The sequence below is a fragment of the Pseudomonas thermotolerans DSM 14292 genome (assembly GCF_000364625.1).
Lineage (GTDB): Bacteria > Pseudomonadota > Gammaproteobacteria > Pseudomonadales > Pseudomonadaceae > Aquipseudomonas > Aquipseudomonas thermotolerans.
This window is the reverse complement of the sequence record NZ_KB822608.1, coordinates 57,121-113,233: the sequence shown is the minus strand read 5'-3', so window position 1 is coordinate 113,233 and position 56,113 is coordinate 57,121. Positions and strand designations below refer to the sequence as shown.

Genomic DNA, 56,113 nt, shown 5'->3' with positions numbered 1-56,113 from the left:
AGCGCGACCAGCTAGCCAGGCTGATCGACGTCGCCGAGAGCAAGGCCGCGCCGCGCCATGCCGAACGGGTCGCGGAGGCCAAACGCCGCCTGGCCGCCGACCTAGACGAGGAACTGGCACGCCTGTCCGCCCTGCAGGCGGTCAATCCCAGCGTGCGCGACAGCGAGCTGGAAGCCCTGCGTCAGCAGCGCGAACAAGGCCTGGAAATGCTCGACAAGGCCGCCCTGCGCCTGGAAGCCATCCGCGTCATGGTGGCCGGTTAAGTATCCTCGGTGCTCCGCCCTCTCCCCGAGCGGAGAGGGCTAAGGCGAGGGAGAAACAGCCTCTGCCCTGCCTAAATCCGAGCGGTGTTCTGGCCAGGCCTAGTCCCCCCGTCCCCATCAATACCCCCTGCTCGCGCCGGCACAGTTCGAGCAGGAAGTCCCAGACCAGACGCAGGCGTACCGAACGACGCAGCTCTCGGCGGCTGCACATCCAGTACTCCCGGTCGCTGAAAAGTTCCGGCAGGACCGCTACCAGCCGGGAGGCGTAGCGGCCCATGCACTGAGGGCGGATAGCCAGTCCTGTGCCAGCCGGACGGCGCAGCCTGAGAGTTCTCGTAAGGCGCCAGCGCTCCCAGGCGTCCACGCCGCAAGGCAATCCGAGCCGCTACAGACCGGGGCGACACCGAAGCCACCACCCTCTCCCTGCCGGCAGTGGACCCGAACAGGGAGTGGCGTGCAGCCCCCGGAAGGGGTCAAGCCTGACGCCACTCCGCCAGCCAGCCGAGACCGGCCTGGGCGCCCTGCGCGTCCGGCTTGTACTCGGCGGCCAGCCAGCCCTGGTAGCCGGCTTTGCGCAACGCCTGCAGCGCGCTGGAGAAGTCCAGGCAGCCGCTGCCCGGGGCGCCACGCCCGGGGCAGTCGGCGAACTGCACGTGGCCGATGCGCCCGGCGAGCCTTGCGATGCTCGCCGGCAGGTCCAGGCCTTGGCGGGCCATGTGGTAGAAGTCCAGTTGGGCGGCCAGGTTGGGGTGATCGACCGTCTCCAGCAGCTCGACCAGGTGCTCGGGGGTGTTGATCAGGAAGCCGGGCATGTCCAGGGGGTTGATCGCCTCCACCAGCACACGGATACCGAGCACCTGGAACTCCTCGGCGGCCAGGCGCAGGTTGTCGGCCAGGGTGGCGAGCGCCTGCCCACGCGCCACACCCTCGGCCAGGCGCCCCGGCAGCACGTTGACACAGGCCGGACGGACCATGGCCGCGTAGGTCAGCGCCTCGCGCAGCGCCGCGGCGAATTCCTCGCGGCGTGCCGGTACCCCCGCCAGGCCCGGACCGCCGTCCATCAGATCGCCGGCCGGCACGTTGATCAGCACCAGCGGCATCCCCGCCGCCTCCAGTGCCTCCTTCAGGCGCAGCGCCGGCACCTCGTAGGGAAACTGGATCTCCACGCCGTCGAAGCCGGCCGCGGCCGCGGCCACCACCCGCTCGACCAGCGGCCGCTCGGTGAACAGCAGGGACAGGTTGGCGGCGATCCTCATTGCGCATTCTCCCGGTAGAGCTCCACCAGGGTCGCCGGGTCGCGCTCCAGGTTGCCCTTGCTGCCATGCAGGCGCATCAGTTGGGCGGCCAGACCGCTCATCGGCGTCGCCCTGCCCTGCTCGCGGGCCAGCTTGACCGCGGTGTCGAGATCCTTGAGCAGGGTGCGCACGTGCCACTTGATCGGCTCGAAGCGGCTCTCGGCCATCTGCGGGGCGAGAATCTGCAGCGGCTTGGAGTCGGCGAAACCGCCGGCCAGCGCCTCGGCGATCAGCGTGGCATCCACCCCGGCCTGCTCGGCCAGGGCCACCACCTCGGCGATCACCAGAGCATTGCAGGCGACGATCATCTGGTTGCACACCTTGGTAACCTGGCCGGCGCCCACTGCGCCCATATGGGTCACGCGCTGGCCCAGATGCGCCAGGATCGGGCGCACGCGCGCCAGGTCCTCGGCGCGGCCACCGGCCATGATCGCCAAGGTCCCGGCCTCAGCGCCCGGAGTGCCGCCGGACACCGGGGTATCCAGCCAGCGCATCCCGGTGCGCCCCTCCAACTCGGCGGCCATCTCACGGGTGGCGGCCGGCTCCAGGCTGGAGAAGTCCACCAGCAGCTGGCCGGCGCGGGCGGCTTCGACCACGCCATTGGCGCCAAACACCACCTCGCGCACCACCGCGGTGTCGGCCAGGCAGAGCATCACCACGTCGGCGGCCTGGCACAACTCGGCGGGCGTCGCCACCTGGCGGGCCCCGGCGGCCACCAGGGGCGCACATTTCTCGGGGGTGCGGTTCCATACGGTCAAGGGATAGCCGGCGGCGAGCAGGCGGCGGCACATCGGCAGGCCCATCAGGCCGATACCGGCGAAAGCGAGGGACGGAAGGCTAGTACTCACGGGATACTCCAGGGAAAGACCGGTCCCCGGTAACGCGGCCGGGCCGCGCGCCGGGACGGGATTCGACAAAACGCCGCGGGACGCGCACTGCGCCCCCGGGCAGGCCAGGCATGGATGCGCGATTCCATCAGTCGCCGCGCAACAGGCGATCCAGATCCACCGGCTCGCCGGGGTGGGCGCTGAGCTTTTCGCGGATATCCTCGAACATGGCGTCGTAGTCGCGGTGGTTGCGCACCACCGGACCGAGCTGCGGATGCAGGCCGTGCTTGGCGGCCAGACGGGTCGCCACGCTGGCGAAATTGAAGGCGGTATCGCGGCGCAGTTCGAACTCCTCCTCGAAATTCCTGCCCTCGATCTCGCCGGTCATGCGGAAATGCACCAACGGCCCCTTCTCGGAATCGCTCCGGACCTCGTAATAAAGGTGGATGTCCAGCCCCTGCGTCCCCAGCCCCGGCAGGTTCACGAGATGCAGATGACCCGGTTCGAACATGGCATTGCTCCTGATGGTGGAGGGATGTGCCCATCCCTGGATAGGGCCCGTTCCCAGGCCCGGACGACCCACCCAGTCTAGCGCAAGGGCATTTCAGTGCCGCAGCGGCGCAGTGCCGCGCTCCTGTACCAGAACCCAGGGCGCCACCACCACTGCCCAGAGCTCCGGGTCGCGGACCAGGAGGTCCTCGGCACGCGACGCCTCCAGCTTGCCCAGCTGGCCGCCGGCCAGCCAGGCCGAGACGCTGGCCTTGTCGTTCTCGGCAAAGGCCACGGCCACCGCCACCAGGTCGAGATCCGCGCCGACCCAGAGCAGGGAGCCACGGGCGAAGAAGGGTTGCAGCTCCTGCCAGCCGATTCGTGCGGTCTCGCCGAGCAGCTTGGCATAGAGGGTGCTAGGTTTCTCTGTCATGGAGACCTCGATCGGACTAGTCGGTTGCGAAGGGTCGCCATGATAGCGTCGCCAAACGTGATGAATCGCCGTTTTTCTATACATTTATTGCGATTTGGCGACACACGTCCGATCCGGCCGGCCGCCCCGACTTCCAAGGCCCAGGGGCGAGCCCTACACTGTACCGGTACAGTTCGGGGGACCCGGATCGGGCACATCCCAAGGACTTGTCAGGCCTAGGCCGCGACAACAATTACAAAGGGTTTGAGTGGAGCAAAATATGAATAACACCATCCGCCGCACACTGCTGTGTACCGCCATTGCCGCCTTCTTCGGCCTGAGCGGCTGCTCGGAGCAGTCCGACACCATCAAGATCGCCCTGGCCGGGCCGACCACCGGAGCGGTTGCTCAGTACGGCGAAATGCAGATCATCGGCGCCAAGATGGCCGTCGAGCAGATCAACAAAGCCGGGGGGGTGATCGGCAAGCAGCTCGAAGCCGTAGTCTACGACGACGCCTGTGATCCCAAGCAGGCCGTGGCCGTCGCCAACAAGATCGTCAACGACAAGATCAAGTACGTGGTCGGTCACCTCTGCTCCAGCTCCACCCAGCCGGCCTCCGATATCTACGAGGACGACGGCATCCTGATGATCACCGCCGCCTCCACCAGCCCGGACATCACTAGCCGCGGCTACAAGCTGGTGTTCCGCACCATCGGTCTGGACAGCATGCAGGGGCCGGCCGCCGGCAACTACATCGCCGAGCGCATCAAGCCCTCCAACGTCGCAGTGATCCACGACAAGCAGCAGTACGGCGAAGGCATCGCCACCGCCGTGAAGGAGACCCTGGAGAGCAAGGGCATCCAGGTCGGCGTGTTCGAAGGTATCAACGCCGGCGACAAGGACTTCTCCGCGCTGATCGCCAAGCTCAAGCAGGCCAACGTGGACTTCGTCTACTACGGCGGCTACCACCCGGAACTCGGCCTGCTGCTGCGCCAGGCGCGCGAGAAGGGCCTGGACGTCAAGTTCATGGGCCCGGAGGGCGTGGGTAACAAGGAGCTCTCGGCCATCGCCGGCCCGGCTTCCGAAGGCCTGCTGGTGACCCTGCCGAAGTCCTTCGACCAGGATCCGAAGAACCAGGCGCTGGTCGAGGCCTTCAAGGCCAAGAACGAGGACCCGAGCGGCCCGTTCGTGTTCCCGGCCTATGCCGCCGTCCAGGTGATCGCGGAAAGCATCGCCAAGGTCGGCGACGACTCCGACACCGCCAAGGTGGCCGCTGCGCTGCGCTCCAACACCTTCGACACGCCGACCGGCACCCTCGCCTTCGACGAGAAGGGTGACCTGAAGGACTTCTCCTTCGTGGTCTACGAGTGGCACGAGGACGCGACCAAAACCCTCGCGGAGTAATCCGTCGCAATGAACCGAAACCCACTGTCCGGGAATCGTTGAAGTGGGTCGTCGCGGCAGCTGGCGCCGGTCCGGGCCAGTTGCCGGGCGTCCCGAGGGACGGACCAGTGCCAGCGCGATACCTGAAGTTCATCCCCCATTCGGAACCGCGGCCCGAAACCCTGAGGGCCTCTGGTGCAGCCTTCCGGCGGGGGTATCTGGCAGGGATGCCGCGAACCCGGTCCGCGCCAGCCAGCCGGCCGTGCGCCGACTAGCGGCACACCACGAACCTGGCGGAGCCTTCCGCACTTCCCGATCCGGCAGCGGGTTTTGTCTATCCGCGCTTTACGGGTCCGCGTTGCGCCACAAGCGCCTCGATCGCCAAGGCCCGAGGAGTAGGCAATGCCTGAACTCAATCACTACCTTCAGCTGTTGATCGACGGCCTGTCGGTGGGAAGCACTTATGCCCTGATCGCCATCGGCTACACCATGGTCTACGGCATCATCGGCATGATCAACTTCGCCCACGGCGAGGTTTACATGATCGGCTCGTACATCGCCTTCATCGCCATCGCCGGCCTGGCCATGCTGGGCATCGACAGCGTGGCGCTGCTGACCATCGCCGCCTTCGTTGCCAGCATGATCGTCACCAGTGCTTACGGCTACAGCATCGAACGCGTGGCCTACCGCCCGCTACGCGGCGGCAACCGGCTGATCCCGCTGATCTCGGCGATCGGCATGTCCATCGTCCTGCAGAACATGGTGCTGCTGGCCCAGGACTCCCGCGGCAAGTCGATTCCCGACCCGCTGCCGGGCAAGTTCGACCTGGTCGCTGGCGGCGCGGTGTCCATCTCCTACATGCAGGTGTTCATCTTCGTCATCACCTTCGTGGCGATGATCGGGCTGACCCTGTTCATCGCCCGTTCGCGCCTCGGTCGCGCCTGCCGTGCCACCGCCGAGGACCTGAAGATGGCCAACCTACTGGGCATCAACACCAACAACATCATCGCCCTGACCTTCGTCATCGGCGCCGCCCTGGCCGCCGTCGCCGCGGTGCTGATCAGCATGCGCTACGGCTTCATCAACCCCAACCTGGGCTTCCTCGCCGGCATCAAGGCGTTCACCGCCGCGGTACTCGGTGGCATCGGCAGCATCCCCGGCGCCATGCTCGGCGGCCTGGTCCTCGGCGTGGCCGAGGCCTTCGGCGCCGACGTATTCGGCGACCAGTACAAGGACGTGGTGGCCTTCACCCTCCTGGTGCTTCTGCTGCTGTTCCGCCCGACCGGCATCCTCGGCCGTCCGGAGGTTGAAAAGGTATGAGCCAGACCACCCATTCCCCGCTCAAGACCGCGTTCTTCAGCGCCCTGCTGGTGCTCGCGGTGGCCTACCCGGTGCTCGGCCTGAAACTGACCACCGTGGGCATCAAGCTGCAAGTCCACGGTGCCAGCCCGGCGACCCTGTGGGCCATCGCCGCCTGCGCCGTGGCGATGTTCTTCTGGCAGCTGTTCCGCGACCGCCTGGCCCGCGCCTGGCAGAGCGCGCCGCGGCTACCGAAGATCCCCGCGCGGGTCAGCAACACCCTGACCCTGCCCTCCACCCAGCGCAGGGTGATCATGGTGCTGATAGTCATCGCCCTGGCCTGGCCGTTCTTCGGCTCGCGCGGCGCGGTGGACATCGCCACCCTGGTTCTGATCTACGTACTGCTCGGCCTCGGACTGAACATCGTGGTCGGTCTGGCCGGCCTGCTCGACCTCGGCTACGTGGGCTTCTATGCGGTAGGCGCCTACAGCTACGCGCTGCTCTCCCACTACTACGGCCTGGGCTTCTGGACCTGCCTGCCGATCGCCGGGCTGATGGCCGCGCTGTTCGGCTTCGTCCTCGGCTTCCCGGTACTGCGCCTGCGCGGTGACTACCTGGCCATCGTCACCCTCGGCTTCGGCGAGATCATCCGTATCCTGCTGCGCAACATGACCGAGCTCACCGGCGGCCCCAACGGCATCAGCAACATCGACAAGCCGAGCCTGTTCGGCCTGAGCTTCGACCGCGTGGCGCCCGAGGGCATGCAGACCTTCCACGAGTTCTTCGGCCTCTCTTACCAGTCGATCAACAAGGTGATCTTCCTCTACCTGATCGCCCTGCTGCTGGTGCTGTTCGCCCTGTTCGTGATCAACCGGCTGATCCGCATGCCCATCGGCCGTGCCTGGGAAGCCCTGCGCGAGGACGAGATCGCCTGCCGCGCCCTAGGCCTCAACCCCACGGTAATCAAGCTCTCGGCGTTCACCATCGGCGCCAGCTTCGCCGGTTTCGCCGGCAGCTTCTTCGCCGCCCGCCAGGGCCTGATCACCCCCGAGTCGTTCACCTTCATCGAGTCGGCGATCATCCTCGCCATCGTGGTGGCCGGCGGCATGGGCTCGCAGCTCGGAGTGATCCTAGCTGCAGTCGTGCTGACCCTGCTGCCCGAGCTGACCCGCGAGTTCGCCGACTACCGAATGCTGATCTTCGGCGCCCTGATGGTGCTGATGATGATCTGGCGCCCGCAAGGTCTCCTGCCCATGCAACGTCCCCATCTGGAGCTGAAGCAATGAGTCGACCGATCCTGGAAGCCAGCGGCCTGACCATGCGCTTCGGCGGCCTGCTGGCGGTCAACGGCGTGAACCTGACCGTCAATCCCAAACAGGTGGTCTCGATGATCGGCCCCAACGGCGCCGGCAAGACCACCGTGTTCAACTGCCTGACCGGCTTCTACCAGCCGACCTCGGGCAGCATCCTCCTCGACGGCGAGCCGATCCACGGCCTGCCCGGCCACAAGATTGCCCGCAAGGGGGTGGTGCGCACCTTCCAGAACGTCCGCCTGTTCAAGGACATGACCGTGGTGGAGAACCTGCTGATCGCCCAGCACCGCCACCTCAACACCAACTACCTGTCCGGCCTGTTCAAAACCCCGGCCTACCGGCGCAGCGAGCGCCAGGCCATGGAGTTCGCCGCGCACTGGCTGGAGCGGGTCAACCTGCTGGACCTCGCCAACCGTCCGGCCGGCACCCTGGCCTACGGCCAGCAGCGCCGCCTGGAGATCGCCCGCTGCATGATGACCCGGCCGCGCCTGCTGATGCTCGACGAGCCCGCCGCCGGCCTCAACCCGCGCGAGACCGAGGACCTCAAGGCGCTGATCAGCGTGCTGCGCGACGAGCACGACGTCACCGTGCTGCTGATCGAGCACGACATGAAGCTGGTGATGAGCATTTCCGACTACATCTACGTGATCAACCAGGGTACGCCCCTGGCATCCGGCACGCCGGAGCAGGTCCGCAGCAACCCGGACGTGATCAAGGCCTACCTGGGAGAAGCCTGATGCTGAGGTTCGACAAGGTTTCCACCTTCTACGGCAAGATCCAGGCGCTCCACGAGGTGAGCCTGGAGGTCAACCAGGGCGAGATCGTCACCCTGATCGGCGCCAACGGCGCTGGCAAGTCCACCCTGCTGATGACCCTCTGCGGCTCGCCGCGGGCGACCAGCGGCAGCATCCGCTACCTGGGCGAGGAACTGGTCGGCCAGGAGACCTGCGACATCATGCGCAAGAGCATCGCCATAGTGCCGGAAGGCCGCCGTGTGTTCTCGCGCCTGACCGTCGAAGAGAACCTGGCGATGGGCGGCTTCTTCAGCAGCAAGCAGGAGCGGCAGGAGCAGCTGGACAAGGTGCTGGAGCTCTTCCCGCGTCTCAAGGAGCGCTTCGCCCAGCGCGCCGGCACCATGTCCGGCGGCGAGCAGCAGATGCTCGCCATCGGCCGCGCGCTGATGAGCAAGCCCAAGCTGCTGCTGCTCGACGAGCCGTCCCTGGGCCTGGCGCCGATCATCATCCAGCAGATCTTCGCGATCATCGAGCAACTGCGCCAGGACGGGGTGACCATCTTTCTGGTCGAACAGAACGCCAACCAGGCGCTCAAGCTGGCCGACCGAGCCTATGTGCTGGAGAACGGCCACATCGTCATGCAGGGCAGCGGCGACACCCTGCTGAACGATCCCAAGGTCCGCGACGCCTACCTGGGCGGCTAGCCGCCCTCCCCGCTCCCCTTCCGAGCACGGAAGGGGAGCCCCCTGAACAAATCGAAATACTAGATATTAGTTACACTCATCTTCCATACATCAATCGAGTTTTCCGCACTAACATGGCGACATTCCCATTCAGGAGGTGTCCCATGACCCAGCTGCGATCCATTCTCTCCATCCATACCGGTCAGGCGGCCTCTGACGGCGCCGGCGTGCGCCTGACCCGGGTCATCGGCGGCCCCGACCTGGAGCGCTTCGATCCCTACCTGATGCTCGATGAGTTCGGCTCGGAGAATCCCGACGACTACATCGCCGGCTTCCCGCCGCACCCGCACCGCGGCTTCGAGACCATCACCTACATGCTCGAAGGGCACATGCGTCACGAGGACCACATGGGCAACGTCGGCCGGCTGAAGAGCGGCGGCGTGCAGTGGATGACCGCCGCCCGCGGCGTGATCCACAGCGAGATGCCCGAGCAAGAGGAAGGCGTGATGCGCGGCTTCCAGCTCTGGCTCAACCTGCCGGCCAGGGACAAGCTGGGCGATCCCGGCTACCGCGACTTCGCCCCCGAGGAGATCCCGCGCCTGCGCACCGCCGTGGGCGTCGAGGTGGTGGTCATCGCCGGGCGCTTCGACGACGGCCACGAGCAGCTCGACGGCGCCGTACAGCGACCGCACACCGAGCCTCAGCTGTTCGACCTGCAGCTGCCGGCCGGCAGCACGCTGCGTCCGCGCCTGTTGGACGGCCACCGGGTGCTGCTCTACGTCTACGAGGGGGAAGTTCAGGTCAACGGCACCCGGGTCGGCCGCAGCCGCCTGGTACGCCTTTCCGAGCAGGGCTCGCTCGAGCTGGCCAGCACCTCGGGCGCCCGGGTCCTGCTGATCGCCGGCCGGCCGCTGGGCGAGCCCATCGTGCAGTACGGGCCCTTCGTGATGAACAGCCGCGAGGAGATCGAGCAGGCCCTGCGCGACTATCGTGACGGCCGGCTGACCGCCTGAGAGCTCGGCAGGGACGCTTCCACCGCCAGGAAGCGCCCCAGCACCTCGCGCTGGGCCATGGCGTCCCGGTAGCCCAGCTCGATCAGTGCGTTGCAGTAGCCCGGCTCGAACAGCAGGTAGCTGAGCAGCACCGCGCCGCCGCTGCGGGTCGCCCCAGGTCCGTAGAAAAAGGGCCGCAGGGCGCGAGGCAGCTCGGCGCGGTAGTGGGCGGCGAGCTGCTCCAGCGGCTGGCTGGGGGCGATGGTCAGCACCTCCACGGGACGCACGCCGAGGCGCGTGCGTGCGGTGTCGGAGAGCAGGCCGCTGAGCAGGTTGATGCGCTGCAGGGTCTCCAGGTCGCTTTCCAGGCTGTCCACGAAGGTGCTGTTGAGCATGTGGCCGCCGATCTGCGCCAGGCTGGGCGGCCGCCCACCGGTCGGGCGCGGCACCTCGGCATTGGCGTCGCCGTTGCGCCGGGGGCCGCTGACGCCGATCACCAGCACCCGGTTGGCCCCCAGGTGCAGCGCCGGGCTGATCGGCGCGAACTGGCGCAGAGCACCGTCGCCGAAGTACTCGCGGTGCACCTTGACCGGCGGAAACAGCATGGGGATGGCGGCACTGGCCAGCAAGTGCTCGACGTTCAGGCGGGTCGGCACCCCGACCCGGCGATGGCGGAACCAGGGATCGATGGTGGCCCGGCCCTGGTAGAAGGTCACCGCCTGGCCGGTCTCGTAGCCGAAGGCGGTGACCGCCACCGCGCGCAGGCGGCGTTGCCGCACCGCCGCGGCGATGCCGGAAAAGTCCAGCTCGCGGGCCAGGAGTTCACCCAGGGGAGCGTTGTCCAGCAGCGCCACCGGCCGGTCGCCGGCGAAGCCCAGCAGGTGGCGGGCGACGAAGCGGCCGGCCTGGCGCACCACTCCGGACCAGTCGCTGCGGTAGATGTGCCCGGTGTGGAAGCCGCGCCACACCGCGGTCAGGCGCTGGATCGCCGTGCCGAACTGCAGCGCCCCGCAGGCCAGACCGACGGCGTTCACCGCCCCGGCCGAGGTGCCGACGATCACCGGAAAGGGATTCTGGCCGGTCTCCGGCAGCAGCTCGGCAATGGCCGAGAGCACCCCCACCTGGTAGGCGGCACGAGCGCCGCCGCCGGACAGGATCAGTCCGGTCACCGGCGACGGCGAAGGACTCTGCTCCGGCATCTCGCTCCTCCCTGTCGATCAGCTGCCGCGGCGCTTGCGGTACAGCTTGGGCTCCCCTTCGGGCCGGGTCTTGAAGCGTCGGTGCGCCCACAGGTACTGCTCGGGGCACTGGCGGATGACGCCTTCCACCCACTGGTTGATGCGCAGGCAATCGGCTTCCTCGCTCTCCCCGGGGAAGTCCTCCAGCGGCGGATGCACGATGAGCCGGTAGCCCGAACCGTCCGCTAGGCGCACCTGGGTGAAGGGCATCACCAGGGCGCGGCCCAAGCGGGCGAACTTGCTGGTGGCGGTGACGGTCGCCGCCTGGATGCCGAACAGCGGCACGAACAGGCTCTGCTTGCGGCCGTAGTCCTGATCCGGCGCGTACCAGATCGCCCGTCCGGCGCGCAGCAGCTTGAGCATGCCGCGCACGTCCTCGCGCTCCACAGCGGTGGAGTCCAGGTTGTGGCGTTCGCGCCCCATGCGCTGCAGGTAGTCGAACACCGGATTCTTGTGTTCGCGGTACATGCCGTCGATGGTGTGCTGCTGGCCGAGCAGCGCCGCGCCGATCTCCAAGGTGGTGAAGTGGGCGGCCATGAGGATCACCCCCCGGCCTTCGGCCTGTGCCTTCTTCAGGAGCTCCAGGCCCTCGATGTGGGCCAGCTTGCGCAGGCGCTTCTTCGGCCACCACCAGCTGATGGCCATCTCGAAGAAGGCGATGCCCATGGACGCGAAGTTCTCCCGAAGCAACCGCTGGCGCTCCGCATCGGCAAGTTCGGGGAAGCACAGCTCCAGGTTGCGCGCGGCGATGTGCCGGCGCGATCCGGCCAGGGCGTACATCAGGGCGCCGAGCAGCCGGCCCAGCCGCAGCAGCGCCGGATAGGGCAGTTGGGCGACCAGCCAGAGCAGACCGATACCCAGCCACAGCGGCCAAAAGCGCGGATGCAGGAAATAGGCTCGAAAACGCGGACGATCCATGGAAGATTCCGGACAGGGGACATGGCCGGGCATTCTACACGGCACGCGCGGCTTGCGGCCGCATGACGGTTCTCGCTATAAGTCCCCGCTACTTTCCGCACACAGCCACAGGCCCTGCAGGCACAATGAGCCAAGCCGACCTCCTCGACCAAGCCCCCGTGTTCCAGCTCAAGGGCAGCATGCTTGCCATCACCGTGCTGGAGCTCACCCACAACGACCTCGCCCGCCTAGACGCCCAGTTGCTGGCGAAAGTGGCCGAAGCCCCCAACTTCTTCAGCAACATTCCCCTGGTGCTGGCCCTCGACAAGCTGCCGGAGGACTGCGGCGAGCTCGACCTGGCCGAGCTGCAGGCCGTCTGCAAGCGCCACGGCCTGTGCATCATGGCCATCCGCACCGAACGCGAGGAGCACATCGCCCGCGCCCGCGAGCTGGACCTGGCAGTGCTGCCGCCGTCCGGGGCGCGGGAACGGCTGATCGAGCCGGCGGAAAGCGCCGAGGCGCGACGCAAGGCGGAGAAGCCCAGGGAGCCGGAGGTGCGTCCGACCAAGGTGGTCACCACCCCGGTGCGCGGCGGCATGCAGGTCTACGCCGAGGGCGGCGACCTGGTGGTGCTGGCCTCGGTCAGTGCCGGCGCGGAACTTCTCGCCGACGGCAACATCCATGTGTACGGACCGATGCGCGGTCGTGCTCTGGCGGGGGTCAAGGGCAATGCCAAGGCCCGGATCTTCTGCCAGCGCCTGGGTGCCGAACTGCTCTCCATCGCCGGCAAGTACAAGGTCGCCGAGGACCTGCGCCGCGACCCGGCCTGGGGCGATGCAGTGCACGTCAGCCTGTCGGGAGATGTGTTGAAGATCACCCGGCTTTAACGGATACTGCCGCACATTTTCAAGGACCTGAAATCCTTTCATTAGGGGTGAATCACCTTGGCCAAGATCCTCGTAGTCACTTCCGGCAAGGGTGGCGTGGGCAAAACCACCACCAGCGCTGCAATCGGCACCGGCCTCGCCCTGCGTGGGCACAAAACCGTCATCGTCGACTTCGACGTCGGTCTGCGCAACCTTGACCTGATCATGGGCTGCGAGCGGCGCGTGGTGTATGACTTCGTCAACGTCATCAATGGCGAGGCCACCCTCACCCAGGCCCTGATCAAGGACAAGCGCCTGGAGAATCTCTACGTCCTGGCCGCCAGCCAGACCCGCGACAAGGACGCCCTGACCCTGGAAGGCGTCGGCAAGGTGATGGACGAGCTGCGCGAAAGCTTCGAATACATCGTCTGCGACTCCCCGGCCGGCATCGAGAAGGGTGCCCACCTGGCCATGTACTTCGCCGACGAGGCCATCGTGGTCACCAACCCTGAAGTCTCCTCGGTGCGCGACTCCGACCGCATGCTCGGCCTGCTGGCCAGCAAGTCGCGGCGCGCCGAACAGGGCGAAGAGCCGATCAAGGAACACCTGCTGCTGACCCGCTACAACCCCGAGCGCGTCAGCAAGGGCGAAATGCTCGGTGTCGAGGACGTCGAGGAAATCCTCGCCATCCGTCTGCTTGGCGTCATTCCGGAGTCCCAGGCAGTTCTCAAGGCCTCTAACCAAGGCGTTCCGGTGATTCTCGACGAGCAGAGCGACGCCGGCCAGGCGTACAGCGACGCCGTCGACCGCCTGCTCGGCAAGGAGCTGCCGCACCGCTTCCTTGACGTGCAGAAGAAAGGGCTTCTGCAGCGCCTGTTCGGAGGTAGGGAATGAATATTTTTGACTTCTTTCGTGAGCGCAAGAAGCAGTCCTCTGCCGCGGTCGCGAAAGAGCGTCTCCAGATCATCGTCGCTCACGAGCGCGGACAGCGCAGCAAGCCGGACTATCTGCCCGACCTGCAGAAAGAACTGGTGGAAGTGATCCGCAAGTACGTCAACATCGACATCGACCAGGTTCAGGTCGCCCTGGAGAACCAGGGGAACTGCTCGATCCTCGAGCTCAACGTCACCCTGCCGGATCGCTGATCCCGGAGTGGATGGAAACGGCGGCCACGGCCGCCGTTTTCGTTCGTGAACCCCATGCCGCTTGCCAACATCGAAATCCTCCATGCCGACCCCGCCATCCTGGTGGTCAACAAGCCGACCCTGCTGCTCTCGGTGCCCGGTCGCGCCGAGGACAACCGCGACTGCCTGATCACCCGCCTGCAGGAGAACGGCTACCCCGAGGCGCGCATCGTCCACCGACTGGACTGGGAGACCTCCGGGCTGCTCCTCCTGGCCCGCGACGCCGACAGCCACCGCGAGCTGTCCCGGCAGTTCCACGACCGCGAGACCGAGAAGGCCTACACCGCCCTGTGCTGGGGCGAGCCGGAACTGGACAGCGGACGCATCGAGCTGCCGCTACGCTACGACCCGCCGACCAAGCCGCGCCACGTGGTCTGCTTCGAGCACGGCCGCCATGCCCTGACCTTCTGGCGCGTACTGGAGCGCTGCGGCCACTACAGCCGAGTCGAGCTGACCCCGATCACCGGCCGCTCCCATCAGCTGCGGGTGCACATGCTGGCTATCGGCCATCCACTGCTTGGCGACCGACTCTACGCCCACCCCGAGGCCCTCGCCGCCCACCAGCGGCTGTGCCTGCACGCTAGCATGCTGGCCTTCACCCATCCACGGACCGGTGAGCGCCTGCGCTTCCACTGCCCGGCGCCCTTCTAGGCCATCGCGGCGCCTTTATCGGCTTTTCCGCGCGATCTCGGTAAACTCCGGGCATTGCAGTTGGAGTCCCGTATGCCCGTCGATCTGAATCAAGGCCTCATCGACTTCCTGAAGGCCTCGCCCACGCCCTTCCACGCCACCGCCAGCCTGGCCAAGCACCTCGAGGCGGCCGGCTACCAGCGCCTCGACGAACGCGACGCCTGGCACCCCGAGCCCGGCGGCCGCTACTACGTCACCCGCAACGACTCCTCGCTGATCGCCGTGCGCCTCGGCAAGCGCTCCGCACTGGAGAGCGGCCTGCGCCTGGTCGGCGCGCACACCGACAGCCCCTGCCTGCGGGTCAAGCCGAACCCCGAGCTACTGCGTCAGGGCTTCCTGCAGCTGGGCGTGGAGGTCTACGGCGGCGCCCTGCTGGCGCCCTGGTTCGACCGCGACCTGTCCCTGGCGGGCCGGGTCACCTTCCGCGAGAGCGGCAAGGTGCAGAGCCAACTGATCGACTTCCGCGCGCCCATCGCGGTGATCCCCAACCTGGCCATCCATCTCAACCGCGAGGCCAACCAGGGCTGGCCGATCAACGCCCAGAACGAACTGCCGCCGATCCTCGCCCAGGTACCGGGCCACGAGCCCTACGACTTCCGCGCCCTGCTCGCCGAGCAGCTGACCCGCGAGCACGGCATCAACGCCGACGCGGTACTCGACTACGAGCTGAGCTTCTACGACACCCAGCCGGCGGCCCTGGTGGGGCTGGACGGCGACTTCATCGCCGGGGCCCGGCTGGACAACCTGCTGTCCTGCTACGCCGGCCTGCAGGCACTGCTCGCCGCCAAGGGCGAGGAAGCCTGCGTGCTGGTCTGTACCGACCACGAGGAAGTGGGCTCCTGCTCGGCCTGCGGCGCCGACGGCCCCTTCCTCGAGCAGGTGCTGCGCCGCCTGCTGGGGGAGGACCAGTCCGGCTTCGCGCGGACCATCCAGAAGTCCCTGCTGGTCTCCGCCGACAACGCCCACGGCGTGCACCCCAACTATGCCGACAGGCACGACGGCAACCACGGCCCCAAGCTCAACGCCGGCCCGGTGATCAAGATCAACTCCAACCAGCGCTACGCTACCAACAGCGAGACCGCCGGCTTCTTCCGCCATCTCTGTCTGGAGAACGAGGTGCCCGTGCAGAGCTTCGTGGTGCGCAGCGACATGGGCTGCGGCTCGACCATCGGACCGATCACCGCCAGCCAGCTGGGCGTGCGCACCGTGGACATCGGCCTGCCGACCTTCGCCATGCACTCGATCCGCGAACTGGCCGGCAGCCAGGACCTGGCCCATCTGGTCAAGGTGCTGACCGCCTTCTACGCCAGCCCTGAACTACCCTGAGCCCGTCCCCGGAGGGAGAGGGGAAACCAGATGTCCCTCTTCCTCGCCCCGGCCCCGACACGCAGATACCGGAAAAGCCGGGCCGCTTGGGGTAGTGCCCCACAGGGAGCGACGGGCGCCCGTCGATGTGCCATGAAAGGCAATGCGCCTGGAAGCCCGCTGCAGACCGCAGGCGCCCCCTGGGAAGCGCCCCATCTATGCCGTCATCTCGCGCAACGATTGGCCACAGCTGCGCCGGGTAACGCATGCCCAGGCGGGGTGACCCAGCCCTGGTACTGCACCCATGCCGCACAACTGGGACACAACTGGGACAGCCTGGCCTGGACCAGCGAAGCCAATCCACGCCACGGCAGACAGCCCTATGCCTGCGACTGACCAGCCTCAGCCCAGGCGCTCGTCGATCAGCAGCACCAGCTTGCCGGCCACCTGGTTGCTGGCCAGCGTGGCGAAGGCGGCCTCCGCGTCCCTGGCCGGGAGGCTGCGTTCCAGGCGCGGCGAAAGCCGGCCCTCGGCGAACAGCGGCCAGACCTGCTCGCGCAGATCGCCGATCAGCCGCGCCTTAAACTCGGCATCGCGGTTACGCAAGGTAGAGCCGATCAGTTGCACCCGCTTGCCGAGCAGCAGGGCCAGATCCAGCTCCGCCTTGCGCCCGCCCATCAGGCCGATGTTCACCCAACGCCCGTCGTGGGCTAGCAGAGCCAGATTGAGCGCCGCATAGCTGCCGCCCACCGGATCGAGGATCACGTCGAAGGGCCCGAAATCGCGCAGCCCCTCCAGGCCGCTGCCGCGGATCACCCCGCCCTGGGCACCAAGGGATTCGCAATAGGCCAGCCGCTCGGCGGAGCCGACGCTGACCCAGCAGGGATTGCCGAACGCCTTGCATAGCTGGATAGCCGCCGACCCCACGCCGCTGGCTCCGGCGTGCAGCAGTACCTTCTCGCCGGGCTTGAGGGCGGCCAGCCAGAACAGGTTGAGCCAGGCGGTGGCATAGACTTCCGGCAGCGCCGCCGCCTCACGCAGATCCAGGCCTTCCGGCACCGGCAGCACATGGCGGGCGTCGACTACGACTTCCTCGGCCATGCCACCGCCGGCCAGCAGGGCGCAGACCCGGTCGCCGACCTGCCAGGAACTGCCGGTGCCCACCTCGCTGACCACCCCGGCGCACTCCAGGCCGAGGATGTCGCTGGCCCCCGGCGGCGGCGGATAGAGCCCGGCCCGCTGCAGCAGGTCCGCACGGTTCAGCCCGGCGGCCGCCACCCGGATGCGCACCTGGCCAGCATCGCAGGCCGGAGTCGGTCGTTCCACCCATTCCAGGCGTCCTTCAATGCCTTGCAATGCCTTCACAGTGCCTCCATAGTGATGCCATGAGCCCAGCCCGCGGCTGGGCTTTCTTTTTCATTACGCGACGGCCCCATTGAACCGTCGCCCGCAAAGACGGCCTAATATGCTTGATCAACTGTCACACGTCGAACCCGCAGCATGAAGCGCTTCCTTCCCCGCACCGCCCTTGCCCTCGTCCTCGGTCTCAGCGCGCTGCCGGTTTTCGCCAGCAGCAAGGCCGGCAACCCGTGGGACAGCCTGCAGCCCGACCGCGAGCAGGTGATCGCCAGTCTCAACGTGGTGGAACTGCTCAAACGCCACCACTACAGCAAGCCGCCGCTGAACGACGCCCGCTCGGTACTGATCTACGAAGGCTACCTGAAGATGCTCGACCCGGCGCGCAGCTACTTCACCGCAGCGGACATCGCCGAGTTCGAGCGCTGGAAGACCAAGTTCGACGACCTGCTGAAGAGCGGCGACCTGGGGCCCGGCTTCAGCATCTACAAGCGCCACCTGGACCGTCTCAAGGAACGCCTGGAGTTCGTCCTGGCCGAGCTGGACAAGGGCATCGACAAGATCGACTTCACCCTCGACGAGACCCTCGAGACCGATCGCGAGAACGCCCCCTGGGCCAAGGACTCCGCGGAGCTCGATGAGCTCTGGCGCAAGCGCCTGAAAGACGAGGTACTGCGCCTGAAGATCGCCGGCAAGGACGACAAGGCAATCCAGGAACAGCTGACCAAGCGCTACAAGAACCAGCTGCTGCGCCTAAGCCAGACCCGCAGCGAGGACATCTTCCAGACCTACATCAACGCCTTCGCGCAGTCCTATGACCCCCACACCAACTACCTGTCGCCGGAGAGCGCGGAGAATTTCGACATCAACATGAGCCTGTCGCTGGAAGGCATAGGCGCAGTGCTGCAGAGCGACAACGACTACGTGAAGATCGTCCGCCTGGTGCCTGCCGGCCCGGCCGAGAAGAGCAAGCAACTGGCCCCGGCCGACAAGATCATCGGCGTGGCCCAGGGTGACGGCGAGATGGTCGACGTGGTGGGCTGGCGCCTCGACGAGGTGGTCAAGCTGATCCGCGGCCCCAAGGGATCGGTGGTTCGCCTGGAGGTGATCCCGGCCAGCAACGCGCCCAACGACGAAACCAGCAAGGTGGTGGCCATCACCCGCGAGGCGGTCAAGCTGGAAGAGCAGGCAGCCAAGAAGTCGGTCCTCAAGCTCGAGCATGAGGGCAAGCAGTTCACCCTCGGGGTGATCGAGATCCCCGCCTTCTACCTGGACTTCAAGGCCTACCGGGCCGGCGATCCCAACTACCGGAGCACCACCCGCGACGTCAAACGGCTGATCGACGAGCTGCAGAAGGACAAGGTCGACGGCATCGTCATCGACCTGCGCAACAACGGCGGCGGTTCCCTACAGGAGGCCGCCGAGCTGACCGGACTGTTCATCGGCCAGGGTCCCACCGTGCTGGTGCGCAACAGCGACGGCCGGGTCGACGTGCTTGCCGACGAGAGCAAGAGCCCCTACTACACCGGCCCGTTGGCGGTGCTGGTCAACCGCCTGTCGGCCTCCGCCTCGGAGATCTTCGCCGGCGCCATGCAGGACTACCACCGCGCCCTGATCCTCGGCGGCCAAACCTTCGGCAAGGGCACGGTGCAGACCATCCAGCCGCTCAACCACGGCGAGCTGAAGCTGACCCTAGCGAAGTTCTACCGGGTCTCCGGGCAGAGCACCCAGCACCAGGGGGTGATCCCCGATATCGAGTACCCCTCGGTGGTGGACACTAAGGAGATCGGCGAGAGCGCCCTGCCCGAGGCCATGCCCTGGGACAGCATCCGCCCGGTGATCAAGCCCGACAACAACCCCTTCAAGCCGTTCCTGGCCGAGCTCAAGGCCCGTCACGACGCCCGCGTCGCGCAGAACCCGGACTTCGTGTTCACCCGCAACCGCCTGGCCCTTAGCCAGGAGCTGATGCGCGAGACCACGGTGAGCCTCAACGAGGCCAAGCGCCGCGCCCAGCAGGCGGAGATCGAGGCCCGCCAGTTGGCCATGGAGAACGCCAAGCGCAAAGCCAAGGGCGAGGAGCCGCTCAAGGAGCTGAAGAAGGAGGACGAGGACGCTCTGCCGGCCAGGGACGAGAAGCTCAAGCCGGAAGAGGACGCCTATCTGGTGGAGACCGGGCAGATCATGCTCGACTACCTAGGCCTCAGCTCGGCGCTCGCCAAACACTGAGCCTCTTCAAGGAAAAGGCGGTCCGGGACTGGGACCGCCTTTTTCACTTCCCGCCGAAAAGCTCGGCGCAGCCTGCAGCTGCGACTACAACCCCAGCTCCGCGGCCCGCGCCGCGTAGCGCTCGGCCTCGACGGGGTCCGGTGCCAGACCGTGGCCACCGTCGCGGTACAGCTCAGCCAGGCGGCGAGCCGCCAGGGGATGCCCAGCAGCCGCGGCCATACCCAACCAGCGCGCCGCCTCCAGACCATCCGGCGCCTGGCGGGCATCCCCGGCCAGACTCAACACGCCCAACTGGTAGGCGGCCTTGGCATCACCCGCGTTGGCGGCCAGGCGCAGCAGACGGACGCCCTCCTCGCGGGCGCCGAAGCCCTGGCCGCGGAACAGCAGCAGATGGCCGTAGAAGCTCTGCGCGGCCGTATCCCCCAGCGCCGCCATGCGTGCGTACTGACCCTGCATCCATTGCCAGGCACGCGGCCTGGCCACTACCCAACGCCAGCGCAGCAGGGAGCGCGCCACCCTGTAGCCCAACCGGGCACGCAGTTTCCAGTGCCACATTCAGACGCCCTCGGGATAGTCGTATTCGAACACTCGGGCCACCTCGGCGGCGTGCCAGGAAGCCGCTGCCACACCGTCAGACGGTCCGGAGAAGCGCCCTAGGCGCTCCACGCTCTCGAAGAAACCGGTACGCGGCAGGCGGCTGGCACCCTGGCTGATCACCAGGGCGCTACGCAGTGGACGGTCGGCCCGGGCGTCCAGTGCGGCCAGGTGTTCCAGGGCTGCCGTGAGGGTTTGCATGGCGGGTGTGGGTAGTTCGAGGCGCTCGATGAGCGCGCGGTAGGTCAGCAGGTGGCGTTGCCGGCGGGCTTCGGCGAGCTCATGCAACAACGCCTCCCACTGTTGGCGGCTAATACGTATGCTCACATGTCATCTCCCCAGCCATCCACTCCGAGATTCCACGCCAGGGCGCGCCGGATTGCCGAGTCCGGTTGCCGCTCTCCTTTTTCGATCATAGCCAAATAGTGCGGACTGATGCCGACCGCTCGCGCCAATTGTTCCTGGGTCAGCCCCTTGCCCTCGCGCAGCTCGGCGAGACAGGCCAGGGTCGGTCGCCCGGGCACGGCAGGGGCACTACTGGCAGCCTCGGTCGCTGCCGCAGGTGCCGGACGACCGGCGGCGTGCAGCAGAGTCTGATACTCGGCCCAGGGCAGCACGGCGTATTCCGGCTCGCCATCGCGCATGATCACTTGCACGTTCATGGTGGGATCCTTGCTCTCGGTGAAACAAGCCATCTTAACAGGGCCTCAGCGTCGTCCACCCGCCTCTTGCCCGAGCTCGGGCGGGGTTAGCAGCGCCTGCTGCTTGTCCACGGGCTGGGCGTCCCGCCAGGCGCGGAACGCCTCCAGCTCCTGCCTCCAAGTGGCGAACACCCAAGCCAGGACGGCGAAGTCGTCGATCAGCCCCAGCCCCAACAAAAGATCGGGGATGGCGTCCAGCGGCGAGAGAAAGTACAGCAGTGCGGCGACCACGGCGACCAGCGCCTGCGGGCTGACGGCCCGGTACTCGCCGCGCCACCAGGCCACGCAGAGCGCCTGCAGCAGCCGCAACTCTTCCCTGACCCCGGCCAGTCGCCAGCTCTGCCGGATGCTCTTGCGACTCACCGCGGCAAGCAGCAATGGCAGGCGGCCACTACGCAGGAAACGCTGCGCCTGGGTCAGGTAACGCTTGAGGTTCCACGGAGTCTTCATCGCCACCTCCCGGCAATTCCCCGCCCTAAAGGGCCTGCGCGGGTTATCCACCAAAGCTGTGGACAACTCTGTCGAAAAAACCTGAATGAGCGCCGCAAAGCCGCATGCCATGCAGCTTTCCGACAAATCGGGCAAATTTTGCCCACCAGGAAAAATTCAAAATAAATCAATTGGTTATACAAGAACCTAGGTTACAAGATGGTTCCACGAGGCCCGGCTGAGAACGGCTCTCACAATGTGCATAACCGTAACACTGAAGAATCTATCGCTCCTGTTCTGACCACCGGTTCACGCAATATGTCCCCCAGAAACGACAACGCCCCGCAGAGACGGGGCGTTGCTGACCAACCATCGGGGGACTTACTGCTGCTCTTCGTCGCCGTCCACCGGCTTGATGCCGAGCAACTCGACGTCGAACACCAGCACCGAGTTGGCGGGGATCGCAGGGCTCGGGCTCTGCTCGCCATAGGCCAGCTCGCTGGGGATGTAGAACTTGTACTTCTCGCCCACGTGCATCAGCTGTAGGCCTTCCACCCAGCCGGGGATCACGCCGCTGACGGGCAGGTCGATGGGGCTGCCGCGCTCGATGGAGCTGTCGAACACCTGGCCGTCGGTGAGGCGGCCCTCGTAGTGCACGGTGACCACGTCGGTGGGTTTCGGCTGGGCGCCCTCGGCCTTCTTGAGCACTTCGTACTGCAAGCCGGACTGGGTGGTGGTCACCCCTTCGCGCTTGCCGTTCTCCTCGAGGAACTTCTTGCCGGCCGCGGCGGTTTCCTCGTTGAGCTTGGCCATGCGCTCCTCGGAGCGTTGCTGCAGGAAAGCGAAGGCTTCCATCAGCTCCTCGTCCTTCAGGCGCTGCTCGCGTTTGGCCAGCGCGTCCTCGATGCCCTGGGCGACGGCCTTGGAATCCAGATCATCCATGCCTTCCTGGGCCAGGCTGCGGCCCATGTTCAGGCCAATTCCGTAGGAAGCTTTCTGTGCCGGAGTTTTCAACTCCACGGCGGCTTGCTGGTCGCAACCGGCGAGAACCAGGCCGACCAACGCTACTGCGGCCGCCAAACGATGCTGTCTCATGCTGTTTCCTTGGTCCGTACCCACGCAGTGGGGCTGTCGAGTGAAGATGCGAGCTTATCAGGCCTGCGTGATCACTGGCTACGAGGATATGAACAGCAAAACCCGAATAGGTTCAGGGATCTGGAAAGCGAAGGAGAGAGGGGAAGAAGGGGGACTGCAGGATGGGAAAAATGGCGCAGCGGACGGGACTCGAACCCGCGACCCCCGGCGTGACAGGCCGGTATTCTAACCGACTGAACTACCGCTGCGCGTTACCCCAAGATTGGTGGGTGGTGACGGGATCGAACCGCCGACCCTCTGCTTGTAAGGCAGATGCTCTCCCAGCTGAGCTAACCACCCATCGTCTCGGTGTGGCGCGCATTCTACGGAGCACCCTCCCCCCTGGCAAGCTCTTTTTGAAGAAATTTCTTTCGGTGCAGCAAAGAGTTAGCTCAGGGTTGGCCTCATCGACCATGCAGAGAATAATGCGCCCCTTCGTGTGCACCGCCAGGAGATTCTTCCACCATGTGGTTCCGCAACCTGCTCGTCTATCGCCTCACCCAGGACATTTCCTTCGATGCCGAACGTTTGGAAGCCGCGCTGGCCGGCAAGCCCGCCCGCCCCTGCGCCAGCCAGGAGCTGACCACCTACGGCTTCGTCGCGCCCTTCGGCAAAGGCGAGGACGCGCCTCTGGTGCACGCCAGCCAGGACTTCCTGCTGATCGCCGCACGCAAGGAGGAACGCCTCCTGCCCAGCAGCGTGGTCAAGGACGCTCTCAAGGAGAAGGTGGAGGAAATCGAGACCGCGCAGATGCGCAAGGTCTACAAGAAGGAACGCGAACAGCTGAAGGACGAGATCATTCAGGCCTTCCTGCCGCGCGCCTTCATCCGCCGCTCGCAGACCTTCGCCGCCATCGCCCCGAAACTCGGCCTGATCCTGGTCAACAGCGCCAGCACGCGGCGTGCCGAGGACCTGCTGTCGACCCTGCGCGAAGCCCTGGGCTCGCTGCCGGTGCGGCCGCTGTCGGTGAAAGTCGCGCCCAGCGCCACCCTGACCGACTGGGTGAAGGCCCAGCAGGCCGCGCCGGACTTCACCGTGCTCGACGAGTGCGAGCTGCGTGACACCCACGAGGACGGCGGCGTGGTGCGCTGCAAGCGCCAGGACCTGACCAGCGACGAGATCCAGCTGCACCTGTCCACCGGCAAGCAGGTCACCCAGCTGGCCCTGGCCTGGCAGGACAAGCTGTCCTTCGTGCTGGACGACAAGCTGGTCATCAAGCGGCTGCGCTTCGAGGATCTGCTGACCGAGCAGGCCGAGCAGGACGGCGGCGACGATGCCCTGGCCCAGCAGGACGCCAGCTTCACTCTGATGATGCTGACCTTCAGCGAGTTTCTCCCGGCCCTGTTCGAGGCGCTCGGCGGCGAGGAAATCCCCCAGGGCATCTGACCCCGGCCATAATCCGGACCGCCGCGGCGCACGGGATTGCCCCGGAGGTCAGGTTTTGCCAGAATGCCGCGGCCGGGGACGACCCCGGCCTCCGTTCGAATAATGTTGGGGACGACCCCGGCACGCGTGCTGGAGGTCAGCATGTCCTGGATCATCCTGTTCTTCGCCGGCCTGTTCGAGGTCGCTTGGGCCGTCGGCCTGAAATACACCGAGGGCTTCACCCGCCCGCTTCCCACCCTGCTCACCGTCGCCGCCATGCTGGTCAGCCTCGGCCTGCTCGGCCTGGCCATGAAGCAGCTGCCGCTGGGCACCGCCTATGCGGTATGGACCGGGGTCGGCGCGGTGGGTACGGTGATCGCCGGCATCCTGCTGTTCGGCGAATCCGTGGCCCTGCTGCGCCTGGCCAGCGTGGCGCTGATCGTCACCGGGCTGGTGGGCCTCAAGCTCAGCCACTGAGCGGCGCCGGGCGGTGCTCTGATCCGCGCCTTTCCCCTGCGCGCCCAGACGCGCCCCGCCCCGGCTTTTGCCGCTGCCCGGCGAATCCGGCACACTAGGCGCCCCGAGCAATTGCTCGTTTCAGATCCCACAGCAGATTTGGTATGACCCATTCTCCGTTCCGCCGCCTGGCCTTCGGCATCCTGCGTCGCCTGCTCTACCTCTGGGTACGTTCCGAGACCATCAACCAGTCCGCGTTCAGCCTCAAGCTGGACCGCAGCAGACCGATCTTCTACGTGCTGCAGCAGCCGTCGCTGAGCGACCTGGCGGTTCTCGACACGGAATGCAGCAAGGCCGGCCTGCCGCGCCCGGTGCTGCCGGTGGCACTCGGCGGCCAGACGGAACCGGCCGGGTTCTTCTACCTGAACCGCGAGCACGCCTGGTTCGGCCGCCGCGACCCGCGCGGCAACTCGCCGACCCTGCTGCGCCTGGTCAACGCCATCGGCCAGCACGCCGTGGAGGACGCGCAGATCATTCCGGTCAGCGTGTTCTGGGGCCAGTCGCCGGATCGCGAGACCAGCCCCTGGAAGCTGCTGTTCGCGGATACCTGGGCAGTCACCGGGCGGCTGCGCCGGCTGATCAACATTCTCATCCTCGGCCGCAAGACCCGCGTGCAGTTCTCCGCGCCCATCCACCTGCGCGAGCTGATCGACCAGGGCAAGGGCCAGGAACGCACCCTGCGCATGGTCCAACGCATCCTTCGGGTGCACTTTCGCAACCAGAAGACCGCGGTGATCGGCCCGGACCTCTCGCACCGCCGCAACCTGGTCAAGGGTCTGATCCACGCCCCGCTGGTACGCCAGGCCATCGCCGAGGAGGCCGAGCGCGAGAAGGTCACCCTGGCCAAGGCCGAGGCCACCGCGCTGCGCTACGGCAACGAGATCGCCTCGGACTACACCTACACCGCGGTGCGCTTCCTCGAGGTGGTGCTGTCCTGGTTCTGGAACAAGATCTACGACGGCATCCGCGTCAACCGCATCGACAGCGTGCAGGAGATCGCCCAGGGCCATGAGGTGATCTACGTGCCCTGCCACCGCAGCCACATCGACTACCTGCTGCTCTCCTACATCCTGTTCCGCAACGGCCTGACCCCGCCGCACATCGCCGCCGGGATCAACCTCAACATGCCGCTGATCGGTGGCCTGCTGCGCCGCGGCGGAGCCTTCTTCATGCGCCGCACCTTCCGCGGCAACCCGCTGTACACCGCGGTGTTCAACGAATACCTGCACACCCTGTACACCAAGGGCTTCCCGGTGGAGTACTTCGTCGAGGGCGGCCGCTCGCGCACCGGACGCATGCTGCAGCCGAAGACCGGGATGCTGGCCATCACCCTGCGCAGCTTCCTGCGCTCCAGCCGCCTGCCGATCGTCTTCGTGCCGGTGTACATCGGCTACGAGCGCGTCTTGGAGGGCCGCACCTACCTGGGCGAACTGCGCGGCGCGGCTAAGAAGAAGGAATCCATCTTCGACCTGTTCAAGGTGCTAGGCGCGCTCAAGCAGCGCTTCGGCCAGGTCTGGGTGAACTTCGGCGAGCCGATCGAGCTGGCCGAGTTCCTCGACCAGCAGCAGCCCGGCTGGCGTGACCAGGAGCTCGGCCCGCAGTACCGCCCGGAATGGCTCACCGAGACCACCAACCGCCTGGCCGTGCGGGTCGCCCAGCACCTCAACGAGGCGGCGGCGGTCAACCCGGTCAACTTGGTGGCCCTGGCGATCCTTTCCACCCACCGCCAGGCCCTGGACGAGAACGCCCTGGTGCGCATCCTCGACCTCTACCTCGCGCTGCTTCGCCAGGTGCCCTACTCGCCCTGCGTGACCCTGCCCGACGGCGACGGCAAGGCGCTGCTGGAGTTCGTCAAGGGCATGCGGCTGATCGACGAGCAGAAGGACGCCCTGGGCAACATCTGCTACCTGGACGAGCAGAACGCGGTGCTGATGACCTACTACCGCAACAACGTGCTGCACATCTTCGCCCTGCCGGCGCTGCTCGCCAGCTTCTTCCAGAGCAGCGCGCGAATCAGCCGCGAGCAGATCCTGCGCTACGTGCACGCCCTCTACCCCTACCTGCAGGCCGAGTTGTTCATCCGCTGGAAGCGCGACGAGCTGGACGCAGTGGTGAACCAGTGGCTGGAGGCACTGGTCGGCCAGGGCCTGCTCAAGGTCGAGGCGGACGTCTACATCCGCCCGGCACCCAGCTCGAGGCAGTTCGTATTCCTCACCCTGTTGTCGCGAGCCATAGTGCCGACCCTGCAGCGCTTCTACATGGCCATCGCCCTGCTGCTGAACGCCGGGCAGAACGCCCTGAGCGCCGAGGAGCTGGAGAACCTGTCCACGGTGATGGCCCAGCGCCTGTCGGTGCTGCATGGTTTGAACGCCCCGGAGTTCTTCGACAAGACGCTGTTCCGCAACTTCATCCAGACCCTGCTGGACGAGGGTGTGCTGCGCCGCGACGAAGCCGGCAAGCTCAGCCACCATCCGGCCCTCGCCGAGGTGGTCGAGGGAGTCGCCAAGCGTGTGCTGCCGGCCGAGCTGCGCCTGTCGATCCGCCAGGTCGCCCTGGACCGCAGCGAGGAGCCGGCCGCCCCGGCGGCCTGAGCCGCCGGCAACGCGGTCCGGCGACGGACCGGACTGCGTCTTCCCGGCTACAATGGCTGCCCCATGCCTCCGGGGTAGCCCATGGACATCGAGCTCGCCCGTACCTTCCTGGCCATCGTCCGCAGCGGCAGCTTCATCGCCGCCGCCGAGCGCCTGCACGTCACCCAGACCGCCATCACCGCCCGGGTGCAGAACCTGGAAAGCCGGCTCGGCTGCCGGCTGTTCGTGCGCAACCGTGCCGGCGCACGCCTGACCGCCGACGGCGAGGCTTTCGTGGTCTACGCCAACCAGCTGGTGCAGACCTGGGACGCGGCGCAGCGCGACCTGCCGCTGCTCGCCGGCTACCGCAACGTGCTCCACGTCGGTGGCGAGGTGAGCCTGTGCAACCCGTTGATGCTCGACTGGGTTCGGGAACTGCGCGAGCGCATCCCCGGCCAGGCGATCCGCGCCGAGGTGGGCGAGGCCGAGCAGCTGCTGCATCGCCTGGAGATCGGCGTGCTGGATGCCGCGCTGGTCTACCGGCCGGTCTATTGGCCGGGCCTGCAGGTGGAACAGCTGCTCGAGGAGAAGCTCATCCAGATCCGCGATCCGGTGCGCCCCGAGCCCTACGTCTACATCGACTGGGGCGAGGACTTCCGCCGCCAGCACGACGCCGCCCTGCCAGACAAGGCCAAGGCGGCGCTGGGCTTCAACCTCGGCCCGCTGGCCCTGCAGTACATCCTCGACCAGGGTGGCTCCGGCTACTTCCGCAGCCGGGTGGTACACAGCTACCTGGACCGCGGCATCCTCGAACGGGTGCCCAAGGCCCCGGAGTTCAGCTACCCCACCTACCTGGTCTATTCCCGCGAACGCGACTCCGAGGCGCTACAACAGGCCCTGCAGCTGGTCCGCGAGGTGAGCCGCCGCGACAGCGACTGGTCACAGCGCTGGGATCCGATGATCTAGGCCAGACGGGCGACCAGCTCGCGCTGCAGCGCGGCGATAACGTCGGTCTGGGTGATCACCCCAACCAGCGCCCCCCGCTCCATCACCGGCAGGCAGTGCAGCCCCTGGTCGGCCAGCAGGGGGATCAGTTCGACCACGTGGGCAGCACTGTCCACCCAGACCACCGGCTGGGTCATCAACTGGGCGACCGGTACCTGACGGCGCCGGACGCGGCGCCCGAACAGGTAGCCGCGACGCGCCTGGCGGGCATGGCCGATGAGGTCGATGAGGCTGAGGATGCCCACCAGACGGCGCTCGCCGTCGAGGACCGGCAGGGCCTTCAGGTGATGGTACTCGAACAGCTGCAGGGCCTCCTCGACGCTGGTCTCGGGACCGACCCAGCGTAGGTCGCGGGCCATGATCTGCCCGGCCGTGATGCCCCCCATGGAGCGCTGCAGGGCGTGCTTCTCGGTAACCCGCACGATGCGCTCCAGCTCCTCGCAGGTGAGGTCGACGAACCCGCCCAGCTCGTCCAGGGCCTGCGCCAGATCCACCGGCTGGATGCCGACCCGCGCCACCGGCGCCGGATCCCCGGTGTTGTGCAGCGCGACCGGCGGAGCCGCCAGCCTGGGATAGCGCATCCGCGTCAGGTTGTTGTAGAGCAGCGCGCAGCCTAGCAGGCAGAGCACGTTGAACAGCACAGGGAGCAGCACCCAGGGGCCCAGCATGGCCAGTTCGGGGCCGCCGCTGGTCACGCAGAAGGCCAGCCCGCCGGCCGGCGGATGCAGGCAGCGCAACGGACACATCAGCAGCAGCGCCAGCCCCACCGCCAGGCCGGCGACCGGCAGCGAGCCACCCTGAAAGTGCAGCAGCAGCGCGCCCACCAGGGTTGCCACCAGGTAGCTGCCGAGCAGCGGCCAAGGCTGCGCCAGGGCCCCGGAGGACACCGCGAAGACCAGCACTGCCGAGGCGGCCAGGGGGCCGAACAGATGGCCGGTCACCGCCGGGCCGAACAGCTGCTGGCCCAGCCAGGTGCAGAGCAGCATGGCCAGGCTCGCGCCCAGACCCGCCCGCAGCCATTCGCGCGGACGGGTGGTGATGGCCTGTGGAACGAAGGCGTGCAGCCAGTCGAGAAAGGCGGAACGAGGTTGCGTCATGGTGTCGGCAAGCAGGGATGCGTCGAGAAAGCGAGGCTCGGCCGGCGAGCCCCGAAACACGCCAGAGGCAGGCGCGGGATCCCCTTCCTTGGGTTCGGAATCGGGCTGTGTCAGGTCTGCGGAAAGGCGCTGCCGGAAGCGACGGCCCCTGCGGACCGCCCGGTGCGCAGGCAGCTGCGGTGAGCAGTGGAAGTGTGGACAGCGGTACTGGCAGGCATGGGTAATTTCCGTCACGCAAAACAACGCGCCCGTCGTCTGACGGCAGCGCCTCGGGGCGCGGCCAGCGGGCCGTGATCAATGGGCGGAAATTCTGCCGGGCAATGCCGACGATGAATAACTAATAATAATGCAGTATTGATGCAATTTTATTGATACGAAAACCGACTCAGGCCAGGCAGAACCACCGCAGCGCTCGCCGGCGTCAGGACGCCGCCGGCAACACCGCGCGCCCGGCCAGCAGACGCAGCAGCAGGTTGAGCAGCATGCCGTAGAGCGGCACGAAGAGCATCAGGCTGATCGCCAGCTTGACCCCGTAGTCGACGCTGGCGATCTCCACCCAGTGCTCGGCCATGAAGGGGTTGCTGCTGTGCCAGAAGGCCACCGAGAAGAACACGAAGGTGTCCAGCAGGTTGCCCAGGGTGATGGCCGCGCTCGGCGCTATCCACCACTGCGGCAGCCTGCGCAGGCGATCGAACACCTGGATGTCGAGCAACTGTCCGCAGACGTAGGCGAGGAAGCTGGCCAGGGAGATACGCAGGACGAAGTCGTTGAACTGGCCGAGGGCCGCCCAGCCGCGGAAGGCGCCCTCCTGGAACAGCACCGAGACCACGTAGGATGCCAGCAGCGCCGGCACCATCACCCGGGCGATCACCTGGCGCGCCGGGCCCTTGCCAAGCAAGCGCACGGTCAGGTCGGTGGCCAGGAAGATGAACGGAAAGCTGAACGCCCCCCAAGTGGTGTGCCAGCCGAACAGGGTGATGGGCAGCTGCACCAGATAGTTGCTGGCGATGATGATCAGGATGTGGAAGGCGATCAGCGCGGCCAGGGCCAGGCGCTGACGGGGGGTGAGTTGCAGGCTCATGGGCGGACCTTTTTGATCGATGGGGTGAGGGAACCCATGCCGGCCGGAACCGGCGGCGCGCCATTCTAGCCGGCCCTGACTGGCTTGGATAGCGCCATGCGGCAGTTTTCTGACCAGAGGGTCAACGAAGCGACATCACCCCGTGCTGATCGCGGTGGACCGGCATCCCGCCCTGTCCATCGCGATGCGCCCTCAGCGCTCGGCCGGGACCCGGAACCAGGCCGCATAGAGCGCCGGAAGGAACAGCAGGGTGAGCGCGGTGGCGACGATCAGGCCGCCCATAATGGCTACCGCCATGGGCCCGAAGAAGATGCTGCGCGACAGCGGGATCATCGCCAGCACCGCGGCCAGGGCGGTCAGCACAATGGGCCGGAAGCGTCGCACCGTGGCCTCGATGATCGCCTGGCGACACTCCAAACCGGCGGCGATGTCCTGCTCGATCTGGTCCACCAGGATCACCGAATTGCGCATGATCATCCCCGCCAGGGCGATGGTGCCGAGCATGGCGACGAAGCCGAAGGGCTTCTGGAACGCCAAGAGGAACAGGGTCACGCCGATCAGCCCGAGAGGCGCGGTGAGGAACACCATGGCCGAGCGCGAGAAGCTCTTCAGCTGCAGCATCAGCAGGCTCAGCACCACCACCACGAACAGCGGCAGGCCGGCGTTCACCGAGCGCTGGCCGCGCGCCGAATCCTCCACGGTGCCGCCGATCTCCAACAGGTAGCCGGAAGGCAGCGCGGCGCGGATCTCGTCGAGGGTCGGGTCGATCTGTCCGACCACTGTGGCCGGCAACTGATCGCCGTAGATGTCGGCGCGAACGGTGACGGTGGGCAGGCGGTTGCGGTGCCAGATGATGCCCTCCTCGAAGCCGTACTCCAGGGTGGCGATCTGCGCCAGCGACACGCTCTTGCCGCTGCCGGTCTGCATCGCCAGGCTCGGCAGCAGGCCCAGCTCGGTGCGCTCCTGCTCGGTGCCGCGCAGAACGATGTCGATCAGCTCGTTGTCTTCGCGATACTGGCTGACCGGGATGCCGGTCAGCGAGCTCTGCAGGAAGCGCGACACATCGGCGGTGCTCACCCCGAGAGCGCGAGCGCGCTCCTGGTCGACGATCAGGCGCACCACCTTGCTGGGCTCCTCCCAGTCGAGGTGGACGTTCACCACGTGGGGGTTCTCGCGCACCTTGTCGGCCACCTTGCGGGCCAGGGCGCGTACCTCATCGATGTGCTCGCCGGAGACGCGGAACTGCACCGGGTAGCCGACCGGTGGGCCGTTCTCCAGCCGCGAGATGCGCGAGCGCACGGTGGGGAACTCCTCCTCCATCAGGCGGATCAGCCAGCTACGGAGCTGTTCGCGCTCCTCGACGCTCTTGGCCAGCACCACGAACTGGGCGAAACTCGCCGCCGGCAGCTGCTGATCGAGCGGCAGGTAGAAACGCGGCGAGCCGGTGCCCACGTAAGCCACGTAGTTGTCGATGCCCGGATGGTCCTTGAGCATCTGCTCCAGGCGCCTGACCTCAGCCTCGGTATTGCGCAGCGAGGCGCCTTCGCCGAGCTTGAGGTCGACCATGAGCTCCAGGCGTCCTGACGGCGGAAAGAACTGCTGCGGCACCAGCCGGAACAGCAGCAGCGAGGCGACGAAGGCCAGGAGGGTCAGGAGAATCACCGTCTTGCGGCGCCGCACGCACCACTCCACCAGACCGCGGAAGCGCTGGTAGAAGGGCGTCGCGTAGGGATCGTGAGCCTGCCCGGCGCCGTGCTTGCCGGCATGCTGCTTGGCCAGGTCGGGCAGCAGTCGGTCGCCCAGGTAGGGCACGAAGACCACCGCGGCGATCCACGACAGCAGCAGGGCGATGGTCACTACTTGGAAGATCGAGCGGGTGTATTCGCCGGTGCCCGACTGCGCGGTGGCGATCGGCAGGAAGCCGGCGGCGGTGATCAGGGTGCCGGTAAGCATCGGGAAGGCGGTGCTGGTCCAGGCGAAGCTGGCTGCGCGGAAGCGGTCGAAGCCCTGCTCCATCTTGATGGCCATCATCTCCACGGCGATGATGGCGTCGTCCACCAGCAGACCGAGGGCGAGCACCAGGGCGCCGAGGGAGATCTTGTGCAGGCCGATGCCGAAGTAGTGCATGGCGGCGAAGGTCATCGCCAGCACCAGGGGGATCGACAGCGCCACCACCAGGCCGGTGCGCAGGCCGAGGGAGAAGAAGCTCACCAGCAGGACGATCACCAGCGCCTCGGCGAGCACCCGAACGAACTCGCCGACGCCCATCTTCACCGCCGCCGGCTGGTCGGACACCTTGCGCAGTTGCATGCCGGCCGGCAGGGTTTCCTGCAGGCGGGCGAACTCCTGCTCCAGGGCCTTGCCGAGCACCAGGATGTCGCCGCCCTGCTTCATGGACACCGCGATGCCCAGGGCGTCCTCGCCCATGAAGCGCATGCGCGGCGCCGGCGGGTCGTTGAAACCGCGGTACACCTCGGCCACGTCACCGATGCGGAAGGTGCGGTCGCCGACACGGATCGGGAAGTCGCGGATCTCCTTCACCGAGTCGAACTTGCCGCTGACCCGCAGCTGCACGCGGTCGCTGGCGGTCTCGAAGAAGCCGGCGGAGGCCACCGCGTTCTGTTCCTCGAGAGCCTGCTGCACGGCCGCCAGGGGCAGACCGAGGGTGGCCAGCTTGGTGTTGGACAGCTCGATCCACACCTTCTCTTCCTGCAACCCGATCAGCTCCACCTTGCCGACGTCCTTGACCCGCTGCAGCTGCAGCTGGATGCGGTCGGCGTAGTCCTTGAGCACCGCGTAGTCGAAGCCCTCGCCGGTCAGCGCGTAGATGTTGCCGAAGGTGGTACCGAACTCGTCGTTGAAGAACGGCCCCTGGATGCCCGGCGGCAGGGTGTGGCGGATGTCGCCAATCTTCTTGCGCACCTGGTACCAGAGCTCGGGAATCTCCGCCGAGCGCATGGAGTCGCGGGCAATGAAGGTCACCTGGGAGACGCCGGGCCGCGAGAAGGACACGATACGGTCGTACTCGCCGGTCTCCATCAGCTTCTTCTCGATGCGCTCGGTGACCTGGCGGGACACCTCCTCGGCGCTCGCCCCCGGCCAGTTGGTCTGCACCACCATGGCCTTGAAGGTGAACGGTGGGTCCTCGCTCTGCCCCAGCTTGGTGTAGGAAATGGCCCCGACGATGCCAAGCAGCAGCATCAGGTAGAGGACGATCTGGCGGTTCTTCAGCGCCCAGGCGGAGAGATTGAAGTTCACCGCACGTCACTCCTTGGCCTTGGCCAGCACCTTGACCACTCGGTTGGCGCGGTCCACCGGACGCACCTCCTGACCGTCGCGCAGCACCTGCACGCCGGCGGCGACCACCCAGTCCTCGGGTTTCAGCCCCTCCAGCACCGGCACCCGCTCCTCGCCGTAGGGACCGATGCGCACCGGGGTACGTCTGATCGTGGAGGTGTGCGGGTCCAGCACCCACACGAAGGGCACGCCGGCTTCGGCGGTCAGCGCGGAGAGCGGCACTGACAGCGGCGCCGCGCCGTTCACCTGGACGAATACCCGGGCGCTCTGCCCCAGCTCGGCGGGCACCTCGGCGTCCGCGAAGGAGACCCGTGCGGCATAGGTGCGCGACTGCGGATCGGCGGCCGGCGACAGCTCGCGGATGCGGCCGGGGAAGCGCTTGCCGGGCTGCGACCAGAGCTCCACGGAGACCTCCTGGCCGATGCGGAAGCGCTCGATGGAATGCTCCGGCAGGCTGATCAGCACCTCGCGCTCGCCGTCGGCGGCCAGGGTGAAGACCCGCTGACCGGCAGCCACCACCTGCCCCACCTCGGCGTACCGCGAGACGATCACCCCGCTGGCAGGGGCACGCAGCACCGCGTAACCGGCCTGGTTGCTGGCCACGTCGAACTCGGCGCGGGCCTGCTTGAGGCGCGCTTCACCGGCGCGGTACTGGTTCTCCACGTTGTCGAACTGCGAGCGGCTGATCAGGTGGCGCTCCAGCAGGGCCTGGTAGCGTTCACGCTCGGCGCGCACCAGACGCAGGTTGGCCTCGGCGGCCGCCACCTGGGCGCGCGCCGCCTCCAGCTGCAGACGCACGTCCTCCGGGTCCAGCTCGGCCAGCGGCTGGTCCTGCTTCACCCGCGCCCCGCTGTCCACCAGGCGCTTGACGATCTTGCCGCCGATGCGGAAGGCCAGCTCCGACTCGAGGCGCGCACGCACCTCGCCTGGGAACGCCTCGACCGACTCCACGGCGGGCTCCGGCTGGACGACCATGACCGGACGCACGGATTTCTGGATCTGATCGCCGTTGCCGCAGGCGGCGAGGAGCAGGGCAAGGGCTAGTGGCAGGGTGCGAGGCAAAGCATGACGCGACATGATGGCTGACCTTTCGCCGGTGAAGCCTGAATATTTATACTGGCGGGTATAGTAAAAATAGAGAACTGACCAGTCCAGTATTATCGAGGGCAAGCGGTACCCAAATGTCTGACCCGTCATTGCAAGCCAACGGTCCCGGTCGCCCGAAGGATCCCGCCAAGCGCCGCGCCATTCTTGAGGCGGCCAAGTCCCTGTTCCTGCGCAACGGCTACGAAGGCAGCAGCATGGACGCCATCGCCGCCGAGGCGGGAGTCTCCAAGCTCACCGTGTACAGCCATTTCACCGACAAGGAGACGCTATTCGCCGCGGCGGTCAAGGCCAAGTGCGAGGAGCTGATGCCGGAGCTGCTGTTCGAGCTGGGCGACGAGGTGCCGGTGGAGACGGTGCTGCTGAACATCGGCCGCGCCTTCCACACCCTGATCTGCAGCCGCGAGTCCATCGCCTTGCACCGCCTGATGATGTCCCTGGCGGCACAGGACGCCAAGCTGGCCAACATCTTCTATCACTCCGGCCCGCAGCAGCTGCTCGACGAGATGAGCGACCTGCTCGATCAGGTGCGTCGCCGCGGCCTGCTAGCCATCGACGAGCCGCGCCACGCCGCCGAGCACTTCTTCTGTCTGATCAAGGGCGGCCACAACTTCCGTCTGCTGTGCGGCTGCGCCGAGCCGATGAGCCCGGACGACGCCGAAGCCCACGTGCGCGAGGTAGTGGAGCTGTTCATCCGCGCCTACCGGCCCTGAGCGCAGGAACGGCGCCTCAGGCCTGCAGCTTGCGCAGCGGATAGATGTCGTAGCGGCTGGACTTGCCATCCAGACTGTATCCCGGCTTCGCCCCCGCGATGGCCGGCGCCTTGCGCGAGCGCTTGACCACCACCCGGTGGCTGGCCAGGGCCAGGGCGGCCTCGAGCAGCGCCGGGGCGTCCAGATCGTCACCCACCAGCGGGCGGAACAGACGCATCTCCTTCTTCACCAGGGCGCTCTTGTCGCGGTGCGGGAACATGGGATCGAGGTAGATCACCTGTGGCGCCTCCCCTGCCCAGGCCTGCATGAGCCGGATGGCGTCGCCGGAGAGCAGGCGCATGCGCGCCACTATGGGGCCCACCTCCGCATCACTGGCGGCGCGGGCCAGACCGTCCTCGAGGAGCGCAGCGATGATCGGCTGACGCTCGATCAGGGTCAGCTCGCAGCCCAGGCTGGCCAGCACGAAGGCGTCGCGGCCCAGGCCGGCGGTAGCGTCCAGCACCCGCGGGCGCACCCCCGACTGCACGCCTACCGCCTTGGCGATCATCTGCCCACTGCCGCCACCGAACCTACGGCGGTGCGCCACCGCGCCGCCGACGAAGTCCACGCGCACCGGCCCGGGCGCCTGGGGCCCCAGTTCCACCAGCTGCAGGCCCTCGTCACCGAGCTGCAGGGCGAACTCTGCCTCGCCGTCCAGCGGCAGACCGAGACGCGCGGCCCACTGCTCGGCGGCGGCACGGTAGACGGGAGCGAGGGGCTGGACGAGGATACGCGGTGCGGAAGCGATCATGGGCGTGGCGGATTTGGCAAAGCCGCGATTCTAACCCGCCGCCGCCAGGCCGCGGGAGCAATCCGCACTAGAGCAGGCCCAACTGCTCGCGGGCCGGGCGCAAGGTTTCCAGTGCCGGCAGGCCGGGCAGACGTTCGCGCAGCAGGGCGTGGAAACGCAGCGCCTGCTCGGCGGCCAGGTGATTGTCCGGGGTGTGCAGGAACACGTAGGGCGTGCGCCCGGCTTCGATCCAGGCCGCGACCTTGTCCAGCCAAGGGGCAAGGTAGGCGGCGTTGGCATCCAGGTCCGGGCCGCCGATGAAGCGCACCTGCGGAGAGGAAGTGAACGCCGCCGGGCGCACCGGCACCCGCGGCTTCTTGGCCTGGGCATGGAGCACCGCCGGATCGCTCGCGCGGCAGGCGAACAGCGCCCGGGCATCCAGGCAGATGCGCTCGACGCCGCGGGCATGCAGCAGACGATTGAGCGCCCGTTCCTCCTCGCCCCTGGCGAAGAACGCCGGATGGCGCACTTCCACGGCGATCCGCCGCTCGGAGAAGGCCTCCAGCCAGGCGGTCAGTTCGGCGAGGCGCGGCGGCCCGAAGCTGGCCGGCAGCTGCAACCAGAGTGGCGCCAGCCGCTCGCCCAGAGGCGCCAGCAGATCGAGGAAGGCCTGGCTGGCCTCCAGCTGATCGCGCAGGTCGCCGCCATGGCTGATGTCCCGCGGCAGCTTGGCGCAGAAGCGGAAGCCGGCCGGCATGGTCTGCGCCCAACGCTGCACCGTGGCCGGCGACGGGCGGGCGTAGAAGGTGGTATTGCCCTCCACGCAGTTGAACACCCGCACATAGTGCTCGAGGGTTTCCGCCGGACGGACGTCGACGGGATAGAAGCCGCCGCGCCAGGCCGGTTCGTTCCAGGACGGACAGCCGAGGTAGTAGGGCAGCACCGGACTCAGGCGTAGAGATCCAGCCCCAGCACCTCCAGGGCATCGGGGTCCGCAGCCAGGCTGGCGGTACTGGCGTAGCTGGCCAGGGCCTGGGCCGCGTAGCTGTTGAGCGCCGGTCGGTAGGGGGTGGTCAGCTCGGCCAGGGAGCCGGGCCGCGCGCTGCCGGGCGGGGCGACGCGGGACGGCTGGCTGGCAGGGTTCGCCTCGCGGGGCGCGGCGCCGCTCCCTACCATCTCGCGATATGGGGGGACCTCCGATCCTGGGCGGACGGCGCGATCCAGCGAGTAGGTGGTGGACGGGAAACCGTTGATGCGCATCGGGCAATCCGGAAGCGGAAACTGTCAGGTATGGATGACTGGTCAATCTAGCCAAGGGGCCAGGCGCAGGCAATCGCCGGCGAGCATTTCCGCTGCGGCTCAGCTGCCCTTGGGCGTGGCCACCTGGTCGCGCAGATAGACCGGCTGGGCCTGCTCGGCGCTCACCGCCTCGCCGCGCGCCCAGGCGAAACCGGCCAGTGCCAGCACGTCCTCGGCGTGGGGCAGCAGGCTGCCGTCCTGGCCGGTCACCGGCACCGCCAGACGCGCGGCATAGCTGCCCCAGCCGGTGCCGGCGCCGAACCAGTCACCCGCCGCGCCGCGCGGCAATGCGGCCCGCTCCGGCGGCAGCACCGCCTCGGCACCGAGCAGGCGCATCTCGCCGGCCTCGGCCTGATAGCAGCCCCAGTAGACCTCGTCCATCCGCGCGTCGATGGCCGCCGCCACCTGCTGCACGCCGCGCTCGCGCAGCGCCCGCTGGGCCAGCGCGGCGAGGTTGGAGACCGGCAGTACCGGGCGCTCCAGACCGAAGGCTAGGCCCTGCACCACGCCGATGGCGATGCGCACCCCGGTGAAGGCCCCCGGACCGCGGCCGAAGGCGATGGCGTCCAGGGCGCTCAGACCGACGCCGGCCTCGGCCAGCAGGGCCTTGACCATCGGTAGCAGGCGCTGGGCGTGTAGGCGCGGAATCACCTCGTAGTGGCTGAGTACCCGCCCCTCGTGCAGGAGCGCGACGGAACAGGCTTCGGTGGCGGTATCCAGGGCCAGCAGGGTGGTCATGCGATTCGTTCGGACAAGCGGGATGGGGCGGGCATTAAAACGGTTTGCAGCGCTTTTTGCCAGCCGCGCCGCCCTCCCCGGCCCACCGCCTGACCGGATTTCCCTGTCCCGGAAACGACGACGGCCCGCCAGAGCGGGCCGTCGACAGGCGGGACGCAGCCGGACTCAGCTCAGCGCGGCCAGCACCCGGGCAGTGATTTCCTCGACGCTGCCGATGCCGGAGATCGAGCTGTACTTCGGGGTGCCTTCGCTGGCGGCGAGCTTCTGGTAGAAGTCGACCAGCGGCTTGGTCTGCGAGTGGTAGACCGACAGACGGTGACGCACGGTCTCTTCCTTGTCGTCGTCGCGCTGGATCAGGTCCTCGCCGGTTTCGTCGTCCTTGCCGGCCACCTTCGGCGGATTGTGCTCGACGTGGTAGACGCGACCGGAAGCGGGATGCACGCGGCGACCGGCGATGCGCTTGACGATCTCCTCGTCGTCCACGGCGATCTCCACCACGTGATCGATGGTCACCCCAGCCTCGCGCAGGGCCTCGGCCTGCGGGATGGTGCGCGGGAAACCGTCGAACAGGAAACCGTTGGCGCAGTCGGGCTGGGCGATGCGCTCCTTGACCAGATTGATGATCAGGTCGTCGGAGACCAGGCCGCCGCTTTCCATCACGCTCTTGGCCTTCAGGCCCAGCTCGGTGCCGGCCTTGACCGCGGCGCGCAGCATGTCGCCAGTGGAAATTTGCGGAATGCCGAACTTCTTGGTGATGAAGCCAGCCTGAGTGCCTTTGCCGGCTCCGGGCGCCCCTAGCAGAATCACGCGCATTGATGTGCTCCTCAAGAGTAATTATTCGGTCGTCGGACTCGCCTCGTGGGGCTCATCTCAATAGGCCTCCGGTTGTGCCGGGGTGCCAGAAGGGCTGCTCAAGATACACAGCACCCCCAGCCTGCACAAGCAGCCGAAAGTCGGAACGGACAGGCCCCTAACCGGTGTTGCGCAGCCCCGCGGCAATGCCCGCGACGCTCACCAGGAGGGCCTGCTCCAGGGGCTCTCCCGGACGACTTTCTGACCGTCTGGACCGCGCCAGAAGCTCCACCTGGAGCAGGTGCAGCGGGTCCAGGTAGGCATTGCGGACAGCGATCGACTGACGGGTCAGCGGACTCTGCTCGAGCAGCTGCGACTGACCGGTCAGAGCCAATACCGCACTAAAGACCTGCGACAATAGGTCGCGCAAATGACGCCCCAGCGGTCGCAGTTCCTCCGCGACCAAACGCCGGTCGTAGAGCTCGGCGATTTGCGGGTCGGCCTTGGCCAGGACCATCTCCAGCATGTCGATGCGTGCGCGGAAGAACGGCCAGTGCGCGCGCATTTCCGCCAGCAGCGCCTGCTCGCCGCGCTCCAAAGCCCTGCCCAGAGCCCGCTCCCAGCCCAGCCAGGCCGGCAGCATCAGGCGCATCTGGGTCCAGGCGAAGATCCAGGGGATCGCCCGCAGGCTTTCCACGCCGCCCTCCCGGCGCCGCGCCGGCCGGCTGCCCAGGGGCAGGCGACCGAGCTCCAGCTCCGGGGTCGCCTGGCGGAAGTAGGCGACGAACTGCGGGTGCTCGCGCACCACCTCACGATAGGCGCTCAGTCCGTCGGCGGCCAGGCGCTCCATCAGCGCGCGCCACTGCGCCTTCGGTGCCGGCGGCGGCGACAGGGTGGCCTCCAGAACGGCGGCCAGGTAGAGGTTGAGGTTCTGCTCGGCGATGGCCGGCAGACCGAACTTGAAACGGATCATCTCGCCCTGCTCGGTGGTGCGGAAGCGCCCGACCACCGAGCCCGGCGGCTGGGAGAGGATGGCCGCGTGGGCCGGCCCGCCGCCACGTCCCACGGTACCGCCACGACCGTGGAACAGCAGGAGCTCGACACCCTGCCGCCGGCAGACCTCCACCAGATCCTCCTGAGCACGGTACTGGGCCCAGGCCGCCGCGCAGGTGCCGGCGTCCTTGGCCGAGTCGGAGTAGCCGATCATCACCTCCTGCGGACCGTGCAGGCGCTCGCGGTAGCCCGGCAGGGCGAGCAGTTGGTCGACCACCGGGCCAGCCCGTTCCAGATCCTCCAGGGTCTCGAACAGCGGCACCACACGCAACGGTCGCTGCAGCCCAGCCTCCTTGAGCAGCAACTGCACCGCCAGCACATCGGAGGGCGCACCGGCCATGGAGATCACGTACGAACCCAGGGACGCAGCCGGCGCGGCCGCCACCACTCGGCAGGTGGCGAGCACCTCGGCGGTGTCTGGCGAGGGCCGGTAATGGGCCGGCAGGAGCGGCCGGCGGCTGTCCAGCTCGCGGAGCAGAAAGGCGATGCGGGTTTCCTCGTCCCAGGCGGCGTAGTGGCCGAGGCCCAGGTAGGCGGTTATCTCCTCCAGCGCCGCGGTGTGCCGGACGGCGTCCTGGCGGATGTCCAGGCGCACCAGAAACAGCCCGAAGGTGGCGGCGCGGCGCAGGCAGTCGAGCAGCGCGCCATCGGCGATCACCCCCATGCCGCAGGCGTGCAGGGAGTGATAGCAGAGCTCCAGCGGTTCCTGCAGCTCGCGGTTGTCGTGGAGCACCTCAGGGCCCGGCGGCAGCTCCTGCTCCAGCGCCGCCTCGGCCCAGGCGCGGGTGGCGCGCAGGCGCTCGCGCAGTTGCTTGAGCAGAGCCCGGTAGGGTTCCGGATGCACGCCGACGCGCAAGCGAAGCTCCTCGCTGGCCTGCTGCATGGACAGTGCCGCGGCCAGGGCATCGACGTCGCGCAGGTAGAGGTCGGCGGCCATCCAGCGCGCCAGCAGCAGCACTTCGCGGGTCACCGCGGCGGTGACGTTGGGGTTGCCATCGCGATCGCCGCCCATCCAGGAAGCGAAGCGCAACGGCGCGGCGTGCAGTGGTAGGCGCTGGCCGGTGGCGGCCTGCAGGGCCTCGTCGACCCCGCGCAGGAAGGCCGGCACCGCCTCCCAGAGTGAATGCTCGATCACCGCGAAGCCCCATTTCGCCTCGTCCACCGGAGTCGGCCGGCTACGCCGGATTTCCTCGGTGTGCCAGGCCTCGGCGATCAGCCGGCGCAGGCGCTCGCGGATGCGCTGCCGCTCGCGGGGGCTGAGGTCGCTGTGATCCAGGGCGGCCAGCTGGGCGGCGATGGCGTCGTACTTCTGGATCAAGGTGCGGCGGGCGACTTCGGTGGGGTGGGCGGTGAGCACCAGCTCGATGTCCAGTGCGGCGAGCTGGCGGGCCAAGGCCTCGGGAGCGTGGCCGTCAGCGAGCAGACGGGCGAGCAGATCGGGGAGCACCCGCGCCTCGAAAGGCTCCGGCTCGTCGGGACGCAGGCGGCGCACCCGGTGATACTGCTCGGCTATGTTGGCCAGGTTGAGGAACTGGTTGAAGGCGCGCGCCACCGGCAGCAGCTCGTCCTCGGCCAGACCATCCAGCTCGTCGGCCAGCTGCTCGGCGCCGGCGGCGGAGCCCTGGCGGGCACGCTTGGCGCCCTGGCGGATGCGCTCGATCCTGTCGAACAGTGCGGCACCGTGCTGGGCACGGATGCAGTCGCCCAGCAGTTCGCCGAGCAGGTGAACCTCTTCGCGCAGACGTACGTCGATTTCCGTCATGACCACCCTCCACTGCCGCCTCGATCAAGAGTGGCCCAGCGCGCCCAGTTCTTACAAGCGCGCGACAGAGCGGGCGGCGCGCGCGGCACGGCGGTCTAGGCTGAAGACAGGCGGGATGGAACAGGGAGCCGCCGGGGTTCGGAAGGCACGCACGGAATCAGCGCCTGCGGGCGCAACAGAGGTAGCCATGAAGATCCGCGAACTGATTCGCCACTGGGAACAGAGCGCCAAGGGCCGCATGACGCACACCACCTATGCGGTGCACCTTGATCTGGAGTCGGCCGCCCGGCTCGCGGCGCTGGCCGAGATGTATCCGCGGCGCAACGTCGAGGAACTGCTCAGCGAGCTGGTTTGCGCCGCGCTGGACGAGCTGGAGGCCAGCCTGCCCTACGTGAAGGGCAGCCAGGTGGTGGCCTTCGACGAGATGGGCGACCCCCTCTACGAGGACATCGGCCCGACACCGCGCTTCCTCGCCCTGTCGCGCAAGTACCTGCAGGAGCTCAGCCAGCAGCGGGACAGCACCAACCACTGAAGCGCAACCCGCGGCCGGGGAGTTTCAGCGGATTTCCTGGGGCGTTTCCTGGCCGGCGCAGCGCACGGCCCTCTTGCGCTCGTCCACCAGCACGCCGGAGAGGCCCTTCTGCTGGCTGTCGAACAGCACCAGCACACCGTCGATGCACATCGCCACCTGGCGCGCCGGCTCCAAGGCCAGCTTCACGTCCTCGCCCGGAATGGTCTTGAGCATGGTGAACTCGGCGAGCAGGCGGGCATCCTCGGGCTTGGCGAAGTGCAGGTAGCCGTAGTACCAGAGCGAGCCGACCGTGACGATCACACTGGCCACGGCGGTGAGGATACAGGGAATGAGATTGCGTTCTTCACTCATTGCGGGTTCTCGGGGTTGGGGAGCTCGGCCAGCCGCCGCAGGCCGGCGAAGCCCTGCGGATCCTCGAGGAAGCGCAGCATCACCTCGCGCCACACCGGCTCGGCGAAGGTCTGCACGTGACCACCGCGGGTCGGCTGGAATGCCCGTGGCGGGGGCGCAGCTTGATACAAGCGCACGCCGTTGGAAAGGGGCACCACCTGGTCGTCGAGGCTGTGATAGATCAGCAGCGGCACGCCCTTTAGCTGGCGGATCGAGCGGATGGCGCTGTCGCCGTCCGGCACCAGCCAGCTCAGCGGCACCTGCAGCGGCCAGGTGAGCCAGGCGTTGCCCAGCGCGTAGCGGGCCACCTCGCGGTAGCTGGCCGGCACGCCGTCGAGCACCAGGGCGCTCAGCCTTTCGTAGCGCTGCGGGTGCCCGGCCAGGTAGTGCACCGCCAGGGCACCGCCGATGCTCTGTCCGAGCAGGATCAGCGGCTTGCCCTGCACCTCCGGCGCCTGCTCCAGCCAGGCGAAGGCCGCGTCTATGTCCTGGTACAGCTCGGGCAGCGCCGGGTCGCCGGCGGACAGTCCGTAGCCGCGGTAGTCGAGCATCAGCACCTGGTAGCCCTGCTCCGGCAGCCACCAGCTGCCGCCCAGGTGACTGGCCAGGTTGCCGCCGTTGCCGTGCAGGTGCAGCACCGTGCCGTTGACCGCCACACCGGCCCTGGCCGGCAGCCACCAGGCGTGCAGGCGGGTGCCATCGGCGGCGCGCAGCTCCAGATCGCGGTACTCCAGGCCGGCGCGCTGCGGGGTGAAGGGCAGCCCCGGCTGGGGATAGAACAGCAGCCGGCTGCAGCCGCCCAGGCCGAGCAGCAGGCCGAGCAGCAGCGGCGCGAACGTCCCGAATATCTTCCCTGGCTGGCTGTACATGGGCTTCCCTTGGGGCACTGCGAGCGGCAACGGCTCAGAGGATGTTCGCGTAGTCCGCCTCAATGCGCTCCAGGCTCAGATGGTTGAGGAAGTTGGAGAAGCACATCCAGGCCGACAAGGCGTTGAGATCGCGGAACTGCGGCGGCAAATAGAGCGGCGGGATCACCAGACCTTCATCCACCAGCTGGCGCAGGGTGCGCATGTCCTCCAGGGTGGTCTTGCCGCAGAACAGCAGAGGGATCTGCTCCAGACGCCCCTTGCGTACCGCCAGCTGGATGTAGTTGTAGATGAGGATGAAGCCCTTCAGGTAGGACAGATCCTTGGTGAACGGCAGTCCATCCGGGGTCGAGCCACGGAACACCCGGCTGGCGCTGCCGTAGCTTTCCTCCATGCCGTAGCCCTGGTCGCGGTAGAAGCGGTAGACCTCCATGAAGTCCGCGCCCTCCTCGGCCATGTGGATGGCCCGGGTGCGGTTGGTCAGCTTGCGCAGGCGCACCGGATAGGAGGCGAAGGCGATCACCTCCATGAGGATGGCCAGCCCTTCCTGAGTCACCGTGGACGACGGCGGGCCCTTGGCCAGGAAGGTACAGATCGGCTGGTTGAGGCCGTTCAGGGTGGTGCCGACGTGGACCAGCCCTTCGTGGACCTCCAGGGCGCGCACGTCGCGCTCGTTGAACATGGCGTCGCTGCGCACCTTGATGTAGTCGGCGCCGGCCGCCGCGTCGGCGACTATGCCGTCGGACTCCAGGACACGAATGGCGTCGTCGCCGAACACCGCGCTCAGGCGGCTCTGCAGGATCTCCACGGCGTCCTTGGCGGTGAGGGTCTTGGGCTCGTCCTCCAGGTCGCCGCGCTCGGCGATGTTGTTCAGGTAGTCGGAGAGCATCAGACCCAGGTCGGCGAGGGTCGGGTCGCCGGCGTGGAAGGCGTCCGAGGCGGCACCGTAGAGCTCCTGGGAGATCAGCCCGAAGTCCTGGGTGCCGCGTGCCTCGAGCATGCGGATCACCATGCGGTACTCGCGGCACATGCGGCGCATGATCTGCCCCACCGGGTTGAACTGGCCGAGCAGACGGGTGATGTCCCGCTCGATGTTCTGGAACTCGCGCTTCTTGGCCTCCGGGTCGAAGGCCAGCGGCCGGCACTTGAGGTAGTAGTCGCGGTCCACCCTGGGCGGTTGCTTGCCCTGGTGGGTGTAGAAATCCTGGCGGATGGCGTCGTCCCACTTGATGGCATCCAGCACGCGGATCGGCGCCTGGGCCTCCACCAGGCGGTCGGAGAGCGCGCGGATGGTCAGCTGGTACTCGTCAAACACGACGTGATCGTTCATCCCCATGCAGACCGCCCCGTCACTGACCGACGCGCTGAAAGCGCGCCGCCTCGACGAACACGTCGGCGTTGGCCGGATCGTCCAGATAGGCGAGCACCTCGGCGAGCGGGCTGGTCAGCAGCGCCCCGTCGCCCTCCGGGGTGTCGAAGCTGAGCCCCTGCAGGGTGCCGCTCTGCAGCTCCTGCTGGATGCGATCGACGTCCAGGCTGTAGAGCACCAGCTCGTTGTCGCGGGTCAGCTCGAAGCCGGCGATGGCGAAGTTGGCCCCGAGACTCTGCGGCAGACCCACCGAGATGTACCAGCGGTCGCCGTGGTGGGCGACGGTGAAGCCGTATTCCTTGAGGCTCTCCAGGTCGTCCGGACTGTTCACGTAGGTGATCGCCTTGTAGACGTTGGAGCCGGCCCGGCTGATCTCCAGGTACTGCTGCTCTCCCCACTCGTTGCGCCGCGTCCACTCGCCGAGCAGCGGAATGGGCGCCGCCTCGTTGGCGGGGATCGGCTCCCGGAGGGTCACCAGGCAACCGCTCAACAGCAGGAAGGACATGGCGAACAGCAGACGCCAGGCTTTCATTGCGCACTCCTTGTGATGGCTCGGACCGGCCTCGGTACCCTTGGTTATTAACCCTAGCAAAGGTTGCCCCGCGACTCGCTCCGAAAAGGGTCAGGTTTCGGTCCCTGAATGCGACGGCCCCCGCTACCACGGGGGCCGGAAGACGGGCCTAGAGCCCCAGCACCAGATACATGTAGCGCTTGAGGATGGCCAGCATGTCCACGTTGTCCAGGTGGTCCACCCCATCGATGAGGCCCTGATATTCCATCTCCTCGATGATGGCCGTCAACACCTTGGCATCCTGCTCCGGCTGCCGCGAACCGAGCACCTCGAAGAAATGGTTGACGCCTTGCAGGAGAATGCGCCGGTGGGCACGCAACAGCTCGTGGAGGCGCGGATTGAGCAGCGCCTCCTGCTGGAAGGCACGGTCGGCGAGCAGCTGGTCGCGGCGGCTGAGCAGTTGCTGGCGCACGTAGGCCACCGCCAGGACGGCGATGTCGTCGGCCAGGCGCCGGCGCGACTCCGGGCTGCCGTCCATCTGGCCGACCTTCTCCTGCAGCAGGCCCTCGGTGGAGCCCCAGAACTTCGCCATGTCCGCCGCGCTGCGCTCGACGAACTGGGCGAAGGTGTCGGTGATCAGGTCGTTGATGTCCTTGAAGTAGTAGGTGGTCGCCGACAGCGGCACCCCGGCCTCGGCGGCCACCGCCCGGTGGCGCACCGCGCGCACCCCGTCGCGAACGATGATGCGCATGGCGGCGTCGAGAATCGCCTGGCGGCGCTGTTCGCTTCCCTGCCGGCTGGTCTTGCGCCCCTGGTACCGAACGCTTTCGGCAACGCTGCTGGCCACCCTGGCCGCGCGGTCTGGGCTGGAGGATTGCGACACTGTGCTGTTCACCTCGATCGGAGGGGGCTCTCCGTTCATTGTGGCGGAGAGTGGTCCGGAAGCAATGCGGGCCCCGCAAGGACGCCAAAGCCGCCCGAAGGCGGCTTTGGCAGTTTCCCGTCAGGCCTGCGGGCGCATGTGCGGGAAGAGGATGACGTCGCGGATCGACGGCGAATCGGTGAGCAGCATCACCAGGCGGTCGATGCCAATGCCCTCGCCGGCGGTCGGCGGCATGCCGTACTCCAGGGCGCGCACGAAGTCGGCGTCGTAATGCATGGCCTCGTCGTCACCGGCATCCTTGTCCTTGACCTGCTGCATGAAGCGTTCGGCCTGGTCCTCGGCGTCGTTCAGCTCGGAGTAGGCGTTGGCGATCTCGCGGCCGCCGATGAACAGCTCGAAGCGGTCGGTGACGCTCGGATCGTCGTCGGAACGGCGGGCCAGCGGCGACACTTCGAACGGATAGCGGGTGATGAAGGTCGGCTGCTCCAGCTTGTGCTCCACCAGCTCCTCGAAAATCATCGTCTGCAGCTTGCCCAGGCCCTCGAAGCCCTTGACGTCGGCGCCGGCCTGCTTGGCGATGGCCCGGCATTTATCGATGTCCTGGAGGTCGGCGGCGCTGATCTCCGGGTTGTACTTGAGGATCGACTCGAACACCGACAGACGGGCGAAGGGCTCGCCGAAGTGGAACACCTTGCCCTGGTAGGGCACGTCGGTGGTGCCCAGCACGGCCAGGGCCAGCTCGCGGAACAGGGCCTCGGTGAGGTCCATGTTGTCCTCGTAGTCGGCATAGGCCTGGTAGAACTCGAGCATGGTGAACTCGGGGTTGTGTCGGGTCGACACGCCCTCGTTGCGGAAGTTGCGGTTGATCTCGAAGACCTTCTCGAAGCCGCCGACCACCAGGCGCTTGAGGTACAGCTCCGGGGCGATGCGCAGGTACATGGGCATGTCCAGCGCGTTGTGGTAGGTCTCGAAGGGCTTGGCCGCGGCGCCACCGGGGATGGTCTGCAGCATCGGGGTTTCCACTTCGAGGAAGCCGCGCTCGCCGAGGAAGCGGCGGATGTGGGCGATCACCTGGGAACGCACGCGGAAGGTATGGCGGGTTTCCTCGTTGACGATCAGGTCGACGTAGCGCTGGCGGTAGCGCTGCTCGGTGTCGGTCAGGCCGTGGTGCTTGTCCGGCAGCGGGCGCAGCGACTTGGTCAGCAGGCGCACGTTGCGCATGTCCACGTACAGGTCGCCCTTGCCGGAGCGGGCCAGGATGCCCTCGGCGGCGATGATGTCGCCCAGGTCCCAGGTCTTGATGGCTTCCAGGGTCTCGGCCGGCAGCTCCTTGCGGTTGACGTAGACCTGCAGTCGGCCGCTCATGTCCTGGATGACCATGAAAGCGCCGCGGTTGAGCATGATACGCCCGGCGACCTTGACCGGCACGGCCAGCGCTTCCAGCTCTTCCTTGCTCTTGTCGGCGTACTGCTTCTGCAGCTCGCCACAGTAGCTGTCGCGCCGGAAGTCGTTGGGGAAGGCGTTGCCCTGCTTGCGGATGGCAGCCAGCTTTTCCTTGCGCAGGGCAATAAGCCGGTTTTCTTCCTGTTGCAGTTCGTGCTGGTCGAGAGGTTGGTCGCTCATGTCGTCTGTCTGCTTGGCGTATCTTCAAAGTGAGTGGTGGGCAGGAGCGCGCCGCCGTCCGACGGTCGCTCCTGCACGGGCTTCTGGCATCAGAGGCCCTGCTTGAGGCTGGCCTCGAGGTATTCGTCCAGATCGCCGTCGAGCACCTTGTCACAATCGCTGCGCTCCACGCCGGTGCGCAGGTCCTTGATGCGCGACTGGTCGAGCACGTAGGAGCGGATCTGGTGGCCCCAGCCGATGTCCGACTTGGAGTCCTCCAGGGCCTGGGCGGCGGCGTTGCGCTTCTGCATCTCCAGCTCGTACAGCTTGGCGCGCAGCATCTTCATGGCGCGGTCCTTGTTGGCGTGCTGGGAGCGCTCGTTCTGGCAGCTCACCACGGTGTTGGTCGGCACGTGGGTGATGCGCACCGCCGAGTCGGTGGTGTTCACGTGCTGACCGCCGGCACCCGAGGAGCGATAGGTGTCGATGCGCAGGTCGGCCGGGTTGATCTCGATCTCGATGTTGTCGTCGATTTCCGGCGACACGAACACCGCGGTGAACGAGGTGTGGCGACGGTTGCCGGAGTCGAACGGGCTCTTGCGCACCAGTCGGTGCACGCCGATCTCGGTGCGCAACCAGCCGAAGGCGTACTCGCCCTTGATATGCACGGTGGCGCTCTTGATGCCGGCGACCTCGCCCTCGGAGAGCTCGACGATCTCGGTGTCGAAGCCGTGCTTGTCGGCCCAGCGCAGATACATGCGCAGCAGCATGTTGGCCCAGTCCTGAGCCTCGGTGCCGCCGGAGCCGGCCTGGATGTCCAGGTAGCAGTTGTTGGGGTCCATCTCGCCACTGAACATGCGGCGGAATTCCAGCTTCTCGAGGATCTCGCGGAGGCGCTCGACCTCCACGGCGACGTCGTTCACCGCGGACTCGTCGTTCTCCTCCACGGCCATGTCCAGCAGGTCGCGGGAGTCGGCCAGACCACTGCTCAGCTCGTCCAGGGTTTCCACCACCTGGGCCAGCTGGGCGCGCTCGCGACCGAGATTCTGCGCGTACTCGGGATTGTTCCAGACGTTCGGGTCTTCGAGTTCGCGATTGACTTCGATCAGACGGTCATGCTTCTGATCGTAGTCAAAGATACCCCCGAATGATCTGGGTGCGCTCGGACAGGTCCTTGATGCTATTGAGGATCGGATTGATTTCCATGGCTGTCGGCACTCACGTTGGAACATGTGAAAAGCCAGCGAGTATACCCCAGTTGCGCCGCCCTGGCAGCCCGCCGCCGGGCGTTCCGCAAGCCTTCAGCGGGGTTTATCGAGCGGCCTGGCCAGGGTGATCTGGGGGGCTCGGACCGGTCCGCGGACGTTGTACTGCACGGCGGCGAAACGCGACACCCGGTCGCCGAGCAGCTTGTCGACCACGAACAGAGCCCCGCCGACGGCCGGCGCCCCGACGATCAGCGCGGCCAGCGGCAGGTTGCTGGTCAGCGGCAGGTTGACCAGCAGCCGCGCGTCCATCTGATCGCTGACCAGGTCCAGGCGGCCGTCCAGTTCCAGGTTGCTGGACGGCCCCTCGAGGAGCAGCGGCTGCTCGGTGTGGTAAACGCCGTCGCTGGCCTGCAGGCGGCCCTTGACGCGGTCGTAGCTGAGGCCGCGGCCGAGCAGATCGGAGAAGTCCAGGCGCAGTCGGCGGCCGATGGCATCGAAGTTGAGCAGGCCGAACACCCGCAGGGCCTGGGCGCCGCCCTCCACCTCGACGAACTGGCCACGGCGCAGGCTCGGTTCCAGGCTGCCGCTGAAACGCTTCAGCGCCACCCAGGCCGGCGAGCCCGGCCAGCGGCCATCGACGTCCAGGCGGAAGCGTTCGCTGGTGACGTTGGGGGCGAAGTTCCAGGCCTTGAGCACGTCGGCCAGGTTCCCGCCCTGCAGGCGGCCCTGATAGCGCGTGCGAGTCTGTCCTGCCGTGCCCTCCCACCAGGCATTGCCACCGACCTTGAGCCCCTTGAGGTCGAGGTCGAGGTCCGCGAAGCGCACCCCCTCCCCGGTCGGCCGCAGCTTGAGGGCGAAGGTACCGAGCAGGTCGTCGCCACGGAACAGCTGGGCGATGCGCAGATCCACCGCCGGGATCTGCCGCGGATCTACCGCGGCCAGTGGGTCAGGACGGTCCTCGTCCCCCTCCCGCGGCGGCTCGGCTGGTGGCAGGCGCAGGTATTCCAGGTTGATGGCGATGGGCGCGCCCTGATCGTCCGGTTTCAGCGCCCGCCCCTTGATCTTCGGGTTGTCGAGGCTCAGCGACCAGCTGTCGTCGAATCGGCCGAGACGCACCGCCAGATCCTCCAGGCTGGTGCCGAAGCCCTGGAAGCGGTCGATGCGCAGATCCACGCCGCGCAGCAGGTTCGGGGCGACGTTCACCTCGGAGAGCGCCTGCCGCCTGGCGACCTCCTGCCAGGCACTGGCATTCACCTCCGCCAGGCGGCCGCGGACCTGCAGACCGGGTGCCTTAGGCAGGGTGGGCAGGCCGCTGCCGAACAGCAGCTCGCCGCGCAGCCTCTCCGGCTGGCCCGCAGGCATGACCGCGTCCAGCTTGGCGAAACCGCCGTGATTGACCCGATAGCGCCGCTCCGGGCCGCTCAGGCTCATGCGCAGGCGGGTGGCGCGTTCCTCGTTGGCGGCCTTGGCGAAGGGCGGCGGCAGATCGATGGCCAGGCCCTTGAGACTGGAGTCGATGCGCAGCTCGCTGCCGGCGCCGTCGAGGATCACCGCCAGGCTGTAGGGCAGATTGCCGGAAGCCGGCAGCCGGGTCTTCAGCTCCAGCCAGTCGGTCAGGCTCTTCAGGCTGACCTGGCCGCTCGCCTCGATGCGCGTACGCGGCCGGCCGTCGCGGCGCTCCACCAGCGCCTTGCCGCGCACCGCGCGACCGAAGGCCTGGGCGCGGATCTCCGGGGCGCTGAGGCCGAGGGCGGTGTCGTAGCTGAAGTCGCCCCGGATCTGGCTGAGCGCCAGGGCCGGCTTGCCGAGGGTCAGCTGCGCGCCGTCCACCGTGAAGTCCACCGCCACTCGCGACTGCTCGCCCTTGCGCAGCGGAATGTCCAGCTTCAGGCGGCCGTTCACCGCGCCACTGCCCGACCAGTCGGTGAAGATCTTCTCGGTGCCGATGGGCGCTTCCTTGAGGATCTTCAGAGCATCCTCCACGCTGCCGTGCACCGCGCCGTCCAGCTGCAGGTGGGCCACCCGCCCGGGGACGATGGGCACCTCGGCGAACACCTCGCCGACCCGGCTGTCGAGGATGCGCCCTTCGGCCAGACGGATCCGCACGCCCTGGTCCTCGACGATCACCTGGCCGCGCGCGCCGGTCAGCTCCGGCCAGCCGGGCTGGAAGGCCAGCACCGCGTCGCGGACGTCGAAGAACAGGCTCATGGCTCGCGCCGCCGGCTCGGCGCCCTGGTTCACCGAGCCCTGGAACTCGAAGTAGCCGGCGTTGACCGCACCGCTGCGGATCGCGGTCTTCAGCCATTCGGCCAGCACCGGATTGAAGCCCGGCGCCAGGGTCGGCAGGTAGCGCTCGGTGAAGCGGGCGTCGCCGTTGCGCATGCCGACCCGCAGGTCCAGATAGTCCTCCTCCGCCGGATCGCGGCGCAGGCGCAGCAGCATGTCGGCGACCAACTGGCCCTCTTCGCCGTCGACCTGCGCATAGGGCAGCACCAGGGTGAAGGCCTGGTCGTCCAGCGCCCAGCGCAAGGTCCCGGCGGCCTTGCGGTAGCGCCATGGCTCGGGGAACAGGCGGTGCAGATGCAGGACGAAATCGTCCCCGTTCAGGAGCAACTCGCCGCCCGCTGCGCTGCCAGCGATGCTGCCGCTGACGTTCTCGGCGCCGGGAATCGCCTGGTAGGGGGAGAAAGCCACGCGGTCCAGGTTGGCGGCGAAGCGCAGCCGCTCCAGAGGGGCGGCGGCGGGCAGGTAGTCGAGGCTCAGGTTGCGCAGGGTGCCGCGCGGCGCCAGGCCGGCCAGGTAGGCGTCGAGCTGCTCCGGCAATGGCAGGAGGGCGCGCACCACCGGCAGCAACGGGGTCAGGTGCAGGCGGTCGGCGCTCAGCCGCCAGCGCGAGCCGGACTCGGCGTCGCGCTGCTCGCGCAGGCTCAGGCGCACCTCGCCCCAGCGCGTCTCGCCCAGGCTCACCGCCAGGGAGTCGACCAGCGCGCGCAGGCCGTCGCGCCCCTCGTCGAGGTAGGCAGTCAGCGACAGGTCAGCCAGCGCCACCTCGGGCCGTCCGGCATAGGCGCCAGCGATGCGCGGCGCGTGCAGGCGCAGCACGCCGTGCTGCAGGCGCGCCCGCTCGAGCCTGAGCCACAGCTCGCCGCCGGCGCGCAGCTCGCGGAGGTGCCAGTCACGGGTCAGCCCGGCCGGCAGCCAGGCCGCCCAATCGCTCTGCGGCAGGCTGGCGTAGAGCTCGACGGCGGAACGGCGCCAGTCCTCGCCATCCAGGCGGGTGCGCAGGCTGAAGGCCAGCGGCTGGCCGTCCGGCAGGCTGAAGCGGCCGTCCAGGCGCTGCCGGCTACCACTCTGCAGGCTGAGGTTGATTCCGGTGAGGCTGAACGGCTCGGTATCCGGCAGCTCGATGCTCAGTCGGCTGTCCAGCAGCGACAGCCGGGCGATGCGCCCGAGCTGGGCCAGGGCGCGATTGGGGTCGAGCGGCCGCTCGCCCTGCCCGAGCTTTGGAATGCCCTCCAGGCGCCAGGCGCCGTCACCGTCCTGATGCAGAGTAAGGCTCAGCCCCTGCAGGGTCAGCGATGCAAGGCGCGGCTGGCGCTCCAGCAGGCTGCCCCAGATGTCCGGGACTACCAGGATGCGCTCCAGGCGTACCCGTTCGTCCCCCTCACCGATCTCCACATCGTGGGCGTAGATCAGCGGCGAGAAGCGTTCCCAACGTCCCTCCAGATTGCCGATGCGCAGCGGCAGACCCAACGCCTGGCGGGCGTGCTCCTCCAGCGCGGCGCGGTAGTCGGCCACCCAGGGCACCAGTTCGCGGCCGAGACTGACGTAGAGTGCGGCCAGCACCAGCAACAGGGCACACAGGCCGAAGGCCCAGCGCTGCAGCGTGACCAGCCAATCGCCCAGCCGCGCCATGTCAGATCGTGCTCAGGGGCTCAGAGCAGCACGACATCGTATTGCTCCTGGGAATACATGGTTTCCACCTGGAACTTGATGGTCTTGCCGATGAAGGCTTCCAGGTCGGCGACGTTGCCCGACTCCTCGTCCAGCAGGCGGTCGACCACCTTCTGGTTGGCCAGCACCCGGTAGCCCTCGGCCTGGTAGGCGCGCGCCTCGCGGAGGATCTCGCGGAAGATCTCGTAGCAGACGGTCTCGGCGGTCTTCAGCTTGCCGCGCCCCTGGCAGCTCGGACAGGGCTCGCAGAGGATCTGCTCGAGGCTCTCGCGGGTGCGCTTGCGGGTCATCTGCACCAGGCCCAGCTCGGTGATGCCGATGATGTTGGTCTTGGCATGGTCGCGCTCCAGCTGCTTCTCCAGGGTGCGCAGGACCTGGCGCTGGTGGTCCTCGTCCTCCATGTCGATGAAGTCGATGATGATGATCCCACCCAGGTTGCGCAGACGCAGCTGGCGGGCGATGGCGGTGGCCGCCTCGAGGTTGGTCTTGAAGATGGTCTCCTCAAGGGTGCGATGGCCGACGAAGGCGCCGGTATTGACGTCGATGGTGGTCATCGCCTCGGCCGGATCGATCACCAGATAGCCACCGGACTTCAGCGGCACCTTGCGCTCCAAGGCGCGCTGGATCTCGTCCTCGACCCCGTAGAGGTCGAAGATCGGCCGCTCGCCCGGGTAGTGCTCGAGACGGTCAGCCACCTCGGGCATCAGCTCGGCGACGAACTGGCTGACCTTCTGGAAGGTCTCCCGGGAGTCGATGCGCAGCTTCTCGGTGCGCGGAGTGACCAGGTCGCGCAGGGCGCGCAGGGCCAGGGACAGGTCCTCGTAGATCACCGAGGGCGTCGCCGCGCTCTTCATCTGCGCTGAGATCTGCTCCCACAGGCGGCGCAGGTAGCGGATGTCGGCGAGGATCTCGTCGGCCCCGGCGCCGTCCGCCGCGGTGCGCAGGATGAAGCCACCGCTGCCCTCGATACCCTCGGCGGCGACGCAGTCGGCCACCACCTTCTTCAGGCGCTCCCGCTCGGCCTCGTCCTCGATGCGCAGGGAGATGCCCACGTGGCTGCTGCGCGGCATGTATACCAGGTAGCGGGAGGGGATCGACAGGTGGGTCGTGAGCCGCGCACCCTTGCTGCCGATGGGGTCCTTGGTGACCTGCACCACCAGGCTCTGGCCCTCGTGGATCAGGGCGCTGATCGGCTCCACCGCGTTGCCCTCGCGGCTGGAGATTTCCGAAGCATGGATGAAGGCGGCGCGCTCCAGGCCGATGTCCACGAAGGCCGCCTGCATGCCTGGCAGCACCCGTACCACCCGGCCCTTGTAGATGTTGCCGACGATCCCGCGGCGCTGGGTACGCTCGACGTGCACTTCCTGCAGGACGCCGTTCTCCACCACGGCCACGCGCGACTCCATCGGCGTGATGTTGATCAGGATTTCTTCACTCATGCGGGGTCCCTTTCTGCCAGCATGGAACGCCAAACTCAGCCAGTAGTTCCGCAGTTTCGCACAACGGCAGGCCGACCACCGCCGAATAGCTGCCGTGCAGGGCGCGGACGAACACCGCGGCGAGTCCCTGGATGCCGTAGCTGCCGGCCTTGTCGCGGGGCTCGCCGGTCTCCCAGTAGGCGGCGATCTCGGCGTCGCTCAGGGGGCGGAACTCCACTCGGCTGGCCACCACCCGGGCCTTGCAGCGTCCCGATGCGGCCAGCGCCACCGCAGTGAGCACCAGGTGCTCGCGGCCGGACAGGGCCTGCAGGGTAGCCAGGGCGGCGGCGCGGTCGGCAGGCTTGCCGAGGATGCGGCCATCCAGCACCACTGCGGTGTCGGCACCGAGCACCACGGCCTCGGGATCGTCCAATTGGACCAGGCCGGCCTGGGCCTTGGCGCGCGCCAGACGCTCCACGTAGGCCTCGGGCGCTTCGCCAGGCAGGGCACTTTCGTCGATTTCCAGCTTGAGGACGCGGAAGGGCACGCCGATCTGCGCGAGCAGTTCGCGGCGGCGTGGCGAGCCGGATGCGAGGTAGAGCATGGACCCTCTCCCTGTTGGTCGATGCGCCGGTGGCGCCGCTTCAGTGGATACCGAGGCGCTGCTGGAGGCCGCGCAGGATGGCTGCGACCCAGGGCCAGAGCAGCGCACTGACCAGCGCCGGCAGGATGAACGCCAGGGTCGGCGGGCGGTTGCCGGTCAGCGCGTTGAGCCACAGCTGCACCAGCTGGGCGATGCCGTAGACCACCAGGAGCACCAGGCTCTGCTGCCAGAGCGGGAACATGCGCAGGCGCTGGTGCAGGCTGAGCACCAGAAAGATGATCAGGGTGAGGATCAGCGCGTTCTGGCCGAGCAGCGAGCCGTAGAGCACGTCCTGCAGCAAACCCAGCACCCAGGCGGTGGTCATGCCCACCCGGTGCGGCAGATAGAGAACCCAGTAGGACAGAAAGAGCGCGACCCACAGCGGTCGGCCGATCTCCATGAAAGTGGGCAGCGGGGCGACGCCGAGCAGCAGTGCGAGCACCAGGCTCAGCCAAATCACCCAGCCGTTACGCGGCCGTTGCACGCTCACTGGGCACCTCCCGGCTGGTTGGACGATGTCGAGGGCGCCTGCGGCTGCGCCGGGGCCTGCTGCGGCGCTTCGCCCGCCTGGACAGCGTCGCCGGCGGTCGGCGCCTCGCCGGGCTCGGTTTCCGCGGCCTGGCCGGCGCGCTGCTGGTCCTGCTCGGCGCGCGCCTCGGCCTCGGCGGAGTCGCTGGCGCGCTGCTCCGGGGTGCGCTGGTCGGAAAACACCAGGAGCATGTAGCGGCTACGGTTGAGCGCCGCAGTGGGCACCGCACGGACGATGGCGAACGGCTGCCCGGAGTCGTGGATCACTTCCTTGACGGTGGCCACCGGGTAACCGGCCGGAAAGCGCTGGTCGAGGCCCGAGCTGACCAGCAGGTCGCCTTCCTTGATGTCGGCGGTATCGGCCACATGGCGCAGCTCCAGGCGCTCCGGGTTGCCGGTGCCGCTGGCGATGGCGCGCAGGCCGTTGCGGTTGACCTGCACGGGAATGCTGTGGGTGGTGTCGGTGAGCAGCAGTACCCGCGAGCTGTAGGGCATCACCTCCACCACCTGGCCCATCAGGCCACGGGCGTCGAGCACCGGCTGGCCGAGGAACACCCCGTCACGGCTGCCCTTGTCGATGATGATGCGGTGGGTGAAGGGGTTAGGGTCGACGCCGATCAGCTCGCTGACCAGCACCTTCTCATCGACCAGCGCCGCCGAGTTGAGCAGCTCGCGCAAGCGCACGTTCTGCTCGGTGAGGGCGGCCAGCTTCTGCAGGCGGCGCTGCATCAGCAGAG

General features: G+C 67.6%; 53 protein-coding genes, 2 tRNA genes and 1 pseudogene (2 of these 56 running past the window's edge). 19 read left to right on the top strand and 37 right to left on the bottom strand.

The window, feature by feature from the left end; translation table 11 throughout:
* On the top strand, positions 1–263 hold the end of the coding sequence (gene rapA / locus H165_RS0109580; RefSeq protein WP_017938716.1) for an RNA polymerase-associated protein RapA. 2,581 nt of this gene lie to the left of the window's left edge; the window shows 263 of its 2,844 coding nt (coding positions 2,582–2,844); its start codon lies off the left edge, out of view; it ends in the stop codon at positions 261–263.
* A 112-nt stretch (positions 264–375) separates the two neighbouring features.
* On the opposite strand, the pseudogene H165_RS19975 reads toward rapA, so the two are convergent.
* From H165_RS19975 to H165_RS0109560, 5 genes and pseudogenes are all read right to left on the bottom strand, one after another.
* A pseudogene (locus H165_RS19975) lies at positions 376–573 on the bottom strand (LysR family transcriptional regulator); the annotation flags it as partial.
* A 163-nt stretch (positions 574–736) separates the two neighbouring features.
* Positions 737–1,519: a hydroxypyruvate isomerase family protein gene (locus H165_RS0109575; RefSeq protein ID WP_017938715.1), complete on the bottom strand. Its 783-nt coding sequence runs from the start codon at positions 1,517–1,519 to the stop codon at positions 737–739.
* Positions 1,516–2,406 carry an NAD(P)-dependent oxidoreductase gene (locus tag H165_RS0109570; RefSeq protein WP_017938714.1) on the bottom strand — a complete coding sequence of 297 codons (891 nt, stop codon included), beginning with the start codon at positions 2,404–2,406 and terminating at the stop codon, positions 1,516–1,518. The genes H165_RS0109575 and H165_RS0109570 overlap by 4 nt, the downstream gene beginning before the upstream one ends.
* Before the next feature lie 127 nt (positions 2,407–2,533).
* A complete protein-coding gene (locus H165_RS0109565; RefSeq protein ID WP_017938713.1) occupies positions 2,534–2,896 on the bottom strand; it encodes a DUF5064 family protein in 363 nt (120 codons plus the stop codon).
* A 93-nt stretch (positions 2,897–2,989) separates the two neighbouring features.
* A complete protein-coding gene (locus H165_RS0109560; RefSeq protein ID WP_017938712.1) occupies positions 2,990–3,307 on the bottom strand; it encodes a DUF2288 domain-containing protein in 318 nt (105 codons plus the stop codon).
* Between the two features lie 259 nt (positions 3,308–3,566).
* Between H165_RS0109560 and H165_RS0109555 the strand changes: the two genes are divergently transcribed.
* From H165_RS0109555 to H165_RS0109530, 6 genes are all read left to right on the top strand, one after another.
* The gene (locus H165_RS0109555; protein WP_017938711.1) at positions 3,567–4,691 is read left to right on the top strand and encodes a branched-chain amino acid ABC transporter substrate-binding protein; all 1,125 of its coding nucleotides are present in this window, start codon (positions 3,567–3,569) and stop codon (positions 4,689–4,691) included.
* A 381-nt stretch (positions 4,692–5,072) separates the two neighbouring features.
* On the top strand, positions 5,073–5,990 hold the full coding sequence (livH, locus tag H165_RS0109550) for a high-affinity branched-chain amino acid ABC transporter permease LivH (protein WP_017938710.1): 918 nt from the start codon (positions 5,073–5,075) through the stop codon (positions 5,988–5,990).
* Positions 5,987–7,255: a high-affinity branched-chain amino acid ABC transporter permease LivM gene (locus H165_RS0109545; RefSeq protein ID WP_017938709.1), complete on the top strand. Its 1,269-nt coding sequence runs from the start codon at positions 5,987–5,989 to the stop codon at positions 7,253–7,255. The genes livH and H165_RS0109545 overlap by 4 nt, the downstream gene beginning before the upstream one ends.
* On the top strand, positions 7,252–8,019 hold the full coding sequence (livG, locus tag H165_RS0109540) for a high-affinity branched-chain amino acid ABC transporter ATP-binding protein LivG (protein ID WP_017938708.1): 768 nt from the start codon (positions 7,252–7,254) through the stop codon (positions 8,017–8,019). The genes H165_RS0109545 and livG overlap by 4 nt, the downstream gene beginning before the upstream one ends.
* Positions 8,019–8,720, top strand: coding sequence for an ABC transporter ATP-binding protein (locus H165_RS0109535; RefSeq protein ID WP_017938707.1), 702 nt, complete (start codon positions 8,019–8,021; stop codon positions 8,718–8,720). Before livG ends, H165_RS0109535 begins: the two co-directional genes overlap by 1 nt.
* Positions 8,721–8,863: 143 nt before the next feature.
* Complete coding sequence (locus H165_RS0109530) at positions 8,864–9,712, top strand: pirin family protein (protein WP_017938706.1); 849 nt, start codon at positions 8,864–8,866, stop codon at positions 9,710–9,712.
* Here H165_RS0109530 and H165_RS0109525 read toward each other — a convergent pair.
* Positions 9,685–10,890, bottom strand: a complete 1,206-nt coding sequence (locus tag H165_RS0109525) for a patatin-like phospholipase family protein (protein WP_017938705.1) — start codon at positions 10,888–10,890, stop codon at positions 9,685–9,687. The two genes, H165_RS0109530 and H165_RS0109525, sit on opposite strands and share 28 nt — an antisense overlap.
* Before the next feature lie 18 nt (positions 10,891–10,908).
* On the bottom strand, positions 10,909–11,847 hold the full coding sequence (locus H165_RS0109520) for a lipid A biosynthesis lauroyl acyltransferase (RefSeq protein ID WP_017938704.1): 939 nt from the start codon (positions 11,845–11,847) through the stop codon (positions 10,909–10,911).
* A 125-nt stretch (positions 11,848–11,972) separates the two neighbouring features.
* Here H165_RS0109520 and minC point away from each other — a divergent pair, with 125 nt between their 5' ends.
* From minC to H165_RS0109495, 5 genes are all read left to right on the top strand, one after another.
* Complete coding sequence (gene minC / locus H165_RS0109515; protein ID WP_017938703.1) at positions 11,973–12,713, top strand: septum site-determining protein MinC; 741 nt, start codon at positions 11,973–11,975, stop codon at positions 12,711–12,713.
* Between the two features lie 57 nt (positions 12,714–12,770).
* Positions 12,771–13,586 (top strand): septum site-determining protein MinD, encoded by an 816-nt coding sequence (gene minD / locus H165_RS0109510; protein WP_017938702.1) that lies wholly within the window; start codon positions 12,771–12,773, stop codon positions 13,584–13,586.
* On the top strand, positions 13,583–13,837 hold the full coding sequence (minE, locus tag H165_RS0109505; protein ID WP_017938701.1) for a cell division topological specificity factor MinE: 255 nt from the start codon (positions 13,583–13,585) through the stop codon (positions 13,835–13,837). The genes minD and minE overlap by 4 nt, the downstream gene beginning before the upstream one ends.
* Positions 13,838–13,891: 54 nt before the next feature.
* A complete protein-coding gene (locus tag H165_RS0109500) occupies positions 13,892–14,527 on the top strand; it encodes an RluA family pseudouridine synthase (protein WP_026146513.1) in 636 nt (211 codons plus the stop codon).
* A 72-nt stretch (positions 14,528–14,599) separates the two neighbouring features.
* Complete coding sequence (locus tag H165_RS0109495) at positions 14,600–15,892, top strand: M18 family aminopeptidase (protein WP_017938699.1); 1,293 nt, start codon at positions 14,600–14,602, stop codon at positions 15,890–15,892.
* Between the two features lie 381 nt (positions 15,893–16,273).
* Here H165_RS0109495 and H165_RS0109490 read toward each other — a convergent pair whose 3' ends face one another.
* The gene (locus H165_RS0109490; protein WP_026146512.1) at positions 16,274–17,236 is read right to left on the bottom strand and encodes an NAD(P)H-quinone oxidoreductase; all 963 of its coding nucleotides are present in this window, start codon (positions 17,234–17,236) and stop codon (positions 16,274–16,276) included.
* A 135-nt stretch (positions 17,237–17,371) separates the two neighbouring features.
* Between H165_RS0109490 and H165_RS0109485 the strand changes: the two genes are divergently transcribed.
* Positions 17,372–19,453, top strand: coding sequence for a carboxy terminal-processing peptidase (locus tag H165_RS0109485; RefSeq protein WP_017938697.1), 2,082 nt, complete (start codon positions 17,372–17,374; stop codon positions 19,451–19,453).
* Positions 19,454–19,537: 84 nt separating this feature from the next.
* Here H165_RS0109485 and H165_RS0109480 read toward each other — a convergent pair whose 3' ends face one another.
* The 7 genes from H165_RS0109480 to H165_RS0109450 all read right to left on the bottom strand — a co-directional run bounded on the left by H165_RS0109480 (position 19,538) and on the right by H165_RS0109450 (position 22,611).
* The gene (locus tag H165_RS0109480; protein WP_017938696.1) at positions 19,538–20,008 is read right to left on the bottom strand and encodes an SEL1-like repeat protein; all 471 of its coding nucleotides are present in this window, start codon (positions 20,006–20,008) and stop codon (positions 19,538–19,540) included.
* Complete coding sequence (locus H165_RS0109475; RefSeq protein WP_026146511.1) at positions 20,009–20,374, bottom strand: hypothetical protein; 366 nt, start codon at positions 20,372–20,374, stop codon at positions 20,009–20,011.
* Positions 20,371–20,709 carry a helix-turn-helix transcriptional regulator gene (locus H165_RS0109470; RefSeq protein WP_026146510.1) on the bottom strand — a complete coding sequence of 113 codons (339 nt, stop codon included), beginning with the start codon at positions 20,707–20,709 and terminating at the stop codon, positions 20,371–20,373. Before H165_RS0109470 ends, H165_RS0109475 begins: the two co-directional genes overlap by 4 nt.
* Positions 20,710–20,754: 45 nt before the next feature.
* On the bottom strand, positions 20,755–21,198 hold the full coding sequence (locus H165_RS0109465; protein WP_026146509.1) for a YkvA family protein: 444 nt from the start codon (positions 21,196–21,198) through the stop codon (positions 20,755–20,757).
* A 360-nt stretch (positions 21,199–21,558) separates the two neighbouring features.
* Entirely contained in the window at positions 21,559–22,272 is a 714-nt protein-coding gene (locus H165_RS0109460; protein WP_026146508.1) for a BamJ family beta-barrel-assembly machinery protein, read from the bottom strand.
* A gap of 171 nt (positions 22,273–22,443) precedes the next feature.
* Positions 22,444–22,520, bottom strand: a tRNA-Asp gene (locus H165_RS0109455).
* Between the two features lie 15 nt (positions 22,521–22,535).
* Positions 22,536–22,611, bottom strand: a tRNA-Val gene (locus tag H165_RS0109450).
* A gap of 165 nt (positions 22,612–22,776) precedes the next feature.
* Between H165_RS0109450 and rdgC the strand changes: the two genes are divergently transcribed.
* The 4 genes from rdgC (at position 22,777) to H165_RS0109430 (ending at position 27,728) form a co-directional block, all read left to right on the top strand.
* Positions 22,777–23,697 carry a recombination-associated protein RdgC gene (gene rdgC / locus H165_RS0109445; RefSeq protein WP_017938691.1) on the top strand — a complete coding sequence of 307 codons (921 nt, stop codon included), beginning with the start codon at positions 22,777–22,779 and terminating at the stop codon, positions 23,695–23,697.
* Between the two features lie 141 nt (positions 23,698–23,838).
* A complete protein-coding gene (gene sugE, locus H165_RS0109440; RefSeq protein WP_017938690.1) occupies positions 23,839–24,153 on the top strand; it encodes a quaternary ammonium compound efflux SMR transporter SugE in 315 nt (104 codons plus the stop codon).
* Positions 24,154–24,296: 143 nt separating this feature from the next.
* Positions 24,297–26,783 (top strand): glycerol-3-phosphate 1-O-acyltransferase PlsB, encoded by a 2,487-nt coding sequence (gene plsB, locus H165_RS0109435; protein WP_017938689.1) that lies wholly within the window; start codon positions 24,297–24,299, stop codon positions 26,781–26,783.
* Positions 26,784–26,864: 81 nt separating this feature from the next.
* Positions 26,865–27,728: a LysR family transcriptional regulator gene (locus H165_RS0109430; protein WP_017938688.1), complete on the top strand. Its 864-nt coding sequence runs from the start codon at positions 26,865–26,867 to the stop codon at positions 27,726–27,728.
* Here the strand turns inward: H165_RS0109430 and H165_RS0109425 are convergent.
* From H165_RS0109425 to H165_RS0109410, 4 genes are all read right to left on the bottom strand, one after another.
* On the bottom strand, positions 27,725–28,864 hold the full coding sequence (locus tag H165_RS0109425; RefSeq protein ID WP_026146507.1) for an HPP family protein: 1,140 nt from the start codon (positions 28,862–28,864) through the stop codon (positions 27,725–27,727). The genes H165_RS0109430 and H165_RS0109425 overlap by 4 nt on opposite strands.
* 421 nt (positions 28,865–29,285) lie before the next feature.
* A complete protein-coding gene (locus tag H165_RS0109420; RefSeq protein WP_017938686.1) occupies positions 29,286–29,945 on the bottom strand; it encodes a 7-cyano-7-deazaguanine/7-aminomethyl-7-deazaguanine transporter in 660 nt (219 codons plus the stop codon).
* Positions 29,946–30,137: 192 nt separating this feature from the next.
* Positions 30,138–33,203 carry an efflux RND transporter permease subunit gene (locus tag H165_RS0109415; protein ID WP_017938685.1) on the bottom strand — a complete coding sequence of 1,022 codons (3,066 nt, stop codon included), beginning with the start codon at positions 33,201–33,203 and terminating at the stop codon, positions 30,138–30,140.
* Positions 33,204–33,209: 6 nt separating this feature from the next.
* Entirely contained in the window at positions 33,210–34,319 is a 1,110-nt protein-coding gene (locus H165_RS0109410) for an efflux RND transporter periplasmic adaptor subunit (RefSeq protein WP_026146505.1), read from the bottom strand.
* A gap of 104 nt (positions 34,320–34,423) precedes the next feature.
* On the opposite strand from H165_RS0109410, the gene H165_RS0109405 reads away from it, so the two are divergent.
* Positions 34,424–35,059: a TetR/AcrR family transcriptional regulator gene (locus H165_RS0109405; protein ID WP_026146504.1), complete on the top strand. Its 636-nt coding sequence runs from the start codon at positions 34,424–34,426 to the stop codon at positions 35,057–35,059.
* A gap of 16 nt (positions 35,060–35,075) precedes the next feature.
* Here the strand turns inward: H165_RS0109405 and H165_RS0109400 are convergent, their stop codons facing one another.
* From H165_RS0109400 to ppc, 6 genes are all read right to left on the bottom strand, one after another.
* Entirely contained in the window at positions 35,076–35,849 is a 774-nt protein-coding gene (locus H165_RS0109400) for a class I SAM-dependent methyltransferase (RefSeq protein WP_017938682.1), read from the bottom strand.
* 67 nt (positions 35,850–35,916) lie between these two features.
* Positions 35,917–36,771, bottom strand: a complete 855-nt coding sequence (locus tag H165_RS0109395) for a DUF72 domain-containing protein (protein ID WP_017938681.1) — start codon at positions 36,769–36,771, stop codon at positions 35,917–35,919.
* 5 nt (positions 36,772–36,776) lie between these two features.
* Positions 36,777–37,088, bottom strand: coding sequence for a hypothetical protein (locus H165_RS0109390; RefSeq protein ID WP_017938680.1), 312 nt, complete (start codon positions 37,086–37,088; stop codon positions 36,777–36,779).
* Positions 37,089–37,187: 99 nt separating this feature from the next.
* Positions 37,188–37,865: a tRNA (adenosine(37)-N6)-threonylcarbamoyltransferase complex dimerization subunit type 1 TsaB gene (tsaB, locus tag H165_RS0109385; protein WP_017938679.1), complete on the bottom strand. Its 678-nt coding sequence runs from the start codon at positions 37,863–37,865 to the stop codon at positions 37,188–37,190.
* A gap of 165 nt (positions 37,866–38,030) precedes the next feature.
* The gene (gene adk / locus H165_RS0109380; protein WP_017938678.1) at positions 38,031–38,678 is read right to left on the bottom strand and encodes an adenylate kinase; all 648 of its coding nucleotides are present in this window, start codon (positions 38,676–38,678) and stop codon (positions 38,031–38,033) included.
* 157 nt (positions 38,679–38,835) lie between these two features.
* Entirely contained in the window at positions 38,836–41,472 is a 2,637-nt protein-coding gene (gene ppc, locus H165_RS0109375) for a phosphoenolpyruvate carboxylase (protein ID WP_017938677.1), read from the bottom strand.
* Positions 41,473–41,659: 187 nt separating this feature from the next.
* On the opposite strand from ppc, the gene H165_RS0109370 reads away from it, so the two are divergent.
* A complete protein-coding gene (locus H165_RS0109370) occupies positions 41,660–42,004 on the top strand; it encodes a hypothetical protein (RefSeq protein ID WP_017938676.1) in 345 nt (114 codons plus the stop codon).
* A 24-nt stretch (positions 42,005–42,028) separates the two neighbouring features.
* Here the strand turns inward: H165_RS0109370 and H165_RS0109365 are convergent, their stop codons facing one another.
* From H165_RS0109365 to mreC, 12 genes are all read right to left on the bottom strand, one after another.
* Complete coding sequence (locus H165_RS0109365; RefSeq protein WP_017938675.1) at positions 42,029–42,355, bottom strand: PA3694 family proteiin; 327 nt, start codon at positions 42,353–42,355, stop codon at positions 42,029–42,031.
* Positions 42,352–43,263, bottom strand: a complete 912-nt coding sequence (locus H165_RS0109360; protein WP_017938674.1) for an alpha/beta hydrolase — start codon at positions 43,261–43,263, stop codon at positions 42,352–42,354. The genes H165_RS0109365 and H165_RS0109360 overlap by 4 nt, the downstream gene beginning before the upstream one ends.
* Before the next feature lie 34 nt (positions 43,264–43,297).
* The gene (locus tag H165_RS0109355) at positions 43,298–44,590 is read right to left on the bottom strand and encodes a flavohemoglobin expression-modulating QEGLA motif protein (RefSeq protein WP_017938673.1); all 1,293 of its coding nucleotides are present in this window, start codon (positions 44,588–44,590) and stop codon (positions 43,298–43,300) included.
* Positions 44,591–44,609: 19 nt separating this feature from the next.
* A complete protein-coding gene (locus H165_RS0109350) occupies positions 44,610–45,161 on the bottom strand; it encodes a hypothetical protein (RefSeq protein WP_017938672.1) in 552 nt (183 codons plus the stop codon).
* Positions 45,162–45,309: 148 nt separating this feature from the next.
* Complete coding sequence (locus tag H165_RS0109345; protein WP_017938671.1) at positions 45,310–46,062, bottom strand: TetR/AcrR family transcriptional regulator; 753 nt, start codon at positions 46,060–46,062, stop codon at positions 45,310–45,312.
* A gap of 81 nt (positions 46,063–46,143) precedes the next feature.
* On the bottom strand, positions 46,144–47,646 hold the full coding sequence (lysS, locus tag H165_RS0109340) for a lysine--tRNA ligase (RefSeq protein WP_017938670.1): 1,503 nt from the start codon (positions 47,644–47,646) through the stop codon (positions 46,144–46,146).
* A gap of 89 nt (positions 47,647–47,735) precedes the next feature.
* Positions 47,736–48,831, bottom strand: a protein-coding gene (prfB, locus tag H165_RS0109335) for a peptide chain release factor 2 (protein WP_155943600.1) whose coding sequence is annotated in 2 segments (ribosomal slippage) — positions 47,736–48,758 and positions 48,760–48,831 — 1,095 coding nt in all. Because the reading frame shifts where the segments join, the coding sequence is not laid out codon by codon here.
* Between the two features lie 95 nt (positions 48,832–48,926).
* Complete coding sequence (locus tag H165_RS0109330; protein ID WP_017938668.1) at positions 48,927–52,748, bottom strand: YhdP family protein; 3,822 nt, start codon at positions 52,746–52,748, stop codon at positions 48,927–48,929.
* A 20-nt stretch (positions 52,749–52,768) separates the two neighbouring features.
* Complete coding sequence (gene rng / locus H165_RS0109325; RefSeq protein ID WP_017938667.1) at positions 52,769–54,226, bottom strand: ribonuclease G; 1,458 nt, start codon at positions 54,224–54,226, stop codon at positions 52,769–52,771.
* Complete coding sequence (locus H165_RS0109320; RefSeq protein WP_017938666.1) at positions 54,219–54,809, bottom strand: Maf family protein; 591 nt, start codon at positions 54,807–54,809, stop codon at positions 54,219–54,221. Before H165_RS0109320 ends, rng begins: the two co-directional genes overlap by 8 nt.
* Positions 54,810–54,849: 40 nt before the next feature.
* Positions 54,850–55,338, bottom strand: a complete 489-nt coding sequence (mreD, locus tag H165_RS0109315; RefSeq protein ID WP_017938665.1) for a rod shape-determining protein MreD — start codon at positions 55,336–55,338, stop codon at positions 54,850–54,852.
* On the bottom strand, positions 55,335–56,113 hold the 3' portion of the coding sequence (gene mreC / locus H165_RS0109310) for a rod shape-determining protein MreC (protein WP_017938664.1). 214 nt of this gene lie beyond the right edge of the window; only the last 779 of its 993 coding nucleotides appear in the window; the start codon falls outside the window, past its right edge; it ends in the stop codon at positions 55,335–55,337. Before mreC ends, mreD begins: the two co-directional genes overlap by 4 nt.

Excerpts from the sequence above, each read along its gene's own strand:
- H165_RS0109575 (WP_017938715.1), bottom strand. The coding sequence starts at position 1,519 with ATGAGGATCGCCGCCAACCTGTCCCTGCTGTTCACCGAGCGGCCGCTG.
- H165_RS0109565 (WP_017938713.1), bottom strand. The coding sequence starts at position 2,896 with ATGTTCGAACCGGGTCATCTGCATCTCGTGAACCTGCCGGGGCTGGGG.
- H165_RS0109560 (WP_017938712.1), bottom strand. The coding sequence starts at position 3,307 with ATGACAGAGAAACCTAGCACCCTCTATGCCAAGCTGCTCGGCGAGACC.
- H165_RS0109555 (WP_017938711.1), top strand. The coding sequence starts at position 3,567 with ATGAATAACACCATCCGCCGCACACTGCTGTGTACCGCCATTGCCGCC.
- livH (WP_017938710.1), top strand. The coding sequence starts at position 5,073 with ATGCCTGAACTCAATCACTACCTTCAGCTGTTGATCGACGGCCTGTCG.
- H165_RS0109545 (WP_017938709.1), top strand. The coding sequence starts at position 5,987 with ATGAGCCAGACCACCCATTCCCCGCTCAAGACCGCGTTCTTCAGCGCC.
- livG (WP_017938708.1), top strand. The coding sequence starts at position 7,252 with ATGAGTCGACCGATCCTGGAAGCCAGCGGCCTGACCATGCGCTTCGGC.
- H165_RS0109535 (WP_017938707.1), top strand. The coding sequence starts at position 8,019 with ATGCTGAGGTTCGACAAGGTTTCCACCTTCTACGGCAAGATCCAGGCG.
- H165_RS0109530 (WP_017938706.1), top strand. The coding sequence starts at position 8,864 with ATGACCCAGCTGCGATCCATTCTCTCCATCCATACCGGTCAGGCGGCC.
- H165_RS0109525 (WP_017938705.1), bottom strand. The coding sequence starts at position 10,890 with ATGCCGGAGCAGAGTCCTTCGCCGTCGCCGGTGACCGGACTGATCCTG.
- H165_RS0109520 (WP_017938704.1), bottom strand. The coding sequence starts at position 11,847 with ATGGATCGTCCGCGTTTTCGAGCCTATTTCCTGCATCCGCGCTTTTGG.
- minC (WP_017938703.1), top strand. The coding sequence starts at position 11,973 with ATGAGCCAAGCCGACCTCCTCGACCAAGCCCCCGTGTTCCAGCTCAAG.
- minE (WP_017938701.1), top strand. The coding sequence starts at position 13,583 with ATGAATATTTTTGACTTCTTTCGTGAGCGCAAGAAGCAGTCCTCTGCC.
- H165_RS0109500 (WP_026146513.1), top strand. The coding sequence starts at position 13,892 with ATGCCGCTTGCCAACATCGAAATCCTCCATGCCGACCCCGCCATCCTG.
- H165_RS0109495 (WP_017938699.1), top strand. The coding sequence starts at position 14,600 with ATGCCCGTCGATCTGAATCAAGGCCTCATCGACTTCCTGAAGGCCTCG.
- H165_RS0109485 (WP_017938697.1), top strand. The coding sequence starts at position 17,372 with ATGAAGCGCTTCCTTCCCCGCACCGCCCTTGCCCTCGTCCTCGGTCTC.
- H165_RS0109480 (WP_017938696.1), bottom strand. The coding sequence starts at position 20,008 with ATGTGGCACTGGAAACTGCGTGCCCGGTTGGGCTACAGGGTGGCGCGC.
- H165_RS0109470 (WP_026146510.1), bottom strand. The coding sequence starts at position 20,709 with ATGAACGTGCAAGTGATCATGCGCGATGGCGAGCCGGAATACGCCGTG.
- H165_RS0109465 (WP_026146509.1), bottom strand. The coding sequence starts at position 21,198 with ATGAAGACTCCGTGGAACCTCAAGCGTTACCTGACCCAGGCGCAGCGT.
- H165_RS0109460 (WP_026146508.1), bottom strand. The coding sequence starts at position 22,272 with ATGAGACAGCATCGTTTGGCGGCCGCAGTAGCGTTGGTCGGCCTGGTT.
- rdgC (WP_017938691.1), top strand. The coding sequence starts at position 22,777 with ATGTGGTTCCGCAACCTGCTCGTCTATCGCCTCACCCAGGACATTTCC.
- sugE (WP_017938690.1), top strand. The coding sequence starts at position 23,839 with ATGTCCTGGATCATCCTGTTCTTCGCCGGCCTGTTCGAGGTCGCTTGG.
- plsB (WP_017938689.1), top strand. The coding sequence starts at position 24,297 with ATGACCCATTCTCCGTTCCGCCGCCTGGCCTTCGGCATCCTGCGTCGC.
- H165_RS0109430 (WP_017938688.1), top strand. The coding sequence starts at position 26,865 with ATGGACATCGAGCTCGCCCGTACCTTCCTGGCCATCGTCCGCAGCGGC.
- H165_RS0109425 (WP_026146507.1), bottom strand. The coding sequence starts at position 28,864 with ATGACGCAACCTCGTTCCGCCTTTCTCGACTGGCTGCACGCCTTCGTT.
- H165_RS0109420 (WP_017938686.1), bottom strand. The coding sequence starts at position 29,945 with ATGAGCCTGCAACTCACCCCCCGTCAGCGCCTGGCCCTGGCCGCGCTG.
- H165_RS0109410 (WP_026146505.1), bottom strand. The coding sequence starts at position 34,319 with ATGTCGCGTCATGCTTTGCCTCGCACCCTGCCACTAGCCCTTGCCCTG.
- H165_RS0109405 (WP_026146504.1), top strand. The coding sequence starts at position 34,424 with ATGTCTGACCCGTCATTGCAAGCCAACGGTCCCGGTCGCCCGAAGGAT.
- H165_RS0109400 (WP_017938682.1), bottom strand. The coding sequence starts at position 35,849 with ATGATCGCTTCCGCACCGCGTATCCTCGTCCAGCCCCTCGCTCCCGTC.
- H165_RS0109390 (WP_017938680.1), bottom strand. The coding sequence starts at position 37,088 with ATGCGCATCAACGGTTTCCCGTCCACCACCTACTCGCTGGATCGCGCC.
- tsaB (WP_017938679.1), bottom strand. The coding sequence starts at position 37,865 with ATGACCACCCTGCTGGCCCTGGATACCGCCACCGAAGCCTGTTCCGTC.
- adk (WP_017938678.1), bottom strand. The coding sequence starts at position 38,678 with ATGCGCGTGATTCTGCTAGGGGCGCCCGGAGCCGGCAAAGGCACTCAG.
- ppc (WP_017938677.1), bottom strand. The coding sequence starts at position 41,472 with ATGACGGAAATCGACGTACGTCTGCGCGAAGAGGTTCACCTGCTCGGC.
- H165_RS0109370 (WP_017938676.1), top strand. The coding sequence starts at position 41,660 with ATGAAGATCCGCGAACTGATTCGCCACTGGGAACAGAGCGCCAAGGGC.
- H165_RS0109365 (WP_017938675.1), bottom strand. The coding sequence starts at position 42,355 with ATGAGTGAAGAACGCAATCTCATTCCCTGTATCCTCACCGCCGTGGCC.
- H165_RS0109360 (WP_017938674.1), bottom strand. The coding sequence starts at position 43,263 with ATGTACAGCCAGCCAGGGAAGATATTCGGGACGTTCGCGCCGCTGCTG.
- H165_RS0109355 (WP_017938673.1), bottom strand. The coding sequence starts at position 44,590 with ATGAACGATCACGTCGTGTTTGACGAGTACCAGCTGACCATCCGCGCG.
- H165_RS0109350 (WP_017938672.1), bottom strand. The coding sequence starts at position 45,161 with ATGAAAGCCTGGCGTCTGCTGTTCGCCATGTCCTTCCTGCTGTTGAGC.
- H165_RS0109345 (WP_017938671.1), bottom strand. The coding sequence starts at position 46,062 with ATGAACGGAGAGCCCCCTCCGATCGAGGTGAACAGCACAGTGTCGCAA.
- lysS (WP_017938670.1), bottom strand. The coding sequence starts at position 47,646 with ATGAGCGACCAACCTCTCGACCAGCACGAACTGCAACAGGAAGAAAAC.
- H165_RS0109330 (WP_017938668.1), bottom strand. The coding sequence starts at position 52,748 with ATGGCGCGGCTGGGCGATTGGCTGGTCACGCTGCAGCGCTGGGCCTTC.
- rng (WP_017938667.1), bottom strand. The coding sequence starts at position 54,226 with ATGAGTGAAGAAATCCTGATCAACATCACGCCGATGGAGTCGCGCGTG.
- H165_RS0109320 (WP_017938666.1), bottom strand. The coding sequence starts at position 54,809 with ATGCTCTACCTCGCATCCGGCTCGCCACGCCGCCGCGAACTGCTCGCG.